Source organism: Mycobacterium sp. E1386 (assembly GCF_001672745.1).
GTDB lineage: Bacteria > Actinomycetota > Actinomycetes > Mycobacteriales > Mycobacteriaceae > Mycobacterium.
The window spans coordinates 1-52,127 of the sequence record NZ_LZKH01000079.1 but is presented as its reverse complement, the minus strand read 5'-3'; the positions used below and the strand labels follow the sequence as shown (position 1 = coordinate 52,127).

The 52,127-nt window shown below is 68.3% G+C and carries 48 protein-coding genes, 1 tRNA gene, 1 other RNA gene and 2 pseudogenes; 28 read left to right on the top strand and 24 right to left on the bottom strand.

The genetic code is table 11. The features are described from left to right. Positions 1-4 precede the first annotated feature (4 nt). A pseudogene (locus A5709_RS28760) lies at positions 5-73 on the top strand (hypothetical protein); the annotation flags it as partial. A gap of 195 nt (positions 74-268) precedes the next feature. On the opposite strand, the gene A5709_RS08970 reads toward A5709_RS28760, so the two are convergent. Then, a complete protein-coding gene (locus tag A5709_RS08970; RefSeq protein ID WP_067943418.1) occupies positions 269-649 on the bottom strand; it encodes a hypothetical protein in 381 nt (126 codons plus the stop codon). Positions 650-918: 269 nt separating this feature from the next. On the opposite strand from A5709_RS08970, the gene A5709_RS08965 reads away from it, so the two are divergent. Further along, positions 919-2,427, top strand: a complete 1,509-nt coding sequence (locus A5709_RS08965) for a sensor domain-containing protein (RefSeq protein ID WP_068119508.1) — start codon at positions 919-921, stop codon at positions 2,425-2,427. Positions 2,428-2,441: 14 nt separating this feature from the next. Here A5709_RS08965 and A5709_RS08960 read toward each other — a convergent pair whose 3' ends face one another. The 4 genes from A5709_RS08960 to A5709_RS08945 all read right to left on the bottom strand — a co-directional run bounded on the left by A5709_RS08960 (position 2,442) and on the right by A5709_RS08945 (position 7,698). Next, positions 2,442-4,169 carry an NAD-binding protein gene (locus A5709_RS08960; protein WP_231971943.1) on the bottom strand — a complete coding sequence of 576 codons (1,728 nt, stop codon included), beginning with the start codon at positions 4,167-4,169 and terminating at the stop codon, positions 2,442-2,444. 66 nt (positions 4,170-4,235) lie between these two features. Beyond that, a complete protein-coding gene (locus A5709_RS08955) occupies positions 4,236-5,378 on the bottom strand; it encodes a DUF4185 domain-containing protein (protein WP_067943414.1) in 1,143 nt (380 codons plus the stop codon). A gap of 7 nt (positions 5,379-5,385) precedes the next feature. Beyond that, positions 5,386-6,432 carry an aspartate-semialdehyde dehydrogenase gene (locus A5709_RS08950; protein WP_068119505.1) on the bottom strand — a complete coding sequence of 349 codons (1,047 nt, stop codon included), beginning with the start codon at positions 6,430-6,432 and terminating at the stop codon, positions 5,386-5,388. Beyond that, positions 6,433-7,698, bottom strand: a complete 1,266-nt coding sequence (locus A5709_RS08945) for an aspartate kinase (protein ID WP_067943410.1) — start codon at positions 7,696-7,698, stop codon at positions 6,433-6,435. Positions 7,699-7,928: 230 nt separating this feature from the next. On the opposite strand from A5709_RS08945, the gene leuA reads away from it, so the two are divergent. Continuing rightward, complete coding sequence (leuA, locus tag A5709_RS08940; protein ID WP_197520106.1) at positions 7,929-9,779, top strand: 2-isopropylmalate synthase; 1,851 nt, start codon at positions 7,929-7,931, stop codon at positions 9,777-9,779. A gap of 6 nt (positions 9,780-9,785) precedes the next feature. Here leuA and A5709_RS08935 read toward each other — a convergent pair whose 3' ends face one another. Continuing rightward, a complete protein-coding gene (locus A5709_RS08935) occupies positions 9,786-10,778 on the bottom strand; it encodes a DEDDh family exonuclease (protein ID WP_068119501.1) in 993 nt (330 codons plus the stop codon). A gap of 99 nt (positions 10,779-10,877) precedes the next feature. Here A5709_RS08935 and A5709_RS08930 point away from each other — a divergent pair, with 99 nt between their 5' ends. The 3 genes from A5709_RS08930 to A5709_RS08920 are packed head-to-tail and all read left to right on the top strand — an operon-like array spanning position 10,878 to position 13,240. Then, a complete protein-coding gene (locus tag A5709_RS08930) occupies positions 10,878-12,107 on the top strand; it encodes a Mur ligase family protein (protein WP_068119498.1) in 1,230 nt (409 codons plus the stop codon). Further along, positions 12,100-12,807, top strand: a complete 708-nt coding sequence (locus A5709_RS08925) for a type 1 glutamine amidotransferase (RefSeq protein ID WP_068119494.1) — start codon at positions 12,100-12,102, stop codon at positions 12,805-12,807. The genes A5709_RS08930 and A5709_RS08925 overlap by 8 nt, the downstream gene beginning before the upstream one ends. A gap of 1 nt (position 12,808) precedes the next feature. Continuing rightward, positions 12,809-13,240, top strand: a complete 432-nt coding sequence (locus A5709_RS08920; RefSeq protein WP_231986946.1) for a hypothetical protein — start codon at positions 12,809-12,811, stop codon at positions 13,238-13,240. 6 nt (positions 13,241-13,246) lie between these two features. On the opposite strand, the gene recR is transcribed toward A5709_RS08920, so the two are convergent. Together recR and A5709_RS08910 are read right to left on the bottom strand one after the other, a co-directional pair. Then, entirely contained in the window at positions 13,247-13,858 is a 612-nt protein-coding gene (gene recR / locus A5709_RS08915; RefSeq protein WP_067943399.1) for a recombination mediator RecR, read from the bottom strand. A gap of 10 nt (positions 13,859-13,868) precedes the next feature. Continuing rightward, a complete protein-coding gene (locus A5709_RS08910; RefSeq protein WP_066955869.1) occupies positions 13,869-14,216 on the bottom strand; it encodes a YbaB/EbfC family nucleoid-associated protein in 348 nt (115 codons plus the stop codon). 98 nt (positions 14,217-14,314) lie between these two features. Here A5709_RS08910 and A5709_RS08905 point away from each other — a divergent pair, with 98 nt between their 5' ends. Further along, positions 14,315-15,076 (top strand): Rv3717 family N-acetylmuramoyl-L-alanine amidase, encoded by a 762-nt coding sequence (locus A5709_RS08905; RefSeq protein ID WP_068119491.1) that lies wholly within the window; start codon positions 14,315-14,317, stop codon positions 15,074-15,076. On the opposite strand, the gene A5709_RS08900 is transcribed toward A5709_RS08905, so the two are convergent. Further along, positions 15,073-15,516, bottom strand: coding sequence for an SRPBCC family protein (locus A5709_RS08900; RefSeq protein ID WP_067943395.1), 444 nt, complete (start codon positions 15,514-15,516; stop codon positions 15,073-15,075). The genes A5709_RS08905 and A5709_RS08900 overlap by 4 nt on opposite strands. A gap of 67 nt (positions 15,517-15,583) precedes the next feature. Between A5709_RS08900 and A5709_RS08895 the strand changes: the two genes are divergently transcribed. Next, entirely contained in the window at positions 15,584-16,975 is a 1,392-nt protein-coding gene (locus tag A5709_RS08895; protein WP_068119489.1) for an FAD-binding oxidoreductase, read from the top strand. Next, positions 16,972-18,282, top strand: coding sequence for a class I SAM-dependent methyltransferase (locus tag A5709_RS08890; protein WP_197520105.1), 1,311 nt, complete (start codon positions 16,972-16,974; stop codon positions 18,280-18,282). Before A5709_RS08895 ends, A5709_RS08890 begins: the two co-directional genes overlap by 4 nt. Before the next feature lie 9 nt (positions 18,283-18,291). Here A5709_RS08890 and A5709_RS08885 read toward each other — a convergent pair whose 3' ends face one another. The 3 genes from A5709_RS08885 to ffs form a co-directional block, all read right to left on the bottom strand. Next, positions 18,292-20,106 (bottom strand): DNA polymerase III subunits gamma/tau, encoded by a 1,815-nt coding sequence (locus A5709_RS08885; RefSeq protein WP_068119486.1) that lies wholly within the window; start codon positions 20,104-20,106, stop codon positions 18,292-18,294. A gap of 55 nt (positions 20,107-20,161) precedes the next feature. Next, positions 20,162-21,454 carry an aminotransferase class I/II-fold pyridoxal phosphate-dependent enzyme gene (locus A5709_RS08880; protein WP_156767997.1) on the bottom strand — a complete coding sequence of 431 codons (1,293 nt, stop codon included), beginning with the start codon at positions 21,452-21,454 and terminating at the stop codon, positions 20,162-20,164. 57 nt (positions 21,455-21,511) lie between these two features. Continuing rightward, positions 21,512-21,606: signal recognition particle sRNA small type (gene ffs / locus A5709_RS08875), an RNA gene on the bottom strand. A 74-nt stretch (positions 21,607-21,680) separates the two neighbouring features. Here ffs and A5709_RS08870 point away from each other — a divergent pair. After that, a tRNA-Ser gene (locus A5709_RS08870) sits at positions 21,681-21,766 on the top strand. A gap of 92 nt (positions 21,767-21,858) precedes the next feature. Beyond that, entirely contained in the window at positions 21,859-22,650 is a 792-nt protein-coding gene (locus tag A5709_RS08865) for a hypothetical protein (protein ID WP_068119480.1), read from the top strand. On the opposite strand, the gene A5709_RS08860 is transcribed toward A5709_RS08865, so the two are convergent. Together A5709_RS08860 and A5709_RS08855 are read right to left on the bottom strand one after the other, a co-directional pair. Continuing rightward, positions 22,651-23,394, bottom strand: coding sequence for an enoyl-CoA hydratase/isomerase family protein (locus A5709_RS08860; RefSeq protein WP_082973828.1), 744 nt, complete (start codon positions 23,392-23,394; stop codon positions 22,651-22,653). A 14-nt stretch (positions 23,395-23,408) separates the two neighbouring features. Next, entirely contained in the window at positions 23,409-23,789 is a 381-nt protein-coding gene (locus tag A5709_RS08855; protein ID WP_068119530.1) for a hypothetical protein, read from the bottom strand. 144 nt (positions 23,790-23,933) lie between these two features. On the opposite strand from A5709_RS08855, the gene A5709_RS08850 reads away from it, so the two are divergent. From A5709_RS08850 to A5709_RS08840, 3 genes are all read left to right on the top strand, one after another. Then, a complete protein-coding gene (locus A5709_RS08850; RefSeq protein WP_068119476.1) occupies positions 23,934-24,413 on the top strand; it encodes a lipoprotein LpqH in 480 nt (159 codons plus the stop codon). 95 nt (positions 24,414-24,508) lie between these two features. Then, positions 24,509-26,200: a hypothetical protein gene (locus A5709_RS08845; RefSeq protein ID WP_068119473.1), complete on the top strand. Its 1,692-nt coding sequence runs from the start codon at positions 24,509-24,511 to the stop codon at positions 26,198-26,200. After that, complete coding sequence (locus tag A5709_RS08840; protein WP_068119527.1) at positions 26,197-27,543, top strand: CHAT domain-containing protein; 1,347 nt, start codon at positions 26,197-26,199, stop codon at positions 27,541-27,543. The genes A5709_RS08845 and A5709_RS08840 overlap by 4 nt, the downstream gene beginning before the upstream one ends. Positions 27,544-27,546: 3 nt before the next feature. Here A5709_RS08840 and A5709_RS08835 read toward each other — a convergent pair whose 3' ends face one another. Further along, entirely contained in the window at positions 27,547-27,885 is a 339-nt protein-coding gene (locus A5709_RS08835; protein WP_068119470.1) for a hypothetical protein, read from the bottom strand. A 44-nt stretch (positions 27,886-27,929) separates the two neighbouring features. Between A5709_RS08835 and A5709_RS08830 the strand changes: the two genes are divergently transcribed. Genes A5709_RS08830 through A5709_RS08815 form a run of 4 tightly spaced genes read left to right on the top strand, consistent with a single transcriptional unit; the run spans position 27,930 to position 32,108 of the window. Continuing rightward, positions 27,930-29,243, top strand: a complete 1,314-nt coding sequence (locus A5709_RS08830) for a hypothetical protein (RefSeq protein WP_068119524.1) — start codon at positions 27,930-27,932, stop codon at positions 29,241-29,243. Continuing rightward, positions 29,240-30,376, top strand: coding sequence for a hypothetical protein (locus A5709_RS08825; protein WP_068119467.1), 1,137 nt, complete (start codon positions 29,240-29,242; stop codon positions 30,374-30,376). Before A5709_RS08830 ends, A5709_RS08825 begins: the two co-directional genes overlap by 4 nt. A gap of 29 nt (positions 30,377-30,405) precedes the next feature. Then, positions 30,406-31,473: a dihydrodipicolinate reductase gene (locus A5709_RS08820; RefSeq protein WP_068119464.1), complete on the top strand. Its 1,068-nt coding sequence runs from the start codon at positions 30,406-30,408 to the stop codon at positions 31,471-31,473. After that, a complete protein-coding gene (locus A5709_RS08815; protein ID WP_082973827.1) occupies positions 31,470-32,108 on the top strand; it encodes a cutinase family protein in 639 nt (212 codons plus the stop codon). Before A5709_RS08820 ends, A5709_RS08815 begins: the two co-directional genes overlap by 4 nt. Here A5709_RS08815 and A5709_RS08810 read toward each other — a convergent pair. Together A5709_RS08810 and A5709_RS08805 are read right to left on the bottom strand one after the other, a co-directional pair. Then, complete coding sequence (locus A5709_RS08810; RefSeq protein WP_068119518.1) at positions 32,103-33,377, bottom strand: serine hydrolase domain-containing protein; 1,275 nt, start codon at positions 33,375-33,377, stop codon at positions 32,103-32,105. The genes A5709_RS08815 and A5709_RS08810 overlap by 6 nt on opposite strands. 66 nt (positions 33,378-33,443) lie before the next feature. After that, positions 33,444-33,596, bottom strand: coding sequence for a hypothetical protein (locus A5709_RS08805; RefSeq protein WP_231971948.1), 153 nt, complete (start codon positions 33,594-33,596; stop codon positions 33,444-33,446). A gap of 59 nt (positions 33,597-33,655) precedes the next feature. On the opposite strand from A5709_RS08805, the gene A5709_RS08800 reads away from it, so the two are divergent. The 5 genes from A5709_RS08800 (at position 33,656) to A5709_RS08780 (ending at position 38,245) form a co-directional block, all read left to right on the top strand. Beyond that, the gene (locus tag A5709_RS08800; protein ID WP_046182002.1) at positions 33,656-33,829 is read left to right on the top strand and encodes a CsbD family protein; all 174 of its coding nucleotides are present in this window, start codon (positions 33,656-33,658) and stop codon (positions 33,827-33,829) included. After that, the gene (locus A5709_RS08795) at positions 33,826-34,533 is read left to right on the top strand and encodes a cutinase family protein (RefSeq protein ID WP_197520104.1); all 708 of its coding nucleotides are present in this window, start codon (positions 33,826-33,828) and stop codon (positions 34,531-34,533) included. Before A5709_RS08800 ends, A5709_RS08795 begins: the two co-directional genes overlap by 4 nt. Positions 34,534-34,560: 27 nt before the next feature. Further along, the gene (locus tag A5709_RS08790; RefSeq protein WP_067943372.1) at positions 34,561-35,544 is read left to right on the top strand and encodes an NAD-dependent epimerase/dehydratase family protein; all 984 of its coding nucleotides are present in this window, start codon (positions 34,561-34,563) and stop codon (positions 35,542-35,544) included. 121 nt (positions 35,545-35,665) lie between these two features. After that, positions 35,666-37,069 carry a wax ester/triacylglycerol synthase family O-acyltransferase gene (locus tag A5709_RS08785; RefSeq protein ID WP_068119513.1) on the top strand — a complete coding sequence of 468 codons (1,404 nt, stop codon included), beginning with the start codon at positions 35,666-35,668 and terminating at the stop codon, positions 37,067-37,069. Between the two features lie 12 nt (positions 37,070-37,081). Further along, positions 37,082-38,245, top strand: coding sequence for a zinc-binding dehydrogenase (locus A5709_RS08780; RefSeq protein WP_068119461.1), 1,164 nt, complete (start codon positions 37,082-37,084; stop codon positions 38,243-38,245). Here A5709_RS08780 and A5709_RS08775 read toward each other — a convergent pair. Beyond that, complete coding sequence (locus tag A5709_RS08775; RefSeq protein WP_067943433.1) at positions 38,229-38,615, bottom strand: PPOX class F420-dependent oxidoreductase; 387 nt, start codon at positions 38,613-38,615, stop codon at positions 38,229-38,231. The genes A5709_RS08780 and A5709_RS08775 overlap by 17 nt on opposite strands. A 132-nt stretch (positions 38,616-38,747) precedes the next feature. On the opposite strand from A5709_RS08775, the gene A5709_RS08770 reads away from it, so the two are divergent. Further along, positions 38,748-39,311, top strand: a complete 564-nt coding sequence (locus A5709_RS08770; RefSeq protein ID WP_068119458.1) for a TetR/AcrR family transcriptional regulator — start codon at positions 38,748-38,750, stop codon at positions 39,309-39,311. A 1-nt stretch (position 39,312) separates the two neighbouring features. Here the strand turns inward: A5709_RS08770 and A5709_RS08765 are convergent, their stop codons facing one another. Further along, positions 39,313-40,515, bottom strand: a complete 1,203-nt coding sequence (locus A5709_RS08765) for a cytochrome P450 (protein ID WP_068119454.1) — start codon at positions 40,513-40,515, stop codon at positions 39,313-39,315. Between the two features lie 200 nt (positions 40,516-40,715). On the opposite strand from A5709_RS08765, the gene A5709_RS08760 reads away from it, so the two are divergent. Beyond that, complete coding sequence (locus tag A5709_RS08760) at positions 40,716-42,020, top strand: hypothetical protein (protein ID WP_068119451.1); 1,305 nt, start codon at positions 40,716-40,718, stop codon at positions 42,018-42,020. Between the two features lie 68 nt (positions 42,021-42,088). Further along, entirely contained in the window at positions 42,089-42,775 is a 687-nt protein-coding gene (locus tag A5709_RS08755; RefSeq protein WP_231986944.1) for a rhomboid-like protein, read from the top strand. Here A5709_RS08755 and A5709_RS08750 read toward each other — a convergent pair. Together A5709_RS08750 and ligD are read right to left on the bottom strand one after the other, a co-directional pair. Then, positions 42,772-44,814 (bottom strand): glycoside hydrolase family 172 protein, encoded by a 2,043-nt coding sequence (locus A5709_RS08750; protein ID WP_068119445.1) that lies wholly within the window; start codon positions 44,812-44,814, stop codon positions 42,772-42,774. The genes A5709_RS08755 and A5709_RS08750 overlap by 4 nt on opposite strands. Before the next feature lie 1,508 nt (positions 44,815-46,322). After that, positions 46,323-47,360, bottom strand: coding sequence for a non-homologous end-joining DNA ligase (ligD, locus tag A5709_RS08745; protein ID WP_068119443.1), 1,038 nt, complete (start codon positions 47,358-47,360; stop codon positions 46,323-46,325). Between the two features lie 26 nt (positions 47,361-47,386). Between ligD and A5709_RS08740 the strand changes: the two genes are divergently transcribed. Next, positions 47,387-48,457 carry an ATP-dependent DNA ligase gene (locus tag A5709_RS08740; protein ID WP_068119440.1) on the top strand — a complete coding sequence of 357 codons (1,071 nt, stop codon included), beginning with the start codon at positions 47,387-47,389 and terminating at the stop codon, positions 48,455-48,457. Here A5709_RS08740 and A5709_RS08735 read toward each other — a convergent pair. Next, positions 48,454-49,989, bottom strand: coding sequence for an HNH endonuclease signature motif containing protein (locus tag A5709_RS08735; RefSeq protein ID WP_068119436.1), 1,536 nt, complete (start codon positions 49,987-49,989; stop codon positions 48,454-48,456). The genes A5709_RS08740 and A5709_RS08735 overlap by 4 nt on opposite strands. A gap of 127 nt (positions 49,990-50,116) precedes the next feature. On the opposite strand from A5709_RS08735, the gene A5709_RS08730 reads away from it, so the two are divergent. Beyond that, complete coding sequence (locus A5709_RS08730; RefSeq protein ID WP_067943357.1) at positions 50,117-50,485, top strand: hypothetical protein; 369 nt, start codon at positions 50,117-50,119, stop codon at positions 50,483-50,485. A 1-nt stretch (position 50,486) separates the two neighbouring features. Here the strand turns inward: A5709_RS08730 and A5709_RS08725 are convergent, their stop codons facing one another. Continuing rightward, positions 50,487-51,713, bottom strand: a complete 1,227-nt coding sequence (locus tag A5709_RS08725; protein WP_068119511.1) for a cytochrome P450 — start codon at positions 51,711-51,713, stop codon at positions 50,487-50,489. Positions 51,714-51,749: 36 nt separating this feature from the next. After that, positions 51,750-52,127, bottom strand: a pseudogene (locus A5709_RS08720) (haloalkane dehalogenase); the annotation flags it as partial.

Sequence of the window (52,127 nt, the reverse complement as noted above, 5' to 3'; positions counted from 1 at the left end):
GTAGATGGTGTCCTGGACCACCAACGTCGCCGAAATCGCGCCGGCGCTGGCCATTTTGGGTCGCCCGTTCAGGCGGCGGCGGGGTCGACGACGGTTCGGGTGTCTCACTCATTCCTGAATCATGCCCAGCGTCGCGACGGGCATAACAGGTTCGTCCCACAAACTTGCTGTGAATCGGGATCCGGCGGTTAGTTGCCGGTGATGAAACGACACGCGGCCCGGTGCTCTGGTGAGCACCGGGCCGCTGGTTGTTCGGGAACGGGTTTGACTACCTGGACGGGACGACCGACGACGGGATCTGGCTCGGGCCGGGGGCGCCGGGGGTCGCCGACGCGGGGCCGCCCTGTTGGATGCCGGCGGGTCCACCCTGCTGGGCACCGGGACCGCCCGGACCGCCCATGCGGTGCGGGTGCATCCACGCCGCGTGGTGCTTGTGGTGGTGGTGGCCGTGGTGGCCGCCGCGATGGCCGAGGATGAAGCCGGTGAAGAAGATGACCGCGACGATGAACACGATCCCGGCGACGATGGCGACCCACGCGGCGAGTTGGAAGACCCGCGGGGCCCGGTAGGCCGCCGCCGCTTCCGCGGCGGCCGCTGGCGCAGTTGCGGTGGAGGTCCGCACAGTGGGGGTTTCGGATGTTTCACTCATGAGACAAATGATGAAGGTGTTAACACCAGTCGCGGCTATGCATTACTTAAGTAGCAGCTGTGAGCTGAGCGGCCGTCTTACCTGGTAGAACGGCCAGGGCGGCTTCATCGCCGTCGCCGGACCGGCTCCCCGTTTCCGCCCGGACCCCGTCGATTCGCGGCGACCCAATCAGCCACCCGCTCCACCGCCGAAGATTTACGCTGCCTGAAACGCCTCAACCGCGTCCGCCCGCAGACCGACAAACCGCCGACCCTGCATCAGGAGAAAGCATGACGCTATTTGTCAGTCACTCCAGCCAGGACAAGGCGGCGATCCAGGATCTGTTGAAGGCGTTGCGGGACGCGCGTCAGCACGTGTGGGTTGACGAAACGTTGGGCGGCGGTGACGCATGGTGGCGCACCATCCTCGAGGAAATCCGGGGCTGCGACGTGTTCGTCTTTGCGCTGTCGAACAACTCGATCGCATCGAAACCGTGTCAAGCCGAGTTGCGCTACGCCGAGGCTCTGCGCCGTCCGATCCTTCCCGTGCAGGTGGGCCCGGTCGATTCCATGCGCCTCACTCCGCTGGCGGAGACGCAGGTCATCGACTACCGAAATCCGACCGTGGACAGCGGCATTCAGCTGATCGAAGCGGTGCACGAATTGAAGGACAAGCTTGAGCCGCTGCCTTCACCCCTGCCAGAAGAACCGCCGGTGCCCTTCGCCTACCTGATGCGGCTGGGCCATACCCTCGCGGACCCGGAGCTCAGCGCCCGCCAGCAGGCCGAGTTGGTGTCGGAGCTGAAGGCGGGGCTTCGCGAGGACGGGGCCGATCCGGCTGCGCGCCGCGACATCGCCCGGTTGCTGTCCAAGCTGCGTGATCGTCCGGACGTCACCTATCAGGCGCGAAACAGCATCGATGCCCTGCTGAAGTCGGTGGACGAGGAACCTGCGACCGCGGCAGCCGCACCGATCACGGTCCCCGGCGCGCCGGCGGAGCCCGAATCGGGAGCGGTCACGGCGGACGGCGCCGACGCCGCGCCTCCGCACGCTCCCAAGGTCGGTAAGAGTCACCGGCCGCGCGCCAGGTGGGTCATCGCCGGCGGCGCGGGCTTGGCCGTTCTGATCGCGATCGTTGTCGTCGCGGTGCTGCTGCTCCGCCCCAAGCCGGGTCCCGCCCCGGTGTCCCTGGAATCCATCCTGCTCAGCGACGCGGAGATCAACTCCATCACGGGCACCTCCAATATGGCGAAAACCCCGGACAACCAAGGCAAGACGTTCAAGGACGTCAGCAAGGCGGTTGACGTGTCACCGCGGTGGTGCATGGGCGTGCTCTATCCCGGCGCGGACCTGACGTATGAAGACAGCGGAGAAAAGCAACTCGACTGGGCGGCGCTGGAGGATTCGGGTGGCTGGGTGCGGGCAGGCGAGGGCAATCACCACTTCGTCGATCAGGCCGTGGCGGCCTTTTCGACCAGAGACCAAGCCCTGGACTTCGTGCGGCGCTCGGCCAATGAGTGGGCGGCCTGCGACGGGAAGACGGTGACCGCGACCTACCTGGACAACGGCCGCGCGTACACGTGGGTCGTCGAAAACCTCACCGGGCACGCCCCGCAGATCACCCAGATGTACAGGCAACAGGGCAACGTTGCCAGCTACGCGTGCCAGCGGGTGTTGCAGGCGGCATCCGCTTACGTGATCGACGTGAAGGTGTGTGGGGACCACATCACCGATCAGGGCAGCGTGATCGCCGCGAAAATGGCCGTCAAGGTGCCGAAGTCCGCAGGGCCGAAGTTCTGAACTGGCGGCCGTTCTCACTTCCGCTGGGTGCGGATGATCTGCAGGCCGGCCGAGGCGAGCAGGGCGGGGATCTCCCGAACGAACACGCGGTCGTAGTCGGCGACGTCGTCGGGCAGGTCGGAGAATGCCACCAGATACGGGGTCCTCTTGTTTTCGATGTCCTTCTCGCCCAGAGACCAGCCGTCGGCGAGGCGCTCGGCCATCCAGCGGTCGTGCTCGGCGACCGCCAGCGTCTCGACCTCGTCGGTGCTGAACGCGAATTCCGATGCGTCCCAATCCCGCAGGGGCGCAAGATCACAACCGACGCTTCTCAGCTTGACCGCAATGTGGCGCGCCTGCGCGCGGCTGGAATCTTTGCGTGATTCGTCCAGCTCCGACCACGGTGGCGCGGGTTTACCGGAAGCGAGTTGTTCGGCGCACCAGCGGCGGTGGATGGCATGGGCGATCGCCTCGTACGAACCGCCGCGGGTGAGTTCGACCGTGCAGGTTCGTTCGAGCGTCGGGAAGACATCGATGTCGGGTCCCCCCGCGCCGCCGGCCTCATCGAGGAGCCGGGCGACTCCGCGCGACCGCGTCAGCGCGACCACCAAGGGGACGGCGGGATCCAGTTCATGCCTCAACTGCAACGCCAGCTCAACGGCCTGCTCGTCGTTGTCGGCGGTCACGTAGGCGCGGGCCAGCGGGGGCGCTCCCGCATCGGCGTGATAGGCGCGCAGCCGGTGGATCTTGCTGACCGAGGCGGGCAGGGTGATGAAGCTGCACACCTGCTCGAGGGCGGGATAGTGGCCGAGAAGCAACTGCACCCGGTGGTCGGCCTGGTTGTCGACGACGGTGACCACCAGCTCCCCGGCGTCGTCGGCACGGTGCTCATACCACTCGCGTGCCGCGTGGTATGCCACCCAGGCACCCAAGTCGCCGAGGCCGGCGATGAGGATGTGCGGGCGGTCGCACCCGGTGCCGACGGGAAACGCATCCAGCAGCGACCGCGCGCCGATCTCGTCGGTGTTGAAGAAGTCGAGCGCCGACGCCGCGCGCTCGGCCTCCCGGATCCTCAGCAGCGCGCACAGCTCCGGGTCCGCGATTTGGGCCAGACAGGTCAGCACGTTCCCGGAACGGCCACCCGCAAGCAGGCTGGCAACGGCGACGATCTCGGTGTTGACGGCGTCATGCGGACACAGCGCGAGCAGCCGCGCCGCGCGCCGGACACCGGCCGCCTGCAGGGTTCGTTCCTGCTGCGCGTCGCCGACGATGACCGGCACCCCCCAGCCGTGGCACAACTGCATGTTCGGGTTCGCCGCGTCCGAGTCGATGACAACCACGCGGTCCCCGGCCTCGCGGAGGTGGTGCAGAAACGCGCTGCCGACATCGCCGAGCCCGCACAGGACCACGTGACCGCTCATCAGCGGTACGCGCATCTGTTGCACGCGGTCGCGGAACAGCGACGCCAGGCCGCTGAGCCCCGCGAAGCCGGCGACGAGCGGCGCGAGGAAGCGGGCGATATCCAGCGTGACAGGCAGGTGGTCGTCGACCGGGGTCGACGCGGTGAACAGCTTGAAGCTCCAGAAGACGATGTCGCTCGGTTCGGGATGCCGTCTCCACAACTGCCAGAACCCGATGTTTCCCAGCACCAGCGCCACCACGCCCAGCCCGGCGAGCACATGCCAGCGGTAGTAGGACACCAGACCTGCGACGGACCACAGAAAAGTCCGCACAGAGCCCCGGGCGCCGCGACTGTCGTTCACGCCAATATCGTTTCACCGCTGGTCAGCGATGTCTGGCATATCGCCCCGGCGGGAGGCGGCTTCTCGCTAGTCCGGCTTGAACGGGTTGACGGCGAACTGGATCACCCGATACGGCGCGGCCACGCGCGCGCGAGTGTCCCACTGGCTGACGAAGATTCGCAGCTCGTCGAGCGTCGAGCCGGGCGAGATGTATCCGCCGTACGGCTGCGCGAGCCGGTTGTCGTAGGGCGGCGGCAGGCTCTCCGCGGGCTCGGGCCACTCGTCGTGCTGCACCACCGTGGTCACCGGTGCGTCGCCAAGCGACGTCGGGTCGTTCGCGACACGGACCTCCATGTTGCCCGTCACCGCGTTGAAATACGACAGCACGGCCTTGCCGTCGATCTGCCGAACGCACATCTCGCCCACCGCGTCCGGCCACAGCGGGGTGGGGGGCTTGCCCCAGCCGCCGTCGGGTCCGGCCGCCCAGCCCTGCCAACGGGACCGGTCGGTAAACGTTTGCGGGGTGGCCCGATACAGCACGACGGGATCCCGACGGGTGAAGCTGTCGGCGACGATATACACCCATCCGGTGGGCGAGTCGGGCGTGGGGATCGGGTCGTAGTAGCCGCTGATCTGTGTCTGTGAGCCGCCCTGGTACGACGCGGGTCGCCGCGATCCCGCGAGGGTCTGCCAGCCCGCCCGCGCGGGTTCGGCCGCGACGAGCCGGGAGCTTTGCGGCTCCAGGTTCTTCGTGGTCGTCACCATCATGTAGTTGCGCCGGTTGATCTGCACCACGCCCGCGGGCAGCTGCGAGGCGCCGGGCGGGGCGGGGTCGGCGAGCAGCGGTTTGCTGACCCCTGTCACGCCGGTGTAGCGCACGCCGGCCGGGTCGTCGACGGAAGCGGTGTCCACGCGCAGCGCCACCGGCGCGTACCAGCCGCCGAACCCGACGCCTTGGCCGGCGAAGCTGTCGCCGCAGACCTGCAACAGCTCGGCGGGGAACTCGACGAACTCACAGAGATCCGTCGCGCCGATGCCGTAGTCGCCGGTCGGGGTGCCGGTGCCGGCCGTCGGGCCGATCCGCAGCACCTGACCGGGCGCCAGCGGCTGAACGATCGGCTCGGGGACCGGCGCGGGCGGGTCGGCGTGCGCGGCCCAAAACCATTGCGGCGCAAACAGAATCACAGCAAGCGAGCACCGCGCGACCAGTCGGGCGTGGGCGGTGCTCACCCGCCTATTACAGCTGGGCGGCCAGCAGCTCGGCAATCTGGATGGTGTTCAGCGCCGCCCCCTTGCGCAGGTTGTCTCCCGAGACGAACAGGGCGAGGCCGCGCCCATCGGGGACACCGGGGTCCTGCCGGATGCGGCCGACCAGCGATTCGTCGACGCCCGCGGCCGCCAACGGGGTCGGCACGTCGACGACCTTGACGCCGGGCGCGCCGTCGAGCAGCGCCCGCGCACGCTCGGGCGACAGCGGCCGCGCGAATTCGGCGTTGATCGACAACGAGTGCCCGGTGAATACCGGCACCCGCACGCAGGTCCCGCTGACCGCCAGGTCGGGGATGCCGAGGATCTTGCGGCTCTCGTGCCGCAGCTTCTGGTCCTCGTCGGTCTCCCCCGAGCCGTCGTCTACCAGCGACCCGGCCAACGGCACCACGTTGAAGGCGATCGGCGCGACATAGGTCTTCGGCGCCGGGAACTCGACCGCGGAGCCGTCGTGCACCAACTGCTCGGCGTCGTCGATGACCGCGCGCGCCTGCGTGGCCAGCTCCTCGACGCCGACCAGCCCGCTGCCCGACACGGCCTGATAGCTCGACACCACCAGGCGGGTCAGCCCGGCCTCGTCGTGCAGCACCTTGAGCACCGGCATCGCGGCCATCGTGGTGCAGTTCGGGTTGGCGATGATGCCTTTGGGTCTGCGGTGGGCGTCCCGCTCGAAGTTCACCTCGGACACCACCAGCGGCACTTCGGGGTCCTTGCGCCACGCCGACGAGTTGTCGATCACCGTCACCCCAGCCGCGGCGAACCGTGGCGCCTGCACCAGCGACATCGTCTTGCCGGCCGAGAACAACGCGATGTCCAGGCCGGTCGGGTCCGCCTTCGCGGCGTCCTCGACTTCGATCTCCTGGCCGCGGAATTCCAGCTTGCGCCCTTGCGAGCGGGCGGACGCGAAGAACCTCACCTTTAACTCACCACCAGTCGCGGGGAAGTCCCGCTCGTCGAGCAACCTGCGCATCACCTGGCCCACCTGGCCGGTGGCGCCTACGACGCCGATGGCAACCATTTACCTGCCCGTCCCCGCGTACACCGTCGCCGACTCCTCGCCGCCGAGCCCGAACGCCTCGTGCAACGCCACGACGGCCTTGTCTAGTTCGGTGTCGCGGCACAGCACCGAGATGCGGATCTCGGAGGTGGAGATCAGCTCGATGTTGACGCCCACCTCCGCCAGGGCCTCACAGAAGGTCGCGGTGACGCCCGGGTGGCTGCGCATGCCCGCACCGATCAGTGACACCTTGCCGATGTGGTCGTCATAGAGCAGCTGGGTGAACCCGATCTCGTCCTTGAGCGAATCCAGCTTGGCCACCGCCGTCGGCCCGCTGTCCCGCGAGCAGGTGAAGGTGATGTCGGTCTTGCCGTCCTCGACCTTGGAGACGTTCTGCAACACCATGTCGATGTTCACGTCGGCCTCCGCGACGGCCCGGAACACCCGGGCCGCATAGCCGGGGATGTCGGGGATGCCGACGATGGTCACCTTCGCCTCGCTGCGATCGTGCGCGACTCCGGTAAGGATGGGGTCTTCCATGGCGATGTCCTTGATCGATCCCTTGACGACGGTGCCCGGCTTGTCCGAGTACGACGAGCGGACGTGCACCGGAATGTTGTAGCGGCGAGCGTATTCCACGCAGCGCAGCATCAGCACCTTGGCGCCGCACGCCGCCATCTCGAGCATCTCCTCGAACGTCACGGTGTCCAGCCTGCGGGCGTTGTGCACGATCCGGGGGTCAGCGCTGAAGATGCCGTCGACGTCGGTGTAGATCTCGCAGACGTCGGCGTGCAGCGCGGAGGCCAGGGCGACGGCGGTGGTGTCCGAACCGCCCCGGCCCAGCGTGGTGACGTCGCGGGTGTCCTGGCTGACCCCCTGGAACCCGGCGACCAGCACGATGCGCCCCTCGTCGAGCGCATCCCGCAGGCGGCCCGGCGTGACTTCGATGATCTTCGCGTTGCCGTGGGTGCCGGTGGTGATGACGCCGGCCTGCGAACCGGTGAACGAGCGCGCCTGCGCTCCCAGCGATTCGATCGCCATGGCCACCAGCGCGTTGGAGATGCGCTCGCCGGCGGTCAGCAACATGTCGAGTTCGCGCGGCGGCGGGGCGGGGCACACCTGCTGGGCAAGGTCCATCAGGTCGTCGGTGGTGTCGCCCATGGCCGAGACCACCACGACGACGTCGTTCCCCTGCTTCTTGGTCGCGACGATGCGCTCGGCGACACGACGGATTCGATCGGCGTCGGCCACCGAGGATCCGCCGTACTTTTGCACGACGAGCGCCACTACTTTTCCCGCCCTTCCGCCACGTTTTAAGCCCACAACAGAATACGTGGCTGCGCATAACGGTTTACCCAGCGTTGCTAAGCACTCCGGCCTGCGGTTTTGAGCGAGTTCTAGCGCAATTTTCTCCGCGACGCCAATCGCGGTAGAGTTCTCCTCGTGCAGCGGGTGCTCCTCCTCGGACGCCGCGACGGGGTCTGATCCAGACCGGCTTCCCGTCGCGGGTGTTCGCGATGCGCCGGTCTGAGGTTCCTTCTGACACCCCCGGAGCAACTACCGTGACTTCCAATCCCGACGCCTATACGTCAACACGTTCGATCGTCAAACCCGCGGGCCCGCCGGGGCCCGGCCAGCCCGCATGGAACCCGCAGCGCGGTTCGGCGATGCCGGTCAACCGGTACCGGTCCTTCGCCGAGGAAGTCGAGCCCATCCGCCTGGCCGACCGCACCTGGCCCGACCGCGTCATCGACCGCGCCCCGCTGTGGTGCGCGGTGGACCTGCGCGACGGCAATCAGGCGCTGATCGACCCGATGAGCCCCACCCGCAAGCGCCGCATGTTCGATCTGCTGGTTCGCATGGGTTACAAGGAGATCGAGGTCGGCTTCCCGTCGGCCAGTCAAACCGACTTCGACTTCGTTCGCGAGATCATCACCGACGGCGCCATTCCCGACGACGTCACCATCCAGGTGCTGACTCAGTGCCGTCCCGAACTCATCGAGCGCACCTTCACCGCGTGCGAGGGTGCGCCGCGGGCCATCGTGCACTTTTACAACTCGACGTCAATCCTGCAGCGCCGCGTGGTCTTTCGCGCAGACCGGGCGGCCGTGCAGGCCATCGCCACCGACGGCGCCCGCAAGTGCGTCGAAGAGGCGGCCAAATACCCTGGCACGCAATGGCGTTTCGAATATTCGCCGGAGTCCTACACCGGAACCGAGCTCGAATACGCCAGGCAGGTGTGCGACGCCGTCGGCGAGATCATCGCGCCGACGCCGGAGAACCCGATCATCTTCAACCTGCCCGCCACGGTGGAGATGGCCACTCCCAACGTCTATGCGGACTCGATCGAGTGGATGAGCCGCAACCTGGCCAACCGGGAATCCGTCATCCTGAGCCTGCACCCGCACAACGACCGCGGAACGGCCGTCGCCGCAGCCGAATTGGGCTTCGCCGCGGGCGCCGACCGGATCGAGGGTTGCCTGTTCGGCAACGGCGAGCGCACCGGCAACGTGTGCCTGGTGACGCTGGGGCTCAACCTGTTCTCCCGCGGCGTGGACCCCCAGATCGACTTCTCCAACATCGACGAGATCCGTCGCACGGTGGAGTACTGCAACCAGCTGCCGGTGCCCGAGCGGCACCCCTACGGCGGGGACCTGGTCTACACCGCGTTCTCCGGCAGCCACCAGGACGCGATCAACAAAGGCCTGGACCAGATGAAGATCGACGCGGACGCCGCGGACGCCGACGTCGAGGACATGCTCTGGCAGGTGCCGTATCTGCCCATCGACCCCAAGGATGTCGGCCGCACCTACGAGGCGGTGATCCGGGTCAACTCGCAGTCCGGCAAGGGCGGGGTTGCCTACATCATGAAGTCCGACCACGGCCTCGCGCTGCCGCGGCGGTTACAGATCGAGTTCTCCCGCGCGATCCAACAGATCGCAGAGGGCACAGCGGGTGAGGGCGGCGAGGTCTCCCCGAAGGAGATGTGGGACGCGTTCTACGAGGAGTACCTGGCCCCGGTGTGGCCGCTGGAGCGGATGAAGCAGCGGGTCGAGGCGTCGGAGGAAGACAGCGGCACCACCACGATCACCGCGACCGTGAAGGTCAACGGGGTGGAGACGGAGATCAGCGGCGCCGGCAACGGCCCCCTGGCGGCGTTCGTGCACGCGCTGGGCGATGTGGGGTTCGACGTCGCGGTCCTCGACTACTCCGAGCACGCTATGAGCGCCGGCGACGACGCACAGGCCGCGGCGTACGTGGAGGCGTCGGTCAACGGCCGCACGGTGTGGGGCGTCGGCATCGCGCCGTCGATCACCACCGCGTCGCTGCGCGCCGTCGTGTCCGCGGTCAACCGCGCGTCGCGCTAGCCGGCGCTAGAACAGCGCGAGCTGCTGGTCGAGCGTCGTGGTGTCGGTGAACTCCTCCATGCTGGTGCCGCTGACGACGGCGCAGATGGAGTCCATGAACTGCGTGTCGGAAATCACCGGTATCCCCAGCTGCCGGGCCAGGTAGCCCTTGCCCTGGTCCGGGGCGGGATCGTTGCAGACCACCAGCGACGTCTCCCCGTCGACGGTGTCGCTGTAGGCCAGCCCGGCATGCAGGATCCGCTCCACGAGTTCCTCGTGGGTGCGCCCGACCTCGGCCGCCAGGGCCACCCGCATGCCCTGCACCAGCGGCCTGCCGCCCACGTAATGGCCGGGGTTGAGATACGGGCAGGGCATCCGCGAGGCCAGCACCTTCAACGGGCGCAGCTCGTCATGCGTGACGCGGCCGTTCGGCCAGCGGCGTCGCGTCACCGGATGCACCGGCAGCCAGATGTCGCATTCGCGCGCCCGCTCCAGGGCCGAGGCCAGCACACCGGTCAGCACCATTGCGTCGTCGAAGGCGTCGTGCGGCCGTTCCTGAGTCACGCCCCAGTGCGCCGCCAAGGTCTCCAACCGCAGGTTGTCGATGCCGAGATCCAGCCGCCGGGCCAGCTCGACCGTGCACATGACGGAGTCGATGGGGAGTTCGGCCTCGGCGAGCTCGGCTTCGGCGGCCAGGAACGCGTAGTCGAACGCGACGTTGTGGGCTACCAGCGTGCGGCCGTCCAGCACCTTGACCACGTCGTCGACGATGTCGGCGAACTGCGGTTGGTCTTCGAGCATGGCGGCGGTCAGGCCGTGCACGTGGGTGGGCCCGGGATCGACCCCGGGGTTGAGCAGGCTGACCACGGATTGCTCGACGCGCCCGTCGTCGTCGAGGCCGAGCACCGCCAGGCTGATGACCCGGGCCTGGCCCGGCCGAAAGCCCGTGGTCTCGACGTCGATGACAGCCCAGCCCCCGTCCGGCTCGCTGGCCGGTCGCCCCCAGGACACCCGGTTCATGACTTGAGGATGGCACGTCCGACCGACAACGCCTGGTCGCTGCGCTGCCGTGTCGGCGGTGAATTCGATGCGGCCGGTGGCCGCCTTTAAACTGCGCGGGTGATCACCACCCGCGCACGCCTCGCCCTCGCCGCCGGAGCGAGCGCGCGCTGGGCATCGCGGGTGACTGGGCGCGGCGCCGGGGCGATGATCGGCGGCCTGATCGCGATGACCCTGGATCGCTCGGTGCTCCGCCAGCTCGCGGTCGGAAGGCGCACCGTCGTCGTCACCGGCACCAACGGCAAGTCGACCACCACCCGGATGACCGCCGCCGCGCTGGGCACGCTGGGACCGGTGGCCACCAACGCCGAGGGCGCCAACATGGACGCCGGCCTGGTGGCCGCGCTGGCCGCGCACCGCGATGCGCCGCTGGCGGCCCTGGAAGTCGACGAGATGCACGTGCCGCACGTCTCCGATGCCGTCGAGCCCGCGGTCGTCGTGCTGCTCAACCTGTCGCGCGACCAGTTGGACCGGGTCGGCGAGATCAACGTCATCGAACGCACGTTGCGGGCCGGGCTGGCCAGGCACCCGACGGCGGTCGTCGTCGCCAACTGCGACGACGTGCTGATGACGTCGGCGGCCTACGACAGCCCGAACGTGGTCTGGGTGGCCGCGGGCGGCTCGTGGGCCAACGACTCGGTCAGCTGCCCGCGCAGCGGCGAGGTCATCGTCCGCGAGCAGGGCCACTGGTATTCCACCGGCGCGGACTTCAAGCGGCCCAGCCCGCAGTGGTGGTTCGACGACGAGACGCTGTATGGGCCCGACGGGCTGGCGCTGCCGATGCGGTTGGCGCTGCCGGGCGCGGTCAATCGGGGTAACGCCGCCCAGGCCGTCGCCGCGGCCGTCGCGCTGGGCGCCGATCCCTCGAAGGCGGTGGCGGCCGTGTCGGGCGTCGACGAGGTCGCCGGGCGCTACCGGTCCGTCCGCGTCGGCAACCACGAAGCGCGGATCCTGCTGGCCAAGAACCCGGCCGGCTGGCAGGAGGCGCTGTCCATGGTGGACAAGCAGGCGGCCGGGGTGGTCATCTCGGTCAACGGGCAGGTGCCCGACGGCGAGGACCTGTCCTGGCTGTGGGACGTGCGCTTCGAGCACTTCGAGAGCACGGCCGTCGTGGCCGCCGGGGAACGCGGCACCGACTTGGCGGTGCGCCTCGGCTACGCCGGCGTCGACCACACCCTGGTGCACGACACCGTGGCTGCGATCGCGTCCTGCCCGCCGGGGCGGGTCGAGGTCGTCGCCAACTACACCGCGTTCCTCCAGCTGCAACGGGCGTTGGCGCGCCATGGCTGACTCGGCGGTGCGGATCGGGCTGGTGCTGCCCGACGTGATGGGCACCTACGGCGACGGAGGCAACGCGCTGGTGCTGCGCCAGCGGCTGCGGCTGCGGGGCATCGCCGCGGAGATCGTCGAGATCACGCTCGCCGACCCGGTGCCGGACTCGCTGGACCTCTACACCCTGGGCGGCGCCGAGGACTATGCGCAGCGGTTGGCCACCAGGCACCTGATCAAACATCCCGGGCTGCAGCGGGCCGCGGAGCGGGGAGCGCCCGTGCTGGCGATCTGCGCCGCCGTCCAGGTGCTGGGGCGCTGGTATGAGACGTCGGCGGGGGAACGGGTCGACGGCGTCGGCCTGCTCGACGCGACCACCTCGCCGCAGGACGCCCGCACCATCGGCGAGCTGGTCAGCAAGCCGCTGCTACCCGGGCTGACCCAGCGGCTCACCGGTTTCGAAAACCACCGGGGCGGCACCGTCCTGGGCCCGGCCGCGTCGCCGCTGGGCGCGGTGGTCAAGGGCTCGGGCAACCGGGCGGGCGACGGCTTCGACGGCGCGGTGCAGGGCAGCGTCGTCGCCACCTACATGCACGGGCCGTGCCTGGCCCGCAACCCGGAGCTGGCCGACCTGCTGCTGAGCAAGGTGGTGGGTGAGCTGGCGCCGCTGGACCTGCCCGAGGTGGAGATGCTGCGCCGCGAGCGGTTGGGGGCGCGCTGACGTGAATGAGATCGCGAGAATCAGCCGGCCGGGGTTGGCGGGCGGCGCCCTGCTGGTCGCGGCCGCATTGATTACGCCGGTGCCGGCGCACGCCACCCCGGAGGTGCCGAGCGGTAGCTACACCGTGCTCTATACCGACAGCGACAAGTCGACCACGTGGCTCTTCGCCCCCTGCGGATCGGACTGCACGCTGGCGACCTCGCAGGACGGCGGGACGTTCGTCATCAGCTGGGAGTTCGACCTCGCGAACGGACGCTGGACCCACAGCGGCGCGACGCAGGCGCCGTGCGCGAACGGAACAACGGTCCCGGCAACCGTCGACTACAGCTTCGACGCCGTGTCGCTTGCCGGTGAGGGCAGGACGACCACGTCCGACGGGTGTGGCGGTCCAGGCTCGACGGTCACCCGGCCGTTCCGATTGACCAAAACCTGAACGACCTCAGACCATCGCCCGGCGGCCGGCCAGCGCGCGGCCCAGCGTCAGCTCGTCGGCGAATTCGAGGTCGCCGCCCATCGGCAGCCCGGACGCGATCCGCGTCACGGTCAGTCCGGGGATGTCGCGCAACATCCGCACGAGGTAGGTGGCCGTCGCCTCCCCCTCGGTGTTCGGGTCGGTCGCGATGATCACCTCGGTGATGTCGACGTCGTCGACCCGCTCCCCGATCCGGCTCAACAACTCGCGGATCCGCAGCTGATCGGGCCCCACACCCGACAGCGGGTCCAGCGCGCCGCCCAGCACGTGGTAGCGGCCGCGGAACTCGCGGGTGCGCTCGACGGCCTGGACGTCCTTCGGCTCCTCGACGACGCACACCAGCGAGCCGTCCCGGCGGGGGTCCGAGCAGATGCGGCAGCGCTCGTTGTCGGAGACGTTGCCGCACACCGCGCAGAACCGCACGCCGTCGCGGACCTTGCCCAGCGCCGCGGTCAGCCGGTCGATGTCCGGCGGTTCGACCGACAGCAAATGGAAGGCGATGCGCTGAGCGCTTTTGGGCCCGATGCCCGGCAGCTTGCCGAGCTCGTCGATCAGGTCCTGGACGGGTCCTTCAAACATGTCGGAAGATCTAGAGCCCCGGCGCCGGGGCCGGCGGCTGGCCCGGGGGTGGGCCGCCGAAGCCGCCGGCCAGCGCGCCCAGCCGCTCCTGCGCCATCCGGGTGACCTGCTTCGACGCGTCGCCCATGGCTCCGACGATCAGGTCCTGCAGCGTCTCGACGTCCCCGGGGTCGACGACCTTGGGATCGATCTGCACCGCGACCACTTCGCCGCTGCCTTTGACGGTCACCCTGACCAGGCCGCCGCCGGCCTGCCCGTGCACCTCGGCATTGGCGAGCTGTTGCTGGGCTTCCATCAACTTCTGCTGCATCTCTTGCGCCTGGGCCAGCAGCGCCGACATGTCGCCTCCGGGTTGCATGACAGTCCCCTCGCATCTTGGTCTCGAGTTGGTTTCGCCTGCGTGTGTCCGGCGATTCGAAACACTCAGCGTAGACCGCGCGACGCTACCTTTGCGCCGTGGACCTACGAGTGAGCAGGCGTGTCGGCATCAAGTTGGTCATCGGCGTGCTGGTTGCCGCCTCGGCCACGATCACCCCGACCGCCGGTGCGGTCCCGTCCAACATCGCCGGCATGGTGGTCTTCATCGATCCCGGCCACAACGGCTCCAACGACGCGTCCATCAGCCGCCAGGTGCCCACCGGCCGCGGCGGCACCAAGGACTGCCAGGCGAGCGGGACGTCGACCAACAGCGGCTACATGGAACACACCTTCACCTGGGACACCGCGCTGCGGGTCCGCCAGGAGTTGAACGCCCTCGGCGTCCGGACCGCCATGGCCCGCGGGAACGACACCGGGCTGGGACCGTGCGTCGACGAGCGCGCCAACATGGCCAACGCGTTGCATCCCAACGCGGTCCTGAGCATCCACGCCGACGGCGGCCCGGCCTCGGGCCGGGGATTCCACGTCAACTATTCGGCCCCGCCGCTCAACCAGGTGCAGGCCGGACCGTCGGTGCAGTACGCCCGGATCATGCGCGACCAGATGCAGGCCTCCGGGATTCCGCCGGCCAACTACATCGGCCAGAACGGGCTGTACGGGCGCTCGGACCTTGCCGGGCTGAACCTGGCGCAGTACCCGTCGATCCTGGTCGAGTGCGGCAACATGAAGAACCCCGCGGACTCGGCGCTGATGGAGTCGGCCGAGGGCAGGCAGAAGTACGCCGACGCGATGGTCCGCGGCGTCGCGGGTTTCCTCGCCTCGCAGGGCCAGGCGCGCTAGGCGGAGCCTTCCAATTCGTTCTTCAGGTTGGCCAAGACCTCACCCTGAATCCGCTTGAGCCCCAACGGCGCAAAGGTTTTCTCGAAGAAGCCCTTGACGCCGCCCGCACCGGTCCAGGTCGTCTTCACGGTGACGCTGGACCCGGGTCCGGCGGGGGCCACGGTCCAGTTGATGATCATCGACGAGTTCGCGTCCTTCTCGATGACGGAATGGCCGGCGACGTCGACGTTGACCTGCACATCGCGGACGCGAGATTTGGTGGCCTGCAGCTTCCATTTGGCGACGGTGCCCGCTCCCTGGCCGCCCTGCAACACCTGGTAATCGCTGTACTGCGGGGACAGAATCTTCGGGCGCACCCGCTGATAGTCCGCGACGGCCGCGAGGGTGGCGGCCGGCTCGGCATTGACCAAAATTGTGCTGGCAGCACTCACCTGTCCCAAAACAACTCCCGAAAGCTATGCCGCCCGCGCGCGGGTGCACGGGCTGTGGTCGAAGACTAGGGTATATGTGGTGCCTGTCCCTGGATCTGCACTCTCGGCGCACAAGTCGGGCGTTGACCGGTTGATGGCGAGTTATCGATCCATCCCCGCGACGTCCGCCGTCAGGCTCGCCAAGCCGACCTCAAACCTGTTCCGCGCCCGCACTAAACGCGACGCCCCCGGCCTGGACACGTCGGGGCTGACCGGCGTGCTGAGCGTCGATCCCGAAGCCCGCACCGCCGATGTGGCCGGCATGTGCACCTACGAGGACCTGGTGGCCGCGACGCTGCCTTACGGCCTTTCGCCACTGGTCGTCCCGCAATTGAAGACCATCACGCTCGGTGGCGCGGTCAGCGGCCTGGGCATCGAGTCGGCGTCGTTTCGCAATGGCCTGCCCCATGAATCCGTGCTCGAGATGGACATCCTCACCGGCGCCGGCGAGTTGCTCACCGCGTCGCGCACCCAGCATCCCGACTTGTTCCGTGCCTTCCCCAATTCCTATGGGACGCTTGGGTATTCAACGCGGCTGCGGATCGAGCTGGAGCCCGTCGCTCCGTTTGTCGCGTTGCGGCACGTCCGGTTCCGCTCGCTGCCCGCGCTGATCGCGGCGATGGAACGCATCATCGATACCGGCGGGCAGGGCGGCACGCCGGTCGACTATCTCGACGGTGTGGTGTTCAGCGCCGACGAGAGCTACCTGTGCGTGGGCCGGCGAACCACCACCCCGGGACCGGTCAGCGACTACACCGGGAACAGCATCTACTACCAGTCGATCCGGCACGACTCCCCCGGCGTGGAAGCCACCAAGGACGACCGGCTGACCATGCACGACTACTTCTGGCGCTGGGACACCGACTGGTTCTGGTGCTCGCGCGCGTTCGGCGTGCAGAACCCGCGGCTGCGGCACTGGTGGCCGCGTCGCTACCGGCGCAGCAGCGTCTACTCGAAGCTCGTCGCCATCGACCAGCGCTTCGGCGTCGCCGACCGGATCGAGAAACGCCATGGGCGTCCCCCGCGTGAGCGGGTGGTCCAGGATGTCGAACTGCCGGTCGAACGGACCTGCGAGTTCCTGGAGTGGTTCCTGCAGAACGTGCCCATCACCCCGATCTGGCTGTGTCCGCTGAGGCTGCGCGATGACGGGGGCTGGCCGCTGTATCCGATGCGGCCGGACCACACCTACGTCAACATCGGCTTCTGGTCTTCGGTGCCGGCGGGCGCAACGGAAGGCGCCACCAACCGGACGATCGAAGCGAAGGTGAGCGAGCTCGACGGGCACAAGTCGCTGTATTCCGATTCGTATTACGCCCGTGAGGAATTCGACGAGTTGTACGGCGGCGAGGCCTACAACACGATCAAGAAAACCTACGACCCCGATTCCCGGCTACTCGACCTCTACGCGAAGGCGGTGCAACGGCGATGACGACAACCAAAGAACCCCGCCGCGCCACGGCCCGAAAACTCAGCATGGCGGAGATCTTGGAGATCTTCGCCGCCACCGGGCGACACCCGCTGAAGTTCACCGCCTACGACGGCAGCACCGCGGGCAGCAAGGATGCCCAACTGGGCCTGGATCTTCGGACCCCGCGCGGCGCCACCTACCTGGCCACCGCTCCCGGCGAACTCGGCCTGGCCCGCGCATATGTGGCGGGCGACATGGACCTGTACGGCGTCCACCCCGGTGATCCCTACCAGCTGCTCAAGACGCTGACCGACCGCGTGCAGTTCAAGCGGCCGCCGGCGCGGGTGCTCGCCAACGTGGTGCGCTCGATGGGGCTGGAGCGGCTGGTACCGGTTCCCCCGCCGCCGCAGGAGACCCCGCCCCGGTGGCGGCGGATCGCCGACGGGCTGATGCACACCAAGACCCGCGACGCCGAGGCCATCCACCACCACTACGACGTTTCCAACACCTTCTACGAATGGGTGCTCGGCCCGTCGATGACGTACACGTGTGCGGTCTACCCCGACGCCGACGCGACTCTGGAAGAGGCCCAGGAGAACAAGTACCGGCTGGTCTTCGAGAAACTGCGGCTGCAGCAAGGTGATCGGCTGCTCGACGTGGGCTGCGGTTGGGGCGGCATGGTGCGGTTCGCCGCGCGACGCGGTGTCCGGGTGATCGGCGCCACCCTGTCGGGCGAGCAGGCGAAGTGGGCGCAACGGGCGATCCAGGATGAGGGTCTCGAGGACTTGGCCGAAGTCCGGCATTCGGACTACCGCGACATCCGCGAGGGCGGGTTCGACGCGGTGTCCTCGATCGGGTTGACCGAGCACATCGGCGTCAAGAACTACCCGGCCTACTTCGGGTTCCTGAAGTCAAAGCTGCGCACCGGCGGGCTGCTGCTCAATCACTGCATCACCCGCCACGACAACAAATCGACTTCTTTCGCGGGCGGCTTCACCGACCGGTATGTCTTCCCGGACGGGGAGCTGACCGGCTCGGGACGCATCATCACCGACGTCCAGGACGTGGGCTTCGAGGTGCTGCACGAGGAGAACTTCCGGCATCACTACGCGATGACGCTGCGCGACTGGTGCCGCAACCTGGTCGAGCACTGGGACGAGGCGGTCGACGAGGTCGGCCTGCCCACCGCCAAGGTGTGGGGCCTGTACATGGCGGCCTCGCGGGTCGCCTTCGAGCAGAACAACCTGCAGCTGCATCACGTCCTGGCGGCCAACGTGGACGCGCGAGGCGGCGACCATCTGCCGCTGCGGCCCTGGTGGACGCCCTAGGTCACCAGCTCAGCCGTTATCGATCCGGCGCGCGCCCAGCTCGTTCTGCAACAGCTCGAGCGCGACCTCCTCGGGATCGCGGCGCGGCGCCGACGACTCCGTGCGGCCGGCTTCGGCGAGCATGTGCTCCTCTTCGTCGCGCTGCGCCACGTCGGGCGCGGGTTCGGCGGCCCTCGGCGCCGGAGCGGCCGCCTCGACAGGCGCTGCGGCGCCCACCTCGCAACGCACCCGCCAGTTGACGCCCAGCGCATCTTTGAGCGCTTCGGCGATGACGTCGGCGTTGCGCTGTTCGCACAGCCGCTTGGCCAGCGGCGCCGACGAATGCGTCAGCACCAGCGTGTTCTCCTCGAGCGCGCGCACGGTGGCGCCCGCCAGCATCACCTCGGTGGTGCGGCTGCGCTGGCGCACCTTGTCGCGCACCGTCGGCCACATAGTCCGCACAGCGGCCGCGTTGAGTTCACCGGGCGCGGCCGGTTCGACAATCGGCGCGGCGGCCGGTTCCGGCACCGGGGGCGACGGGACCGGTTCGGGGACCGCCTCCGGCTTGGGAACCGGCGGAGCGGACCTGGGCGGGGCGGGCTCCTTGGGCGGGGCCGGCTCCTTGCGTGGCCGCACCGGCGCGGTCACCGCCGGCGGGTGCGCGGCGGCGGCCTGGGAGGCGGGAATAGACAGGTCCAGCCGCGTCTCGATCCGCTCGACACGCTGCAGCAGCGCCGACTCCGTGTCGCTGGCCGAGGGCAGCAACAGCCGGGCGCAGACCACTTCGAGCAACAAGCGCGGGGCCGTCGCGCCGCGCATCTCGCCCAGCCCCGCCTGCACGACCTCGGCGTAGCGGGTCAGGGTGGCCGGCCCGAGGCGGGCGGCCTGGTCACGCATCCGGTCGAGCACGTCCTCCGGGGCGTCCACCACGCCGCGGCTGACGGCGTCCGGAACCGCCTGCAGCACGATGAGGTCGCGGAACCGCTCCAGCAGGTCGGTGGCGAAGCGCCGCGGGTCGTGGCCCGCATCGATCACCGATTCCACCGCGCCGAACAACGCCTCGGCGTCCGACGCCGCGAGGGCGTCCACCGCGTCGTCGATCAGCGCGACATCGGTGGCCCCCAACAACCCGAGCGCCCGCGGATAGGTGACGTGGTCGTCCTCCGCGCCCGCCAGCAGCTGGTCGAGCACCGACAGCGTGTCGCGTGGTGAGCCGCCGCCGGCGCGGATCACCAGCGGGAACACCGCGTCGTCGACGGCGACGTTCTCCTGCTCGCAGATCCGCCCGATCAACGCCCGCATGGTCTTCGGGGGCAGCAGCCGGAACGGGTAGTGGTGGGTGCGCGACCGGATCGTCGGCAGCACCTTTTCCGGTTCGGTGGTGGCGAAGATGAAGATGAGGTGCTCGGGCGGCTCCTCCACGATCTTGAGCAGCGCGTTGAATCCCGCGGTGGTCACCATGTGCGCCTCGTCGATGATGAACACCCGATAGCGGGACTGCGCCGGCGCGTAGAACGCGCGATCCCGCAGCTCGCGGGTGTCGTCCACGCCGCCGTGGCTGGCGGCGTCGAGTTCCACCACGTCGATGCTGCCGGGTGCGTTCGGGGCCAGCGCCGTGCAGGATTCGCACACCCCGCACGGATTGGCCGTCGGCCCCTGCGCGCAGTTCAGCGACCGCGCCAGGATGCGCGCCGACGACGTTTTTCCGCAGCCGCGCGGCCCGGAGAACAGATAGGCGTGGTTGATCCGGCCCGCTTCCAGGGCGATCGACAGTGGTTCGGTGACGTGCTCCTGCCCCACCACCTCGGCGAAGGTTGCCGGTCGGTACTTGCGGTAGAGGGCCACGGTCAGCAGGCTACCGGCGCGCGCTGACTGGAGCCCGACGGGCGGGTCGTCGCCGTCAGCTCACACTGGACGCGGCGGAGACGAGCAGCGACTCGGATGCCGCGAGCAGCGCGCAAGTGGCCAGCCCGTCGACCGCATTGCGCAGGTCCGGCAGCGACGGGAAGGTAGGCGCGATCCGGATGTTCTTGTCGTCCGGGTCTTTTCGGTACGGGAACGACGCGCCCGCCTCGGTCACGGCGATGCCCGCGTCCTTGGCCAGCGCCACGGTCCGGCGTGCCGTACCGGGCAACACATCGAGGCTGATGAAGTAGCCGCCCTGGGGTTCGGTCCACGAGGCGATCTTCGAGTCGCTCAGCCGCTTGTCCAAAATGTCCAGCGCCAACTCGAATTTCGGCGCCAGGATCTGCTGGTGACGCAGCATGTGCAGGCGTACCCCGTCGGCGTCGCGGAAGAAGCGCAGGTGCCTCAGCTGATTGACCTTGTCCGGGCCGATCGACTTCTTCCCCGCGTACTGCAGATACCACGCGATGTTGCCCAGCGATCCGCCGAGGAAGCTCACGCCGGCACCGGCGAAGGTGATCTTCGAGGTGGACGCGAAGACGTAGGGCCGGTTCGGGTTACCGGCCGCAGCGGCCAGCCCCAGCACGTCGATCTGGTGCGGGAAGTCGTGCGTCAACGTGTGCACGGCGTACGCGTTGTCCCAGAACAGCCGGAAGTCCGGCGCCGCCGTCCGCATCTGGACCAGCCGGCGGACCGTTTCCCAGGAATAGGTGATTCCGGTGGGGTTGCCGAACACCGGCACCGTCCACATGCCCTTGATGGCGGGGTCCACGGCAACCAGTTCCTCGATCAGGTCGACGTCGGGACCGTCGGCCAGCATCGGGATGGGAATCATCTCGATGCCCATCGTCTCGGTGATGGCGAAGTGCCGGTCATAGCCGGGAACGGGGCATAGGAATTTAATGCTCGCCTCGTCCTTCCAGGGGCGCTGCGAGTCGACTCCGCCGTACAACATCGAGAAGGCGACCAGGTCGTGCATCAGCTCGAGGCTGGAGTTGTTGCCGGCGATCAGGTGGGGCACTGCGATCCCGAGCAGTTCTCCGAAGATGGCCCGCAGCTCGGGCAGGCCGTGCAGTCCGCCGTAGTTGCGGGTGTCGGTGCCCTCGCTGTCGCGGTAGTCGTCACCGGGCAGGCTCAGCAACTGGTTGGACAGGTCGAGCTGCTCGGGGGCCGGTTTGCCGCGGGTCAGGTCGAGGGACAGCTTCTTGGCCTGCAGGTCCGCGTAGTCCTGCTGGTTGCGCGCGTGCAGAGCCGCTAATTCTTGAGGGCTGAGGGAATCGAAAGACACCATGGGCCCTTTCGCTTAGAACGCTGGAAGATCAGTGGGGCCAAAACGGTCCCCCGGCATAGGGGACCCCGCGCACCCGACAGAGCCCATTGACCCTTGCTGCCTTCCGGCCCTGGGGGAGTTCACAGGATAGACGCCGCGCGGGGTCCACGGCGAGTCTAATACCTGGCACGGACTAGTCGGCGTGCGCCTCCAGGGCCGCGACGGCCTCGGTTACCATGGCCACGGAGGATTCGCCTAGTGGCCTATGGCGCTCGCCTGGAACGCGGGTTGGGTTAACAGCCCTCGCGGGTTCAAATCCCGCATCCTCCGCAACCGGTCCGCCATGCGGACGTGCACGAATTGGTTTGGATTCGGGTTGGCCGCCTTTAGGCTGGCGTGAACTCACCAGCGCGAGGAGGGGTATGGGGCGCAAGATTGCCGTGCCGTGGCACCTGCTGTTCTCCATCGCCGCCGGCGCCCTCTACTTCTTTTTCGTGTTGCCCCGTTGGCCGGAGCTGATGGGTGACACCACGCACTCGTTGGGGACGGCGCTTCGGATCGCGACGGGCGCGCTGTTCGCCCTGGCCGCGCTGCCCGTGGTGTTCAACCTGTTGCGGGTGCGCAAGCCGGAGCTGGGGACACCGCAGCTCGCCCTGACGCTGCGGGTCGCATCGATCGTGGCCCATGTGCTGGCCGGCGTGCTCATCATCGGCGCGGCGATCAGCGAGATCTGGCTGAGCCTGGACGCCGCCGGACGGTATCTGTTCGCGATCTACGGCGCGGCGGCCGCGATCGGATTGCTCGGGTTCTTCGGGTTCTACCTGTCTTTCGTCGCCGAGTTGCCGCCGCCACCGCCGAAACCGATCAAGGCGAAGAAACCCAAGAAGCGTCGCTCGCGCCGCAAGGCGGGCGAGGAAGACGGCGAACCCGCCGACGAGGCGGAGGAGGCCGAGGAGGCCGAAGAGGCCGAGGAACCGTCGGAGACCGAGGAGCCGGAGGAAACCGAGGCCGTCACGGCCGAGGCTGCCGAAGAGACGGCCGAAGTGGCCGCGGCTCCTGAGCCGGCGGAAGAACCCGCCGAAGAAACCGAAGCGACGGAAGCGACCGAAGCCAGGTTGCGCAACCGCCGCCCGACGGGCAAGGGGTCGCATCGGATGCGGCGCCGGCGCACCAGGGGCGGCGTCGCCGTCGAGGAAGCCCTCGACGAGGAATAGTCAGTCGCGCCGCCGCAGCCGCTCCACGTAGGCGGCGATCCGTTGCAGCGTCGGTTCCGCCCCCCACATCTGGCGGACCTCCTCGTCGACACCCCGGCCGTCACGGATCCGCGCCATCGTCGGGGCCCGCAACTGGGTCTTGGTCTGCCGATAGGCGTCGGCCGGGATGCCACCGAGATCGGACGCCTCCACCACGGCCGCCTCGAGGAGATCGTCTTCGACAACGCGATGGGCGAGCCCGCGGGCGACGGCCTCGGCTCCGCGATAGGTGCGCCCGCCCAACAGCACCTCCTCGGCGCGATCGCCGCAGGCGTAGCGCATGACCTCCAGCGCGGCGACCGGAAACGGCACCCCGACGCGCACCTCCGCCGCGCCGATCTGCGCTTGGGGGCCGATGAGGCGGCGGTCGCAGGCACACGCCAGCACGCATCCTCCGGCGATGGCGGCGCCGTTGATCGCGGCGACGGTCGGGCCCGGGTAGAAGAACACCGCCTCGAAAGCCGCAGACAGCGCGGGGACCAGCCGATCGGTGTAGCCCGCGCCGCCCTCCACCACGCGGTTGAGGTCTACCCCGGCGCTGAACGCCCGGCCGGCCCCGGTGACGACCAGCGCGCCGGCGTCCGAGCGCCCCAGATCGCGGACGGCCAGGGTCAGCTCGTCGAGCAGCTCGACGTCCTGGGCGTTGACCGGCCCCGACGACAGGGTCAGCACCTGCACGGTTTCCACCGTCTTGATGTCGATCATGGTCACATCCTCGATCAGCGGCTCACGGCCGCGATGACGACCGGGATGTCCGTGTTCTCGTCGGTGTGATAGCTCGCGCACACCCGGTGGTAGCCGTCGGCGATCTGTAACGGGACACCGGTCGGGAAGTCGCCGCGAACCAGCAGGATGGGCGACAGCGGTTGCCCCTTCTCGATCTTGGTCAAGTCGGCCGCGACGTGGGGATTGTCGACCGGCAACAGGCCCAACCGCGCCGCCCGGAGGATGTCTTTGGCCTTGCGGTGCGTGACGGTCCCGGCCTTCAGTTTTTTGATCACCTTCTTGACCGTTGCCGAGTCCGCCAGCATGGTGAGGTAGTCCGCCGCCGCCGGAAAGTCATGGGCCTCAGGCTTTTCCAGCCACTTCACGCTCAGCATCGCGTGTCTCCCTTCGCCCGCGCCGGCCTCGACGCAGCCTACCGGCTCGAAGCCGCGGAATTTGGGATCGGTAGCGAATCGGCCGGTCTCTACTTGCGCCATGGCGACGCCATCGGGGCGGCGCATGAAGGAAGGGAACCGCAAGTGAAACGTCTTCTCGCGGCTGCGATTGGGACACTGGGCGCCGCATCGGTGCTGGTGGGGTGCTCCAGCGGCGGCCACACGGCCAGCCCGGCATCGAGCACGGCACCCAGCGTCGCCAACGGCGGCGCGGCGCAGGTCAAAGTTGGCGGCGCCGACCTGGCGGGCCTGGACCCGGCCTCGGTGACCTGCGTCCGGACCGGCGGCAAGATCGACATCGGCAGTGGCTCCAGCGGCGGACGGCAGGCGCTGGCCGTCGTCATGACCGACGAGGCCACCCCGAAGGTCGAGTCGCTGGCAATGGTTGTCGACGGCAATGCCCTGTCGGTCAGCAACAACATGGGCGCGAAGGTCGGCTCGGCCAACGTGGCGGTGGACGGCAAGACCTACACCATCACCGGCCAGGCGCAGGGCGCCGACTTGAAGAACCCGATGGCCGGCATGATCAGCAAGGACTTCAACATCAAGGTGACCTGCGGCTGATCGGTTGCGACCGGGCGGCGGACGTGCATCACTCACGCGTCCGCCGCTCGCCGCTTTCCCAGCCCGGGCGGCGCCCGCGGACTTATGATGCAGCCGTGTCGATCCCCGACCAGCTGGACAACGCGCGCCGCCTGGCGTTCGCGGCCGACGAAGCCGGGGCGCGCGATCTGCTGCTGTCCTTGATACCGCGCATCGAGCGGGAGGACCGGGACGATCTGATGCTGGAAGTCCTCGCGCAACTCGGCGAAATCTACCTCGAGCGCGGCGCGAATGACGGCGTGCGCGAATCCATCCGGCGCATTCAGGACTGCGTGGCGATCTACGCGAGCATGCCCGCCGATGCCGAGACCACACATATGATCCGCAGGTACTCGCGCCGGGCCCAGTTTCTGCAAACCGGCCTGTCCGCGGCGATCGGCGATCACGAGGGCGCGGCGGCGGCGCTGGCGGCGTTGGACGACGACGCGGACGTTCCCGCGCTGGCCGACGAACACGCTCGCCTGCGCATCCATGCGCTGGTGGTGTGCGCGACAGCGCTGTGCGACGACGACCTGCATACCCGGTCGGTCCCGTTGTGGGAGAACATGCTTCGTGGCCTGGCGGACTACGGCGGGAGCGGCGATGCCGCCGACCACCTCCGGGTCGTCGCCGGCATCGGGTACGGCAGGTTCTGCGTCCAAACGGGCCGGCTGCCGGAAGCTGATCCCTGGCTGCGTCGCGCGGAAGCCCGCGCACAGGCAAACGGCTGGGAACTGGCCACGGCGCAAGCACGATTGGAGCGGGCGGCGGCGTGCTGGGCGGCCAACGACCACGCCGGCACCGAGCAACTGGTGTCGGGGGCCTATCCCGTCATCGCCCGCCACGCCAGGGCCGACGACGTCGCCCGCTGCTGGCTGTACATGGGGCTCACCCGGCTGGGGGCCGGCGCCCTGGAAGCCGCCGACGAATGCTGGGAGCACGCGGAGCGGCACTGGCGCGAATTGGGAAAGCCGCTCCACCTGCACCGTATCCTGTTGCAGCGCAGCTGGATCGCGATCTTCTGGAGCCGCTTCGCCGAAGCGGTCGAGCTGATCGCCGAGGCCCGCGAACTGCTCGACTCGTCCCCGCGCAGCAGCTGGCTGCAGTACGCGCTGCTCGACAATCACCTTGGCACGGTGTGGCGCGCGGATGCGTTGGCGGACCTCGGTTTCGACAGCTCGGGCGATCCGGACGAGACGCTGCAGGAGACGGAGGCCCGGCAGGCGGAGGGACTCGGCATCCTGCACGGCGAGGTCGGCACCGACGAATACTGGCGCGGCATGACGAAGCTGCAGCAGGCCGCCGAGCTCAAGGTCCCCGCCGCCCTGGCGGTCGACTCGGTGCGGTATTCGATCGCCGACGCCGATGCGCGAGCGCGCTGGGCCGCCAGCATTTCGGCCCCCGTCCTGGCCGGCGCCTTCGCCGTCGCCTGGGAATGGGAGAACACCGAACTGATCAGTCAGCTGGTCGAATATCACAGTGCCCGGGGGACTTTCGGTGCCGGTCCGCAGCGGCCGCGAACCGGCGAATGGGCGTCGACCGCCACCACCCACGTCCCCCTCGAGGCCGATCTGGAGCCGGCCCCCGCACTGGCCGCGGCCGGCTCGCCGGGCCCCGGCGGCGCGTCGCTGACCCGGCTTGGACCGTTGCCGCCGTTGCGGATGCAGCCGGATACCGAGCCGATCCTGAGCCACTATCGGGCGCTGGCATTTCAGCGCTACGGCCGCGACGTCACCGCGACCGAGCCCGCTTGGTCGACGTGGCCGTGAGCGATACCGACCGGCCCACCCTGATCCTGCGGTACGCCGACGTCGGGATCGCCACCTACGCCAGCCTGCGGGTCGTCGGTCAGCCATCCCGAACCGTCAACTGGGTCATCGAAGAGCCGCTGTTGCTGGCCGCGCTGGAAGAACTGGCGAACGCCCTGCCCGAGCCCCACGGTTCCGAGGACCCGCGGGACGCCATCGAGCGGGCGCTGACCGCCGGGCCGTTCGCGGCGGCGGACAGCGAGCTGACGCTCGCCTACATCCTTGGGGTGCTGCTGATCGGCTCCCCCGGCTGGCAACTGTTGGCCGAATGCGTGGCCACGCCGCGGCCCGTGCTGTTCGTCTCGCCCAGCGCGCGGCTGGCCCGCGTCCCGTGGGGGCTGCTGGCGGTGCCGAAATCGGGTCCCAGCAAGGAAGAATTGGTGCGCGCCCGCCAGGAGGCCATCACCGCCAGCGGCCGGGCCGCCGCCCGGATCCCCTGGCAGCTCGCGGACGTCGGGGAACACACCGACGGCTACCGGCTGATGGAACTGGTCGACGTCCTGATGGCGGTACCGCCGAACATCGTGCACTCACCGCGGGCGCCCGCCGGATGGGACGCCAGGAAGGACGGCCCGCCGCTGCTGGTCCTCGACCCCAGGGTGCCGGGGCAGCGCCCGGACTCCGCGCTCGGGTCGGTGTTGGGCAGGCCCGCGCCGGACACACCCTTGGCGCGGCACTTCACCGGCGTGCTCGAGCACCGGCCGGTCCTGCCGGCCGTTGAATCGGCGGTCGAACTGTTCCGCCGCCAGGACGCCGACCGCACGTGGCTGGCCAAGCTGCTGGCTCACAGCCCGAGCAGGCTGCTGTATGTGGGCCACGCGAGTTCCGCGGACGGCCAAGCCGATCGGGCCGCGCTGCACCTGGCCGATACCGCCGACGTTCCCGGCGACGCCGACGCCATCGGCGATCACCGCCCGCTGACCGCGTCGGACCTGATGGCCCTGCAACTGCCGATGCCCCCGCGGGTGGCCCTGCTCGCGTGCGGTTCGGGCGGGGACTACCAATTCGACGAGGCCACCGGGCTGGTGGCGGCGATGATCCTGGGCGGCGCACAGTTGGTCACCGCCACGCTGTGGTCGCTGCCCACCACCGCGGCCTACCGCCAGTTCACCACGGCCACCGCCGATCCGATGGCCGACGTCGTCGCCGCCGTCGATCATGCGCATGACGCCGACGGAGACGCCGGGTGCGCGGTGAACCGTTGGCAGCGCGAACGGATGCGGCGCTGGCGCGACGGCGAGGCCACCGCGAGCCCGCTGTACTGGGGTGCGGTGGTCAGCTTCGCCGTGGACGGCGCGCGCTAGCCCTCACAGCGACGCGACGAAGGCCGCGTGTACCGCCAGCACGTCGTCGGGCAGCGAAAGTTCCTCGCGCGCAGCGGGATCGAACGCCACCAGAACGACCAGGCCGGGCCGCAGCATCGACACGTCGAGATCGTCGCCGCAGCGTGCCAGCTTGCCGATGAAGGTCTCCCCGGAGACGGCGACCACCTCGATGAAAACCTGACGCTCGACCGTGCGCACGGTGCCGATCCCGACGGCGCGGTCCCCACCGCCGCGACGCCGGGCGCACCTGAGCCGGCCAACCAGCACCAACAGCTTGTTCATGCGACCAGGGTGAAGCCACCGGCCGGCTACCGAACCCAAGTTTTCGGCTGCCGCGTTTCGCGCGATGCCCCTATTCTGTGCAGATGAGCGCGGATTCGCAGCTGGCCGTCGCGGTCGGCCACCCACGCCGGTCGGTGATCGACGCGGCGTGGCGGGCGATCGGCCCGGGTGTGGAGGTGCTCAGCAGCGACGACGGCGGCCCGTTGAGCCGTACCGTCAAACGCATCATCGACCCTTTGGTGCTCCGGTTGCGGTCGAACCCGCAATATTCCGCTCCCGTCGTCACCCCCGAGACGGCCGCGGCGATGCGCGACCTGATCGTCGGCAGTGGAGCCGAATTACGCTCGGCCGCAGCGTGGTTCGAGGTTCTCAAGATGGAACGCCGGCGGCAGCGCATCCGCACGGGAAACGCCCAGGAACTGTACTTCCCGGTGTGCTTCGAGCTCGCGGTGACGAAAGGCCCACCGGCACCGCAGGATCGCGAGACGGCCGCGGCGGTGCTGGGCGACGTCCACCAGGGCCGCGACCGCACCGCGATCGAGGTGCTGAACCAATACGTGGCCGACCCCGAAGCGGTCGCGAAGCTGGCGGACCAGCTCGACCACAGCTGGCGCGACGTGCGACCTGGTAACACCGTCACCGCCCCCTTTCTGGCCGAGCTCGCCACCGTGCTGGGGCCGGCCAACAGCCACCGGAGCGCAACGGCGCGGCAGCGCGTCTGGTCGGCGATGATCGCCGACGCCACGCCGTACAACCTCGGGGCGCTGGCCCGCGTCGAGGCGGCGGAACTGCCGTGGTCGATTGTCGAGCTCGGCCTGAGTTCCGTTGCCCCGCAACGTCTTCCGCAAGTCGCAGGCGACTCCGACAGCGACCGGCCGCTGGACCGCAGCGTGGTGGACCGGGTGCGCGCCACCCTGCGCCGCGCCCTGGACCGTGACGCACTGCCCGATATCCCGCTGCTCTGCGAGGAAGAGGTCGACCGGGCCTGCGCGCCCTGGGGGCTGATGGCCGAGGACAAACAGGCCACGCTCGTCGCGGGGATCGAGGTCGCGGTGGAGCTGGCACCGCTGGACCCGTCCGTCGCCGGCCGCTATGCCCTGGCGGCGCAGATCCAGGCCCGGTTGCGCAAGGAGGCCTACGTGCTGCACGCCAGGCGCTACCTCGTCGAAGGCGGCCCCATCCACCCGCGCCAACGGCAGGTGGTCGACGACCTCGCCGCCTACGCGCAGCCGTACCTGAGCCGACTCTGGGCACGGCTGCACGGGCGCGACGTATGGCAGGAGCCCTGCGACGATGTCGACGATGTGCGATCGCTGCTCGAGGGCGTCGCGCGCTCGGTGAGCCTGGACCACCGGCAGCGGATCAAGGCGATGCTGGAATTGCAGGTGGCCGGATGAGATTGGTCGCCGATTCCGGCCTGTGGAGCACCGGACCCGTCAGCGAGGCGACGCCGCTGGCCGCGGTGCTGGAGATCAGCGGCGCGGTGCTGTCGTGGACTTTGGACCAGCCAGGCGAGCCGGACGATGCGGCGACCCACATCACGTTCACCGATTTCGGCCGCGCCGACTGGCTTTGGCGCATCCTCGGCGAATCCGGACACGTCGCCCTGGCTTCGGCGATCGGGTCGGCGGACGACCCGCACGGCATCGACCTCGCCGGCGTGGACATCCTGCCGGGCTCGGTCGCCCCGCTCCGCAGGCTGGCGGTGGGCCATTGGCTGCGGCGCTGGTGGCCCGCAAGCCGGCGCGACGGCATCGCCGGCCTCGACCGCGCGTTGCTGGACCTCGAGGTCGCGTTGCTGACCGCCGGCGCGCAAGGCTTCTTCGCCGACGACACCTTGGATTCCGACGTGGCCGGATTACTGGCGCCGCACGCCGACGCCCTGGCCGCCCACGTCGCCGACGGCGATCCGCGCGCACTCGATCTGGTGCGGGCGGGCGCAGGCCTGGCCGACGAACTGGGGGTGGACGGCCCCGGCTGGCCCGAACTCTGTGCCGCCCTTGATGATTCGAGTATCCCCCTGAGCGTGCCGAGCGGCCGCCGCGACGACTACGCCTTGGCCGCGGGTGCGGGAGCGGGTCCGGGCGCCGCGGCTCCGATCACCCGCGGCGTCGCGTCCGTCAACTGGGGCGGGGTTCCGCCCGGCATCTTCGACGCGGGCGAGAACACCGTCGACTGGACGATCGAGGCGGCCGGGACGGCCGTCGCCTCGGTGCGGGCCGCGGTCATCGGCCCCGACGCGCCCACCGGCGTCGCCGTGCGGCTGCGCTCCGGCGCCGTTTCCGGCACCGGCGCCCTGGACGCCGACGGCCGAGCGACCCTCCCCCTGGTCGACGGCGCGCAACGTCCGCTGACCGAATCGGCGGCGTGGGACCACGATTGGTCGGCATCGTCGGTGCACGTCGGGGCGGAGACGACGGAGTCCCCCGAAACCCGGGAACGGGTGCGGCGGTGGGCGCGGGCCCGGCTGGACCGGCCGGCCGGCGACGCGTTCCTGGCCGAAATTCTGGCGGCCGAATCCTCCTACTAACGCCGGCCCCGATTCCCTATGCTGAGCGAGTGCCAAACAACTATCGAGTGGTTCAGTGGAACACCGGCAATGTCGGAAAGAGCTCGCTGAAGTCGATCGTCGCCAACCCCACCTATGAGCTGGTGGGCTGCTACGCCTGGTCGGCGGAGAAGGTCGGCCGCGACGCCGGCGAACTGGTCGGGATCCCCCCGCTGGGTGTGGCGGCCACCAACGACGTCGACGCGCTGCTCGCGCTGAAGCCGGACTGCGTGGTCTACAACCCGATGTGGATCGATGTCGACGAGTTGGTGCGCATCCTGTCCGCGGGCGTCAACGTGGTGACCACGGCGTCGTTCATCACCGGGGGAAACCTCGGAAACGGCCGCGAGAAGTTGGCGCAGGCCTGCGAGAAGGGCGGCGCCACGATCTTCGGCTCCGGAGTGAGTCCGGGCTTCGCCGAGCTGCTGGCCATCGTGTCGGCGATGGTGTGCAACCGCATCGACAAGGTCACGGTGAACGAAGCCGCCGACACCACGTTCTACGACTCACCTGAAACCGAGAAGCCGGTGGGCTTCGGCCAGCCGATCGACCACCCCGACCTGCCGGCGATGGCGGCGAAGGGAACGGCCATCTTCGGCGAGGCCGTCCGGCTGGTGGGCGACGCCCTCGGCGTCGAGCTCGACGAGGTGAAGTGCGTGGCCGAGTTCGCCCAGACCACGGCGGATCTCGAGATGGCCTCCTGGACCATCCCCGCGGGCTGCGTGGCGGGCGTCTACATCAGCTGGCAGGGCATCGTCGATGACACCACCCTGATCGACCTGAACGTGCGGTGGCGGAAGGGACAGACGCTCGAACCCGACTGGAAGATCGAACAGGACGGCTGGGTGATCCAGATCGACGGGCAGCCGACGGTGACCACCAAGGTCGGCTTCCTGCCGCCGCCCTACTTCGAGGCCACCACGCTCGAGGAGTTCATGGACCTCGGCCACATCATGACCGCGATGCCGGCGATCAACGCGATCCCCGCCGTCGTCGCGGCGGCGCCGGGCATCGTCACCTACACCGATCTTCCGCTGACGCTGCCGCGTGGGAACGCCTGTGTCAGCATAAAGCGGTGATTGCGAAGCGCATCGTCATTGGTGTTGCGATCGCGGTGACTTCGGCGGCATCGGGCGGGACGCTCAACAGCCCTGGCGCGCATGCCGATCCGTGTCCCGCCGTCGAGGTGGCCTTTGCCCGCGGCACCGGCCAGCCCGCGGGTGTCGGCAACGTCGGCCAGGCGTTCGTCGACTCGCTCGGCTCTCAGATCTCCGGTCGCTCGATGGGTGTCTACCCGGTGAACTACCCCGCGACCGAGGCCTTCGCGGCGAGCGCCCAGAACGGTGCGGATGACCTGGTCGCTCACGTACGCGACATGATCGGACGCTGCCCCAACACCCGAATGGTGCTCGGCGGATTCTCGCAGGGCGCGGGTGTGATCGATCTGGCCACGCCGGCCATGCCGCCCCAGGCGGCCGATCATGTCGCGGCGATCGCCGTCTTCGGCAATCCGACGAGCGCACTCGCGAATCGCTTGTCGGGCACCGTGTTTCCCCCGATCGGCCCGCCGTACGCCGCGAAGACCATCGACATGTGTGCCGCCGGCGACCCGGCGTGCTCCGATGGCTCCAGCATCAACGTCTTCGCGCACGGCTCGTACGTGCAGTCCGGAATGACGGCGCAGGCCGCGAACCTGGTCGCCGCCCGGTTATAGAACCGCCTTGCGCCGAGTGGTTTTGGCGTAGGTGGCCCCGAGCTGCGGCACCCGCAGCGGGCCCTGATCACGGGCCGCCATGATGGCGTTGCGCAGCGGACGAGCCAGGCCCGCAAAGGATCCCATGTCGAACAGCAACGGCGTCAGCAACCGGTTGTGGACGAAGCCGAACGAGCTGCCGGCCTCCGGGTCGGCCCAGCCGAGCGTCCCGCCGAGACCGACGTGGCCGAACCCCTTTAGCAGGCCGGGCACCGGCGATTCGTGGTAACCGAGGTGAAATGGCATGGGCACCACCATGTTCGCGTCCGGCCACTTCCGGCGCGCCTGCCCGGCCAGGCCGCGCGCCAGCTCCTCGGACAGGTACTTCTTGCCGTCGATACGCCCGCCGTTGGCCAGCACGGCATACATCTTCGCCAGTCCACGGCCGGTCACCACGCCGTTGGCGGCGGGCACCTCGCCATCCAGGAAGGGGGTGTCCCCCTTGATCAGGGAGACGACGCCGGGAAAGTACATCGCGCCCAGCGCGCCGGAGAACGGCAGGCCGGCCATCTTGGGTGCGATGAAGTTGAACACCGGGGCGCGCAGCCTGCCCTGCGGTATCAGGATCTCCGCGGGCGTGGTCGGCGAGCCTTCCGGAGGGCGGCCGAGGTGCAGGCCGTCGGTGTTGAGGGGCCGCGCTATCTCCTGGCGGATCAGCTCCCGCATGCCCTTGCCCGTCACCGCCCTGGCCAGGCCGGACAGCAGCCATCCGTAGGTCAACGCGTGATAGGCCTGCACGCCTCGCAAGTGGTCGACCGGCGCGGCGGCGAGGCGTTCCTCCATCAGGGCGTGGTCCATCAACTGCGCCTTGGTGACGCCGCGCAGGTGCGACAACCCGGAGCGGTGCCGCAAGACGTCGCGGACCGTGATTTCGGCCTTGCCGTTGGCCGCGAACTCCGGCCAGTATTCGGCGACGGGCTCGTCATAGGACAGCAGGCCGCGGTCGGCCAGCCGATGGATCACCGTCGACGCAACCCCCTTGGTCGCCGAGAACACCATCGCGCCGGTGTCGGCGGTCCAGAGCTGGGTGCCGGCCCGGTCCGACCAGCCCGTCCAGACGTCGACCACCGGCACGCCGTCGATGTAGACGCTCAACGCTCCGCCACCGAACCGGCGCCCGGGAAACAGCTGCGCGAACAGCTTGACGACGTTGCCGAAATGGGGGTCGGCCGCACCGGAGACACCGCGTGGCAGACCATCGTCGGCGACCAGAAGAGCCGACGGCTTCACGGTGCCGCGCCGCCCCGCTGCCACGAGGACGAAGCTATCAGCCGGCCCCGCGCGGCGGGCCGGTTTCTAGCCGGGCGGCTCCGTGGGCTCCGGGGCGGGCGGTTGCGCGGTCGGCGAGTCCCTCAGATACCTGCGCAGCCGAAGCAACTGGTTGACCACCATGCCGATGCCCAGCAGCATCAGCCCCACCACTATTGCGACCACGATTGCGGCGCTCACCCCTCCATGATGGCAGGACGGGGTTTCAACATCTCCCATTGCTGGGTAGCCACACCGGCATGAGTAACGAGGACAAGCTGAAGAACAAGATCGAAGACCTGGGCGGGCGGGCCAAAGAGGCCATCGGCAAGGCGACCGGGGACCACGATACCAGGGACGAGGGCCGGGCGGACCAGGCGAAGTCCAGCCTCAAGGACGCGGGCGAAAAGGTGAAAGACGCGTTCAAGAAGTGATCGGGCTTTCCGCGTTGCGCCGGCTGCCGGCGCTCGTTGGACTGGCGGCGCTGACAGCCGGCGCCCTGGTGTCCAGCGCGCCCAGCCCGTCGGCCTCCGCGGACCCGTGCCCCGATGTCGAGGTGGTGTTCGCCCGCGGGTCGGGCGAGCCGCCAGGCATCGGCGGCATCGGCGGGTCGTTCGTCGATGCGTTGCGCTCGCAGATCGGCTCGCGCTCGCTCGGTGTGTATGCGGTCAATTATCCTGCCAGCACGGACTTTTCGGCCCCCGACTTTCCCCAGACGGTAGTCGACGGGATCCGCGACGCCAGCTCGCACGTCGAAGCCACGGCCAAGAACTGCCCCAACACCCGTGAGGTGCTGGGCGGCTATTCGCAGGGCGCGGCTTTGGCCGGGTACGTCACTTCGGCGGCCGTGCCGCCGGGCGTCCCCGCGTCGGCCGTGCCTCCGCCCATGCCGCCCGACGTCGCCAACCATGTCGCCGCGGTCACTTTGTTCGGAACGCCGTCGGGCGACTTCCTGCAGAAGTACCACGCCCCGCCGCTGGCGATCGGCCCGCTGTATCAGCCGAAGACCATCGAGCTGTGCGCCCAGGGCGATCCGGTGTGCGGCAGCGGCAACGGCAACGACTTCGCCGCCCACACGTCCTACGGGATGAACGGCATGACGGGCCAGGCCGCCAACTTCGCCTCCAGTCACCTGTAGTCCGGACGGCCCTGCAAAGATCGCACCATGCGCGTTCTGATCACAGGCGGTACGGGGTTCGTCGGCGGCTGGACGGCCAAGGCCATAGCCGACGCGGGGCACTCGATCCGGTTTCTGGTGCGCAACCCCGGCAAGCTGGAGACCACTGTGGCCAAGCTGGGCGTCGACGTGTCCGACTTCGCCGTCGCGGACATCACCGACCGGATCGCGGTGCGCGAGGCGCTGGACGGCTGCGAGGCCGTCGTGCACAGCGCCGCCCTGGTCGCCACCGATCCGCGCCAGACGACGGAAATGCTCACCACCAACATGCAGGGCGCCCAGAACGTCCTCGGCCAGTCGGTCGAGCTGGGCTTGGACCCGATCGTCCACGTGTCCAGTTTCAGCGCGCTCTTTCATGCCGGCCTGGAAGAGCTGTCGGCGGACCTGCCGGTCGTCGGTGGGGCGGACGGCTACGGTACGTCCAAGGCGCAGGTCGAGATCTATGCCCGCGGTCTGCAGGATGCGGGTGCGCCGGTGAACATCACCTACCCGGGCATGGTCATCGGTCCGCCGGTGGGCGACCAGTTCGGGGAGGCCGGCGAAGGCGTCAAGGCCGCTTTGCAGATGCATGTGATCCCGGGGCGGAGCGGGGCCTGGCTCATCGTCGACGTGCGCGATGTGGCCGCGTTGCATGCGGCGCTGCTGGAACCCGGCCGCGGCCCGCGCCGGTACATGGCGGGCGGCCATCGCGTTCCGGCGGCGGAGTTGGCGAAGATGCTCGGCGAGGTGTCCGGGTCGGCGATGGTCTCGGTTCCGATCCCCGATACCGCCCTGCGCGTCGCCGGCGCGGTAATGGACCGCGCCAGCCGGTTCGTACCCTTCGACACGCCCTTCACGTGGGCCGGGATGCAGTACTACACGCAGATGCCGGCGTCCGACGATTCGCCCAGCGAGCGCGAACTCGGCATTACCTACCGGGATCCCCGAGAGACTCTGGCTGACACATTCGAAGCGCTCCGCGCCGTCAGCTGAGCGTCACCGGGCTGAAGGACCAACGACTGCCGTAACGGGGTCCTAATGCCCTCGCGGGGCGTGGTCCGCGGAGAGAACATCACCGTAACGTTCGGCTCCTCCGCGTCCGGGGATGTACATCATGACCAAACCGATTCCGCCCCTGGATCTTTCATGGCTCTTGATCGAGTCGTCGGCCGGCACGACGCATGTGGGCGCCATGCTGTTGTTCAAGAAGCCCGCCGGCCGCGCGCCGATCGTGCGCGAGATCGTGCAGGCGTATCGAGCGTGCGTGCCGGCGCCGCCCTTCAACTACGTTCCGGAGCTGCTCGGTCGGGGGGCGCCTCATTTCCGGGAGGTGGCGCACTGGGATCCCAACTACCACGTGGGACACCTGGCCCTCCCCGCCCGCGCCTCCTACGACGACCTACTACGGCTCGTCGCGGATCTGCACGAGCCACAGCTCGACCGTAACCGGCCGCTATTCCGGTGCTGGGTGATCGACGGGGTGCCGGGCGGCAGGTTCGCGATCTACACGAAAACCCATCACTCGATCATCGACGGCGAATCCGGCCTCAAGCTTCTGTACGCCGGGCTGAGCACGACCGGGGAGCGCACCGTCCCGACACCGGCCTTCGCGCTGGGCGCGCCTGAAACCGCGCCGCACCCGCCGACCCCCTTCACGTCGCGGATCACCGACTCGATTCGCGCGACCCTCACGCAGGTCGAGGCGCTCAGCCAGATTTCGGTCGGCGCGCTGCGCAAGCTCTTCGCGACCATCGTCCGATCGCATCTGGAGGGCAGTCTGCCGTTCGGGGCGCAACACGCCCCGACCAACGCCCCGCTGCAGATCGGGCGCAGCTTCGCGACGCTTTCCCTGCCGCTCGAGGAGATGCACGAGGTCGGGCGGCGCCTCGGGGCGACCCTGAACGACGTGGCCGTCACGGTCATCGATGCGGGGCTGCACGACTACCTACGCGAGACGGGCCAGGCCTTCGCGCATCCATTCATTGCGATGTGCCCGGTCTCGCTGCGTGGCGGCGCGGACACGACGATCGGCACGCGAGTGTCCGCGGTGTTCCCGCGACTCGGAGAGCCCGGAGCGAGCATGCGGGAACGGATCCAACAGGTGGTGGACTCGGTCGCCGCGTGCAAGAAAGAGCTCAGCCGCATGTCCAGCGAGGCGGCCCTCACCTATGCGGCCGGGCTGGTGGCGCTCGCCGGGCTGGGTTCATCCACACACCTGGACCGCGTCGCGCACCCGGCGTGCAACCTCGTCATCTCCAACGTGGCGGGCGCAGAGGAGGTCAAATACCTCAACGGCGCGCGCCTTCTCGGCATCTACCCGGTTTCCGCCCTCGCGGCCTCCATCGGACTCAACGCCACCTTCGCGTCCTACCACGACAGCATGGACTTCGGTTTCGTCGCCAACGCCGCGGCGCTCGGTAACCTGCCGCACCTCGCCCGGTGCACCCGGCGGGCCTACGGAGAGTTGAGAGCAGCGGCGGGACTGCAACCTTCGAGACCCAAGTCGGCCACCGTGTAGGAGGATCGACTGATGAAGACCGTAACGTGCACCAACGCGAAGCTGGACGTCGTCGACCTGCCTGCACCGACCCCGGCCAAAGGCCAGTTGCTGATCGACGTCCTACGGTGTGGCATCTGCGGATCGGATCTGCACGCGCGCCGGCACTGCGACGAACTCGCCGACGTGATGGCCGAGTCGGGATATGACGCGTTCATGCGATCGGATCAGCAGGTGGTGTTCGGTCACGAATTCTGCGGAGAGGTAATCGATTACGGTCCCGGCACCCGCAAGGCCCCGCGGCCCGGCACCCCGGTCGTGGCCCTGCCGCTGCTGCGGCGCGGCAAGGAGGTGCATGGGATCGGGTTGTCGACCATGGCGCCGGGCGCCTACGCCGAGCAACTCCTGGTCGAGCAGTCGCTGACGTTCGCCGTTCCGAACGGGCTGTCCCCCGACGTCGCCGCGCTGACCGAGCCGATGGCCGTCGGGTGGCACGCCGTTCGCCGCGGCGAGGTGGGCAAGGGTGACGTCGCCATCGTCATCGGCTGCGGCCCAATCGGTCTCGCGGTTATCTGCATGCTCAAGGCGCATGGGGTGCGCACCGTCGTCGCGAGCGACTTCTCGGCGGGCCGCCGGGCGCTCGCGACGGCCTGCGGCGCCGATATCGTCGTCGACCCCGCACAGGACTCGCCCTACGAGACCGAGGCCGGCCGCAAGCATCTGCAAGGCATCCTCGAGGCGTTCGACCTCGCGGTCGGGACGATCGAGAAGCTACAAAGGCTGCGGCTGCCATGGTGGCACGTGTGGCGCGCCGCCGAAGCCGCCGGCGCGGCAACCCCCAAACATCCCGTCGTCTTCGAATGCGTCGGCGTCCCGGGCATCATCGACGGCATCATCTCCAGCGCGCCGCTGTTCTCGCGGGTCGTCGTCGTCGGCGTCTGCATGGGCGCCGACCGCATTCGGCCGGCGATGGCGATCAACAAAGAAATCGATCTGCGGTTCGTGCTCGGCTACACGCCCCTGGAGTTCCGCGACACCCTGCACATGCTCGCCGACGGCAAGGTCGACGTCGCGCCGCTGATCACCGGGACGGTCGGATTGGCTGGCGTCGAAGCCGCTTTCGACGCACTCGGTGACCCCGAGGCGCACGCGAAGATCCTGATCGACCCCAAGAGCGACGCTACGCGGCCGGTTTGATCTCCAGCCCCACGTGCACCTTGTCGACGCCGCCGCGCACGATCGAGTGGGCATAAAACCACCACGCGTGGTACCAGTACCGCTTGAGCACGGCGTTGTACACGCGCCGCGTCTCCGACTTCGGCAGAACACGCGCGATCCCTTCGACCGGCTCGCTCTTCGGCTTGCCCAGGGATCCACTCCTCGCGATCGTCACCCGCGGCGTGTTGTTGATCCGCTTGACCTTCCACGAACCGTCGTCGGTGATGACCAGGAGCTTGTCCCCGTCGGGCACGCCCCAGATCGCCGTCGGTTTCGGGCGACCGTCCTTGGTGAACGTGGTCAGAAGCAGGTACTTGGATGCGATGACGTCTTTAAAGCTGGGAGCCACGGTTTTTTCCTTCACTTTTTGAACTGTCCGGATGGCAGTTCCCCGGCCGCCGATTCCTTAATCATGGACTTGGCCTGCGCCTGTCCAGGCGCCGTGTTGATTTTTAGCGATCGCCCAAATTAGGGTCCGTTGATGGCCAGGGACTCCGCGACCCGCGACACGCTCATTGACGCGACGATCCAGATCATGGTCGACGAGGGTTATGCCGCGGCGACGTCGCGCCGGGTGGCGGCCGAAGCCGGCGTTAAGCCCGCCCTGGTGCACTACTACTTCCCCACCATGGACGACCTTTACCTGAACGTCTTCCGGCGTGGCGCGGCCGCCTACCTGGAGCGCCAGCAGCGGGCGCTGGCGTCCGACCAGCCCCTGCATGCCTTCTGGGACACGCTCATCGAGCCGAAGGACACTCGCCTGCTGCTGGAGTTCATGGGGCTCGCCAACCACCGCAAGGAAATCAGGACCGAGATCGCGGGCTGGTCGGAGCGTTGGCGCGAGATGCAGATCACCGCGTTGAATTTCATTGTCCGCGAACATGGTTTGGACACCGGTGATTTCCCGCCGGCCGGCCTCGCGGTCATCCTCGCCGCGGTAGGCCGCATGCTGATCCTGGAGCAGGCGCTCGGCGCCAACACAGGCCACGCGGAGGCGGTCGCGCTGGTGAATCGCATCGTCGATCGATTCGAGATGCCGAGGTAATTCAGGGCAATATGACCCGCAACCGCTCCCAGCCACGAACTGTCGATGTCGAGGCCAATTGCGCTGTGCCGTAGTCGATGCCCCATTCGGGCCAGCGGTTCAGAATCTCGTCCAGCGCAACGCGACCCTCGAGGCGGGCCAGGTTGGCGCCAAGGCAGTAGTGCACACCCTTGCCGAACGTCATGTGCGAGATATTGTCGCGGCGAACGTTGTAGGTGTCGGGATCGGTGTACCGGCGGTGGTCGCGGTTGGCTGCGCCGAACAGCAGCAGCATGGCGCTGCCGGCCGGAACCGTAGTGCCGTAACACTCGAAATCCCTTGCCATCCAACGGGCGACGTGTGGCCCCGTCGGCTCGAATCGCAGCGTCTCGTCGACGGTACGGCTCAACAGCGACCGGTCCTCGTAGACGGCGCGCCGCTGATCGGGATGCTCGGCGAGCACCTTGGCCAGCCAGCCGATCAGCCGGCCGGTCGTCTCGTTGCCCGCCCCCGCGACCACCTGCGTGTAGTGCAGCACCTCCTTGCGCGTCAGCTTTCGGCGCACCCCGTGCTCGTCGTCGAACTCGACGTTGAGCAGCGTCGTCATCAGGTCGTCAGAAGGGTTATTGGACCGCCATTCCACATAATCGGCATAGATTCGGCCGTCGGCGATCGAGTCGGCGTCTGCAACCTTCAGCGGTGCACCCGGCTTGGTCCGCAGGTTGGCGTCGTTGGCGTCGCGGACCGAGACCTGTTCGGACTCGGGGATTCCCAACAGCATCCCGATCACCCGCATCGGCATCATCGAGGCCAGCTCCGCGATGATGTCGAAGCCGCCAGAGCCGACGAGCGGGTCCAGACACCGCACGCAGTATTGCCGGATCTGGTCCTCGAGCTCGGCCATCCGGCGGGGCGTGAACACGCGCGACATCAGGCCGCGCAGCCGCGTGTGTTCGGGCGGATCCTGGAACATCATGACGCCGGCGGGCATATCGAATTTCGACTTGATGAGCTCGAGGATGTCGCTGCGCTTGTTGGAGAACGTCTCCCAGTTGGCCAGCGCCCGCTCGACGTCGGAATGCCTGGACAGCGCCCAGAAGTCGTAACGATCGTTGTAGTAGATCGGCGCCTCTTCGCGCAGCCGGGCGTAGGTCGGATACGGGTCGGCGTTGATGTCGACGTCGTAGGGGTCGTAGTAGACGTCCGTGTCGCTGGTGACGGTCATCGATACTCTTCCTCCATTTTGAGCGATCGCCCAAATTCGCGCGCACCCCTGTCTAGCAGCAGGTAGACCGGGCAGTCAAGGCGTCCGAGGCAATGATGTCCGCGTGACATTTGGCAAAGATCTGTGAAGATTTGCCACCCGGGTGTGAAGGCTTCGTTAAGAAGGCGGCACGCCCGCGGCCGGACCGGCACCGTAGAGGCATGACGCTCTTCGAGCTGCTTCCCTCGGTGAGGCACGGGTTGAACCCGCACCTCGATCGCGCGGTGTGGCCGCTGAGCGCCTACGTCGACGACCTGGGCCGATTGTGCGTCGGGGACGTCGCCGCCGACGATATTGCCACCGAGTACGGCACTCCCACCCACATGGTGGACGAAGAGGATTTTCGGGCCCGCATCCGCTGCTATCGCGCGACGCTGCCAGATGCCGAGCTGATTTACGGCGGCAAGGCGCTGTTGAGCGTGGACGTGGCCCGCTGGGCCGCGGATGAAGGGGCCGGCTTGAACGTCAGCTCGGCCGCCGAGCTGGCGACCGCGCTGGCCGCCGACGTCCCGCCCTCGCGGATAGTCCTGGATGGCGCGAAGACCGCGACTGAGCTCGGTGACGCGATCGCGGCCGGCGTCGGGCGGATCGTGATCGATTCACCCAGCGAGATCTCGCTGCTCGCCTGCCGGGTGCGTCACCGTCAGCGCGTTCTGCTGCGGGTCATTCCCGACGCGGGGACGCCCGACCGGAAATTCGGCTTCGCCCTGTCGGGGGGCCATTCGGCCCTCAAGCGTGTCCTGGACCAGCCGTCGCTCGACCTGGTGGGCCTGCACTGCCAACTCGGGGCGCACCTCATCGATGCCTCGCTCTACGGTGCGGCGATCCAGCAGATGATCGGCGTGATGGCCCAGGTCCGCGAGCACCATCAGGTCGTGCTCACTGAGCTCAATCTTGGCGGCGGACACGCGATCCCATACCGTTCGGGCGACCCGGAGCTCAACCTGCGATCCCTCGGCGCTGCTGTGGATGCCGCACTGGAATCCGCTTGCGCGGAGCACGGATTCCCGCGGCCGAAGATCGCGATCGAGCCGGGCGGGGCGATCGCCGCACGCGCGGGGGTGACCCTGTGCCGGGTCACCGCTGTCAAGCGGCAGCCGGGCGGGCATACCTTCGTCGCGGTGGACGGCGGCCTGGCCGGCCACCCCGGGAATCCGGGCGCGAAATACACGGTGGCACTGGCGAACCGCCACCGGCCGACCGCGAGCGCACCGGTCACCGTCGTGGGCCGGAATGGAAACGGTGACGAGATCGCCCGCGGTGTCGAGCTGCCCGCGGACATCCACCCCGGTGATCTGCTGGCGGTGGCCTGCACCGGCGCCTACCAGCACTCCACGGTATCGGGCGTCAGCCTGGTGGGCCGGCCGCCGCTGGTCGCCGTCTCCGGCGGTCGCTCCCGAGAACTCGTGCGCCGGGAGACCGTGGCCGACCTGCTGGCCCGCGACCGCGGTTGGAACGGCCAATGACGTCTTCCGGCACGAACGTTCGCGCACGCGCCGACCGTTTGCGTGTCACTGCTGCGTACGCCGTCCTGTTGCTCACGGTTTCGCTCACCCTGACGGCGATGGGTGCCCGCACCCGCGCCTCAGTCGTCAGCGAAATGAGCACCAACCTGCACAACCTGGCGCACGGCCATCTGGCCGCCCTGGTCGGTAGCGCGTTCGTCAGCGACGGAGGCGACGTCTATCTCTGGTTGCCCGGCCTGGTGTGCCTGCTGGCGCTCGGCGAACTCATTTGGCGCGGTAGGGGCTTGCTGATCACGTTTGCCGTCGGCCACATCGGCGCCACGTTGATCCTCGCGGTGGGGCTGGTCGCCGCGGTGGAGACGGGATGGTTGCCGTTCTCGGTCGCCCGGGCCACCGACGTCGGGATCAGCTACGGCGCCGTGTGCGTGCTGGGGGCCCTGACCGCCTCGATACCGTTGCGCTGGCGTGCGGCCTGGATTGGTTGGTGGCTTGGCATCGGTTTGGTGGCCACGCTTGACGCGGACTTCACCGCGTTCGGTCACGTCCTGGCACTGCTCCTTGGCATGGGGTTGTCCTTCCGGTTGCCGTCGATCACGCGCTGGACGCCGGTGCATGCGGCCTTGCTCACCGGCGGCGCCGCGTTCGGCTTCTTCGTGCTGTCGGGATGGTCATCGTCGGTGGCTCCCCTCGGTGGATTGACGGGCGTGGTGATGGCCCTGCTCGCCAATCGGGTGGTGCGGTCGGCCGCGGTCTAATCGGTTGACCCGGTCAGCGTCTCGATCTGATAGCGGCTGGCCGTCCACGGCGGGGAGTCGGGTGTGGGCGTGAGGGTGATTGTCAGCTGCGCTTTGCCCGCTGTTGCCGACTGCGGCAAGAGGTAGGTGTCGTCGAGCCAGCGATGAAAAGTGTTGCTGCGCGGCTGCAACCAATTCCCCACGGGGACGCCGTCGATGGTGACGTCCGCCGACTGGAAACCGTCCGCCTGATCAGACGTCCGTCTCAGCAGGATTCCGCGGTTGTCCGGGTCGGTCTCGAGGTGGAACGTGACCGCACCGTTGGCGGCGCGGACCGAACCGATCACCGGATGGGTGTCGTCGGCGCCTTCATATTCGCTGACCAACAGCTGGTCCGTGCCGTCAGCGTCGGCATAGCCGTGCAGGAGTCGACTGACCGCGTCGCCCGGGCGAACGTTGTCGCCCGGCGCAAGAGTGTCATTCGGCTGCGTGTAGAGGAAAGCGGTTGAGCTGTAGTCGGGTTGAACCATGTTCCGTTTACCGTGCTCGATGCCGAAGCGGATCGCGGAGTGGTAATCGATGGCGTCGGCGAGCATGAGCCGATAGACGGCGACGCAGTAGTCGGCGCACCCGGCGGTCGACGTGCGGCGGTCGGGTTGACCGGTGAGCGGGTCACTGAAGCGGGTGCCGTCCTTGAAATACCAGCCGCCCTCGTAGAGGTCCTCGGTGCCGGTGCCATACCACTGGGGCGACCCGGCGCCGTCCGTGTAGACGCGCTCGGCCCCTTCGAGAAAGTAAGGGGCGGCGTCACTGAACGCGGTCCTGATCCGAGAACCGCGGATGGTTTGGCTGACGCCGACGAATTTCCCGTGGCCCTGCTCGTCGGCGAACAGCCAGTCCTGGCCCGGGACCGTCGGACCGGCATGCGAGCGAGCGGTGAAGTAGCCAGCGCGACCGCTGGCCAGCGCGGGCGCCCACTGGGCGTCGGGGGTGGTCGTCACGTCGCTGTCGATTCCGGCCACCGGGTCACTAGTCGTGTTCACAACCGTGATGCGGGCGGCGTGGGCGAATGGCATGGGCCACCATGCGGACAACGACAGCGGTCCTCCGGGCTGCTGTGTCACGGCGAACATCAGGGACCGCACGGTATTGGTCCCCAACCCGGCGCCGAAGAATTCCCCGAGTGGGGAGTCGACCATGGTGCGGCCGTCGAAGTCCATTCGCAGCCGCAAGCCGCTCAGAAGTTGGTCCGCCGGTTCGGGCAGTTGCAGGCGTATCGCCGAGATGCTGCCCGGGCCGGCCGATTCCGCGATGGTCGTCCCGGCGCCGGCCGGAACCTCGACAACCCGGCTGTCGTGAACAGCCGCAGCCGCAAACGGTTTGGGGTCGACGGTGCCCGCGGCGCGCAGCGTGGCGAGCACGTCGAGCGCGGGGTCGGAGGGCGAGAAAGTGGATACGTCCACGGCGTTCGAGAATTGGCGATAGTCGACGTGGTAGTACTCGAGATCGGATGCGACGCTGATCCGCATCGACTGCCGGTAGGGCATCGGCACCTTGATGTACACCCCGCCCGGCGACTGTGCCGCATTCGCAACGAGCGGCCATTCGAACGGCGCACCCAACGCGCCGTCGACCACCGATTGCAGGGGAGCGTCGAGCACCGTTCGCCCGTCCAGCTCGACGCGGACGTTCCCGATCCGCGTCACCTTGCCGCCGTCGCGCGTGAGCCAGATCGAATCCACCTCGCCGGCACCGCGATCCTCGGCGATGACGCAACCGGCACCGCCGGAGGTCAAACATCCCCCGGTGCCGTTGCGGTTACCGGTGGAGAGGTCGAAATCACCGCCGCTGCGGTCGAAACTGGAGAGCTGCAGGGCCTGTGTGTCGGTGCGCAGATACGGCAGCCGGTCCAGCCGTCGATAGGTGTCCCAGCCGACCAGCCGGTCGGCGGCGCCGGTGCCGCTCGGCTCCGCGGGCGCCGCGGCCGCGACGGTGATACTGGCCGCCCCCGGGAGCAAAAAGGCCAACGTTGCACACCACGCCCGAATAGCCACCGGCATAGCGACAAAGCTTACTTTTCTCGGCCGGGTTGACCGGATTTGGAATCTAATACGTCCAGTGCTGCAGGACACCAACGATCGCTCTCGCATGAAATGCATTCAACGTGTGGCGGTTCGGGGAAGGGCAGACCCTAATTGGCACGAGCGGATACGCCGGCGCGGTCGGTGGTCGTGCGGATAGCTTACCGAGCTCGCCGGCAGGATTGCAATGGGCACGACGGATGCCGCGATCCGGCGACAATGGCCGGTCCGCGGCGCCCGGAAGCTGGTATCTCGGTCCCCCCGAACACGTTTCGGATCGCCCTGCATTGTTGGAAATGTAGGTCGGATGGTGCGCTATTACGAATCTTATGCCCCGGGCCGCCCTTGCGGACGGATTCGGAAAATGAATGCAAATCAGGCGCTCGGCCACCATCAGAGAGGCATCGCCGGCCGTGCCGGCCCGTTCGGGCGACGACTATGGCCCGCTTTCAATCAGTTGAAGTAGATCGCCGCAAATTTGGTGAATCGCATGGCATTCCGCATTGCACTCACGTAACATAACTCCCCTCGGGCGTACATCTCTCCTCTAAAGGATGGAGTGGTCCATGTCTCGTATGAAGTACAAGGTTGTCCTCGGGCTGATTCTGGCCGCCACCGCGTTGACATCCTCGGGTTGCACTATTCCGCTGACCATCGACTGCAGTACCGCTGCCACCGGGATAACCTGCTCGCCATAGGCGGCTGATTGGGCCGTCGAGGGGTTGCGCTACTGGCACGCTTTGCTTGGTAGGGGCTCACTTTGAGCCTACCGAGTGCACCGTTGGTGATATGGCGTGCCAGCCAGCGTACTGGCTTACGACGTCCTGGCTCAGGTGAAATCGCCTGCCTGTCACGCGCTTAGCTAAGTAGCGTGCGCGTCCTCGCGGTGCGCCGCGCGTGGAAGTTGCAGTGCGCATGTCCGCGGTAAAGCCCTGTAGCACAATAGGATCAATGCCGGGCTGGAATGGAAGTATCGACGGAGGATTGTCGCATGCCCTTTGATTGGGTCGGCCTGGACTGCCGCAATTTTGTTGAAAGCCATAGTGTTTCGAATTGTGCTCACGTACAATAGCCCTCTCGGGCGAAGCATTTCTTCTCAACGAATGGAGTGGTCATGTCTCGTTTGAAGTACAAGGTTGTTCTCGGCGTGGTCCTGGGCTTCACCGCATTGGCAAGCTCCGGATGCACGTTGCCTACCATCTCGTGCACCAGCGGGACCACCGGAATCACCTGCACGCCATAGGCAGACTTCCGCGTCGGGGTTGCGCTACTGGCACGCTCTATTTGTAGGCCCGCCTTCGGCCGTGGGCGTGCCAGTCAGCGTACCGACTGCCTGTCGGATCTTTCCCTGAAAGCGTCTGTCTACCAGACGTTCTCGAACAACCGGCGGGTGGGTGCTTGCGTCACTGTGACAAAAAGCCGTACGCCCTGTGGCACTTACGAAATCACCCCCTGGGCGGCCGGAGGCGGCCACGGGCCGAGCTCTGTCACCTTGACTTGCCGGTGTTCTTCAAGTCCGTATCCCTGCTCGGCTGAACGCGTTTCGGCTCGCCGGGCATCTTGGGATAGTTCGGCGGATACGGCAGATCGCCAAGGCCGCGCTCTTCGTCGGCGTCGGCCATCTCCAGTAGAGGCGCGATCGACTGGGCCACGTCATTCATTACGGCCCAAGGGTCTTGGCGAGCCTTCACCAGATCGGGAACGGTTGCGATGGTGTAGTCGTCTGGTTCCGCGCCGGCCAGCTGGTCCCAGCTCAGCGGCGTCGACACCGTCGCGATCGGGGTGGGGCGTACCGAGTAGGCCGACGCCATGGTGCGGTCGCGGGCATTCTGATTGAAGTCGATGAAGATGCGCTCGCCGCGTTGCTCTTTCCACCACGCCGTGGTGACGGCCTCGGGCGCGCGTCGCTCTACCTCGCGGGCCAGCGCGATGCCGGCGCGGCGAACCTCGATGAAATCCCAGTCGGTGGCGATCCGCAGAAAGACGTGGATCCCGCGCCCACCGGATGTCTTGGGATATCCCACCAGACGGAGCTCGTCGAGCAACGGCCGCAACACGTCGACCGCGACCTCGCGCGCCTGCTCGAAGGCGACACCGGGCTGCGGATCCAGGTCGATGCGCAACTCGTCGGGATGGTCGGTATCGGGGCAGCGCACCTGCCATGGGTGCAAGGTGATGGTGCCCATCTGCGCCGCCCACACGATGGCGGAGGGGTGCGTAACCTTCAGGGCATCGGCGGTGCGCCCGGAGGGGAACGTCACCCGGCAGGTCTGCAGATAGTCGGGGTGGTGCTGCGGCACCCGCTTCTGGTAAATCTCCTCGCCGTCGATGCCATCCGGGAAGCGCTGCAGATGGGTGGGCCGGTCACGGAGCGCGTCGAGCATCGGACCACCAGCCACGGCGAGGTAGTACTCGACGAGCCGCCGCTTTGTGCCTTTCGAGCCCAGCTTGGGGAAGTAGACCTTGTCCGGACTGGTCAGGCGAACCGCAATTCCGTCGACGTCGAGCTCTTCTGCAGCGGCCATACCAAAGATTCCAGCACAATCGGCCTATGGACTTACCCGTCATGCCCCCGGTGTCGCCGATGCTTGCCAAATCGGTGCGGTCGATCCCGCCCGATGCGTCATACGAACCGAAATGGGACGGATTCAGGTCCATTTGCTTCCGCGACCGCGACGAAGTCGAGCTGGGCAGCCGCAACGAACGGCCCATGACGCGCTATTTCCCCGAGTTGGTGGCCGCGGTCCGCGCCGAGCTGCCCGAGCGTTGCGTGATCGACGGGGAGATCGTCATCGCAACCGACCACGGCCTGGATTTCGAGGCGCTACAACAGCGCATCCACCCGGCGGATTCGCGGGTACGGATGCTCGCCGAGGCGACGCCGGCGTCCTTCATCGCGTTCGACTTGCTCGCCCTGGGCGACGACGACTACCTGCGGCGGCCATTCAGCGAGCGGCGCGCCGCCTTGGTCGACGCCCTGGCGGACTCGGGGCCTTCGGTCCATGTCACGCCGGCCACCACCGAAGTCGACGTTGCGCGGCGCTGGTTCGACGAATTCGAGGGGGCCGGCCTCGACGGTGTCATCGCCAAGCCGCTGACCGTCACCTACCAGCCCGACAAGCGCGTGATGTTCAAGATCAAACACGAGCGCACCGCCGACTGCGTCGTCGCCGGCTATCGCGTGCACAAGTCCGGCGGTCAAGCGATCGGCTCGCTGCTGCTTGGGCTCTACCAGGACGACGGTCAGCTCGCCTCCGTCGGGGTGATCGGCGCTTTCCCGATGGCCGAACGACGGCGCCTGTTCACCGAGCTGCAGCCGCTCGTCACCGATTTCGAAGACCACCCGTGGAATTGGGCTGCCCACGAAGCCGGCGAACGAACACCGCGCAAGAACGAATTCTCGCGCTGGAACGCCGGCAAGGATCTCTCGTTCGTGCCGCTGCGTCCGGAGCGCGTTGTCGAGGTCCGCTACGACCACATGGAAGGCCGGCGCTTTCGCCACACCGCGCAGTTCAACCGGTGGCGCCCGGACCGCGAGCCTCGCTCGTGCACATACGAGCAACTCGAGCAGCCGGTCACCTTCAGCCTCGGTGACATCGTTCCGGGCCTGGGAGCGGGCTAGAAGGGTGGCGGTTGGTTGCGTTCAGCGATGTGGGCTGCGTTGAGCGCTCGTTCGGCATTGACGCGGCGGGCCCGATCTTGATGTCGGGTCCGGCGGCGTTTGGGCATCATGACTCCGCACTCGCCGAGGGGCCCATATTGCGTTGAGGGAATTCGCAATTCGCCCGTCGGCATGCACAGCGCGGGAAACAACAGCCGACTGCCCGGACGGGTCGTGTACGTCTGACCCGTGGGCGACGTCCACACCACCGTGCCGTCCGGCAGTTGCTCGTCCCGCCAGCCCGTCCAGAAAGTCTTTAGAAGATGGTGTTTCCTGCAGAGGCACTTGAGGTTCGACGCGTGGGTGGGGCCGAGCGGGTAGGGCACCGTGTGGTCGATGTCGGCGAACTCGGCGGGTCGATCGCAACCGGGGAACCGGCATGTCATGTCGCGGCATCGGACGAACCGCTCCAGTTCGGCCGAAGGGCGATATCCCGGCTCGGGCTTCGCGTCGCCGGGATGACGCACCGGCCGGACTTTCGCGCCCCCGCGGATCAGCTCGGCGACCACCGCAGGCGAAATCACGCCCCCGCCGGTAATCAGCGCGGGCGGCCGGGACGGCGGCACGTCGGGCTCGGGATCGGGGGTGAGGGCCTCAACGAGCGTGGTCTGGTCGGTGATTGGCGTCCGCTCCCGTTGGCCCGCCATGTGCGGGTCCGGCTCGGCATCCAAGGCCGATGCGTCGGCAACGACGTGGATCATCACGCTGGCTGCCCGCCCGTCCTCGACGGCGCCGGCCGGGCAGTCCGCATTGCCGCAGCCGCAGGCGAGCCGGTCCGCGCCAGCGGCCAGCGCACCCAACGCGTCGGCACGGCGCTGCGCGACGGTGCGCGGATCGTCTTCGCACACCTCGTGAGCCATCCGCAGCAGGCGCCGGTCCAGTGTGGCCGCGTCGTGCGCATAGAGCCGGCCCCATAAGGCGGCGGTGCCCGACGGGTCGTCGGATTGATCGATGACGACGTCGCGGCTGCGGGCGCTTGCGCGCGTCCTCCGCAGCGCCCCCGGATCGTATTGGTCCACCACCGCGTCGATGGCTTGCGCGGTCTTGCTAGCCGATATCGGCCCAAACCTCATCGCCGCTTCGGCCAACGTCGTATCGATCAAATGCAGTGTGTCGGGGTCTTTTACGAGATCCGTGTGCCAGACGATGGTCGACGCCAGCCGGGCGCTGATCGTGCCCTCGGCGAACAGCGCCGCCACTTGCGGCACTCGATTGCGCAGCGCGGCGGCGAGGTACATCTGCCCTGAGGCCATGGCGTGGCTGATGTTTTGTGCCGCGGCGACTTCGGCGGCCACGGCATCCCAGTTGTCGCAGGACCAGTGGGCGGACACAGTGGGCCCTTCGGCTCGGCGATGCACCAGCTCCGCGATGGCGGCCAGCCGGCGTGCCGCGGCTGCCGCCTCCACCCGTGAACAGTCGGCGATCGCGGCGACCACTTCACCGTCGTCGGCGCGCGCCAACTCGTCGGCGACCGGAAGCGATCTATCGAACATAGTTTCGATGGTAGCCCGGCAGAGCTGCGCATTCCCGCCCGAAGGTGCCACCCTGTGGACAAACTTCGAACTGTGGATAACTTCGGCCCGGCGTTTAATACGACCCAGAGCGGGCAAGCGAACTCACATGTCTGTGACAGCGTTTCAGGATCTGCCGTTGGCCGATCGCGATCGCAAGTGGGACGGAGACGCCGCCGAGAAGCGGGTTCGCAGCTGGGCCGGGGCCGAGGACGCGCCGAACCAGAAATACCGTGATGCCCACGTCTGGTACGACAACGACAAGAAGGACAACTTCACGGCGTACAAACTGTTGATCGCCGATGTGGTCGGCGGCGACCTCAAGGCCGTGCCGCGTGGGGTGATGGCGGCCGGCGCCATCATGGACGGCGCCCGTGGCGGCATCGACCTGCCGAAGGCGGACGTCGACCGTGTCAAGAGCCACTTGGCGAAGTACTACAAGAAGATGGGCGAGAGCCCTCCGTGGGAGCGCGGGTGAGCTAGACCGCGACAGACAGGTGCGACAGTCCGCGCAGCGTGACGTTCGCCTTGTACTGCGGCTCGCCGTCGGGCCGCGCGTGCGGGAACCGCGCCGTCACCGCCGACAGCGCCACGCCGGCTTCCAGCCGGGCCAGCGGCGCACCCAGGCAGTAGTGCGCGCCCCGGCCAAAGCCCAGGTGTCGCAATCCTTTCCGGTCCGGATCGAAGATATCGGGCCGGTCGAATTCCGCAGGGTCACGGTGGGCGGCGGCGAGCACCAACATCATGACATCGCCCGCGGGAACCTCGGCTCCCCCAATCACCATGTCGGCGAGAGCAATTCGGCCGACCAGTTGCACAGGCGGGTCGAAGCGCAGGGTCTCTTCCACGATCGCCGGCGCTCGGCCCGGCTCGGCGCCCAGGGCGGTCCAGTGCGTGCGATCGCGCAGCATCGCCAACATGGCGTTCCCAATCAGGTTCACCGTGGTCTCATGTCCCGCGATCAAGAGCAGGTTGCAGGTGGAGACAATCTCCTCCTCGGTCAGTTGATCTCCGGACTCCTCCACCGCGATCAGCCCCGACAGCAGGTCGTCACCGGGTGTCGAACGGCGGCGGTCGATCAGACCGTGGAAGTACTCGCGCAACCACGCCCCGGCCTGCTGTCGCTCATTCGCCAGCTCCGGCGGCACGCCGGTGATCGTCGAAAACGGATCAAGCGCCTGGGCGAGCAACGCCGATGCGCGACTGAACTGGGGCTCGTCATCGAGCGGGACGCCGAGCAGCCGGCAGATCACCGCGACCGGCAGCGGGTAGGCGAAATCCTCGACGACATCGAAGTGGCCCTTTTCGGCGACCCGATCGAGCATTCCGTCGACCAGCGAACGGATATCGGGCTCCAACGCGTTCACCACCTTCGGCGCGAATGCCTTGCTGACCAGCCTGCGCAGCCTGGTGTGATCGGGTGGATCGAGAAACAAGAAGCCCGGCGGGCCCTGCCTGCGCGGCGCCGTGCCGGCCTCGGCCTGCCGCTTGGCGACCGTCGAGTTGACGTTGTCGCTGCTTGACGACGGGTGCCGCAATACCTCGTCGCAGTCTCGGTAGGTCGAGAAGACGGTCAGGTTGGCGCCGGGCAACTGCAACGCTCCCCCGTCGCGAAACTGCGCACACAGGTGATACGGGTCGGGCCGGTTGGCCGGGTCCAGCAGCTGCAGCAGCAACCCCTGGGAATCGGTCGGCGCGGTCGTCATGCGGCCATTCTGCCCCTCGGCGGGCCGCACACAGTTTCAGCGACGGAGGAACTCGACGATGTGGCCCGCTAGTTCCTCGCCCGCATCCTCTTGCAGGAAGTGTCCGGCGCCGCGGATCAGGGGATGATCGATCCCTTGCGCGCCGCGCATCTCGCGCTGGAAGATCGCGCCCATCGGACCGGTGATCGGGTCGCTGTCGCTGAAGGCGACCAGCATGGGGGTCGGGCTCGCGGCGAGTTTGGCCCATGCCGCTTTGTTGGCCGCCGCCGCGGGATCGTCGGGCGAGGTCGGCACCAAGCCCGGCATGGCGCGCGGACCCGCACAGTACTCGTCGCCCGGAAACGGCGCGTCATAGCTTGCGCGTACGTCGTCGCTCATCGGTTTGCGGCATCCGCCCTGCACGAACGCGCCGAC

What these genes read in the sequence shown, in the direction of transcription:
- A5709_RS08970 (WP_067943418.1), bottom strand. Translation starts at nt 649, where the DNA reads ATGAGTGAAACATCCGAAACCCCCACTGTGCGGACCTCCACCGCAACT.
- A5709_RS08965 (WP_068119508.1), top strand. Translation starts at nt 919, where the DNA reads ATGACGCTATTTGTCAGTCACTCCAGCCAGGACAAGGCGGCGATCCAG.
- A5709_RS08950 (WP_068119505.1), bottom strand. Translation starts at nt 6,432, where the DNA reads ATGGTTGCCATCGGCGTCGTAGGCGCCACCGGCCAGGTGGGCCAGGTG.
- leuA (WP_197520106.1), top strand. Translation starts at nt 7,929, where the DNA reads ATGCGCCGGTCTGAGGTTCCTTCTGACACCCCCGGAGCAACTACCGTG.
- A5709_RS08935 (WP_068119501.1), bottom strand. Translation starts at nt 10,778, where the DNA reads ATGAACCGGGTGTCCTGGGGGCGACCGGCCAGCGAGCCGGACGGGGGC.
- A5709_RS08925 (WP_068119494.1), top strand. Translation starts at nt 12,100, where the DNA reads ATGGCTGACTCGGCGGTGCGGATCGGGCTGGTGCTGCCCGACGTGATG.
- recR (WP_067943399.1), bottom strand. Translation starts at nt 13,858, where the DNA reads ATGTTTGAAGGACCCGTCCAGGACCTGATCGACGAGCTCGGCAAGCTG.
- A5709_RS08910 (WP_066955869.1), bottom strand. Translation starts at nt 14,216, where the DNA reads ATGCAACCCGGAGGCGACATGTCGGCGCTGCTGGCCCAGGCGCAAGAG.
- A5709_RS08890 (WP_197520105.1), top strand. Translation starts at nt 16,972, where the DNA reads ATGACGACAACCAAAGAACCCCGCCGCGCCACGGCCCGAAAACTCAGC.
- A5709_RS08865 (WP_068119480.1), top strand. Translation starts at nt 21,859, where the DNA reads ATGGGGCGCAAGATTGCCGTGCCGTGGCACCTGCTGTTCTCCATCGCC.
- A5709_RS08860 (WP_082973828.1), bottom strand. Translation starts at nt 23,394, where the DNA reads ATGATCGACATCAAGACGGTGGAAACCGTGCAGGTGCTGACCCTGTCG.
- A5709_RS08855 (WP_068119530.1), bottom strand. Translation starts at nt 23,789, where the DNA reads ATGCTGAGCGTGAAGTGGCTGGAAAAGCCTGAGGCCCATGACTTTCCG.
- A5709_RS08830 (WP_068119524.1), top strand. Translation starts at nt 27,930, where the DNA reads ATGAGCGCGGATTCGCAGCTGGCCGTCGCGGTCGGCCACCCACGCCGG.
- A5709_RS08825 (WP_068119467.1), top strand. Translation starts at nt 29,240, where the DNA reads ATGAGATTGGTCGCCGATTCCGGCCTGTGGAGCACCGGACCCGTCAGC.
- A5709_RS08800 (WP_046182002.1), top strand. Translation starts at nt 33,656, where the DNA reads ATGAGTAACGAGGACAAGCTGAAGAACAAGATCGAAGACCTGGGCGGG.
- A5709_RS08790 (WP_067943372.1), top strand. Translation starts at nt 34,561, where the DNA reads ATGCGCGTTCTGATCACAGGCGGTACGGGGTTCGTCGGCGGCTGGACG.
- A5709_RS08785 (WP_068119513.1), top strand. Translation starts at nt 35,666, where the DNA reads ATGACCAAACCGATTCCGCCCCTGGATCTTTCATGGCTCTTGATCGAG.
- A5709_RS08780 (WP_068119461.1), top strand. Translation starts at nt 37,082, where the DNA reads ATGAAGACCGTAACGTGCACCAACGCGAAGCTGGACGTCGTCGACCTG.
- A5709_RS08770 (WP_068119458.1), top strand. Translation starts at nt 38,748, where the DNA reads ATGGCCAGGGACTCCGCGACCCGCGACACGCTCATTGACGCGACGATC.
- A5709_RS08765 (WP_068119454.1), bottom strand. Translation starts at nt 40,515, where the DNA reads ATGACCGTCACCAGCGACACGGACGTCTACTACGACCCCTACGACGTC.
- A5709_RS08760 (WP_068119451.1), top strand. Translation starts at nt 40,716, where the DNA reads ATGACGCTCTTCGAGCTGCTTCCCTCGGTGAGGCACGGGTTGAACCCG.
- A5709_RS08750 (WP_068119445.1), bottom strand. Translation starts at nt 44,814, where the DNA reads ATGCCGGTGGCTATTCGGGCGTGGTGTGCAACGTTGGCCTTTTTGCTC.
- ligD (WP_068119443.1), bottom strand. Translation starts at nt 47,360, where the DNA reads ATGGCCGCTGCAGAAGAGCTCGACGTCGACGGAATTGCGGTTCGCCTG.
- A5709_RS08740 (WP_068119440.1), top strand. Translation starts at nt 47,387, where the DNA reads ATGGACTTACCCGTCATGCCCCCGGTGTCGCCGATGCTTGCCAAATCG.
- A5709_RS08735 (WP_068119436.1), bottom strand. Translation starts at nt 49,989, where the DNA reads ATGTTCGATAGATCGCTTCCGGTCGCCGACGAGTTGGCGCGCGCCGAC.
- A5709_RS08730 (WP_067943357.1), top strand. Translation starts at nt 50,117, where the DNA reads ATGTCTGTGACAGCGTTTCAGGATCTGCCGTTGGCCGATCGCGATCGC.
- A5709_RS08725 (WP_068119511.1), bottom strand. Translation starts at nt 51,713, where the DNA reads ATGACGACCGCGCCGACCGATTCCCAGGGGTTGCTGCTGCAGCTGCTG.